This window comes from Nonomuraea sp. SYSU D8015, assembly GCF_008065375.1.
GTDB lineage: Bacteria > Actinomycetota > Actinomycetes > Streptosporangiales > Streptosporangiaceae > Nonomuraea.
Genome location: NZ_MU084033.1, coordinates 471 through 57,279, shown reverse-complemented (window position 1 = coordinate 57,279; position 56,809 = coordinate 471). Strand labels below are relative to the sequence as shown.

The window sequence follows — 56,809 nt, the reverse complement described above, 5'->3', positions numbered from 1 at the left end:
TCATCACGGGGCCGAAAAAGGGAGTCATCCGCCGAGCCGCCGAGCCGGCTACGGCGACACGGTTACCGTCTCCACCCCGCAGGATCGGGCCACGGGGTCACGGCCGCTGGCACCAGCGCAGATGGCCCCACGTCAAGATCTTGATGGGGTGGAGCTGCCGGTGAGCTCCAAAAAGGTCAAGTCTCTTTCGCCAGGCCCTCAGCCTCACCCGTCAGGTGAAGGGTTTCGCCGTCCACCCCGGCCACCTGATCGGGGCCGACGTAGAAGTCGCGGGCGAACAGCCCTCGGGCGTCGACCTTGACGAAACCCGTCCTCAACAGGCGTTCTGCGAGAGCGGGCGGAACATCCGGTTCGGCGTCGGCGAAAACCTCGGCCACTGCCTGCACCAGGCCACGATCGGTCCCGGCCATCTGCCCCTGAGAGGTGACGGCTTGCGGGTCGCCCATCTTCACCAACTCGACCGTCCCGACCTCCTTGCCGGTGCTGTCGACGACCTTCATACCGGGACGCACCTCGGACATCGCCGCCTGGCCAGGTTCCTGCATGCCATCCATGGGCAAGGCTCCTTTCTTCGCCGAGCTTTCGCGCCTACCCGCAAGCGGACAGGACACTCCCCGTGGGCCACCGCACGGAGGGCGAGGTTCCGCCTTGACGATGAGAGAGCTTCGCCTGTGCGCACCCTCTTGCCTGTGACTTGCGCGCAGATGGCGGCCAGGATGGTCTGGTTGATCGACGTCCATATTGTCGCCGGGTGGCTCGCCGACATCGCCGAGTCCGAGCGCATGCAGACGGTGTGCCGTGGGGTTCTTCGAGTGGTGCTTTGGTGCAGGCTCGGCCAGCTGCTGGCGCTTCGGAACCTGGACGTATCAGGGCGCTGCCCTTATGGACGCCCGTATGGACGCGGATGGCCATGACGATGCTGGACTTCTCATCGGCCGCTCCGCCGCCACCGGATGTCGGCGTAAAGGGTTCCGGTGCAGAGCCACGTACAAGTAGGCGTGCAGAGATGATCAGCGCGCCGGCCGCGGTGTGATCGTGAAGCTGAAGCAGTAAAGCCCAGCTCCTTGTCACACCTGCGGCATCAACGGGTAATGCTTGTGACCCAGATCTTCTGGCGCCCCACCGGATCAGCGAGGGCCGTCTCCGGTGCAGGTGAAGGCGTGCTCTCCTTGGGAGCGCCTGCGCGGGAACAGGCTCAGTACGGGAACTCCCAGCGCTCACCAGTCGGCAAGTCCCGTACGAGCAGGTCCGGTCCGGCCAGGCGCACAGCGTCCGAGGCGGTGCCGCTGGTGCGGAACAGCCGGGAGAGCGGATCGTGCCCGTGGGCGTCGTGCACCGGCACCAGAGCTCGCGCCCCAAGCACGGACGACCCGGCGACGGCCTGCCGCGGGCCCATCACCAGGCGCGGGCCGAAGACCGGGCGCAACCCGTTGACCGGCAGCAGGGCGAGGTCCGCCGGCGGCTGCTCGGCCCGGTACCGCTTCAAAAGCGCGACCTCGGCGATCTCACCGCCGAAGAACACCTGGCCGAGCGGCGTCCCGAACGCATAAGCGTTGTTGGGCCACACCAGCGTCCGCCCTGCGGGGACCACCCGCATGGAGACGCCGGGGGCGATGTCGCGGGTTTGCCCCCAGCGCAGGCGTTCGGCACGCAGGAAGCCCAACGCTCTGGCGCGGCGAGCCATGCCGGAAGTGGGCACGTACACCGGTGTGGTGTCCTTGGCCGGTAAGGTGCGCAGCCCGCGCAGATCCCAGTGGTTGGTGGCCAGGTTGGTGACGACGATGGCAGCGAGTGGGGGCAGGTCCCGGATCTCCAGGCCCAGCGGCTCCCCGCGGCGCAGCCACCACCGTTCGGTGAACCACGGGTCGGTGAGTACGGCGTGGCCGTCCAGTTCCAGCAGCACGCAGGAGTTGATCACGCGGGTGACCGCGATCGTTGGCTTGATCATGCCGTCAGCGTGCCGGTTAATGTATACATGAAGTCAATGGCCATCGGGGAGCTGGCAGAACGGTTCGGGCTGGCCACGCACGTGCTGCGACATTGGGAGAGCATGGGCTTGCTGGAGCCCGCGCGGCGCGCGGGCGGTCAGCGCGAATATGGGCGGGCGGATCTGGAGCGGGTGGCACTGATCCTGATGGGCAAAGAGGCCGGTTTCACGCTGGGAGAGCTGCGTGTGCTGCTGTCCGCCCCCAGCCCGATGGACCACCGTGACGTGCTGCGCCGCCACGTCGAAGAGCTCGAACAGCGCATCTCGCGGGCACGGATGGCCAAGGAACTGATCGAGCACGCGCTCGCCTGCCCGCACACTTTCGCCGAATGCGAGCACGCTCGCGACCAGATCGCAGCCCGGATTCCCCCGCTGCCCGATCAGGTCTCGAACGACGCTTCCTAGCGGAGGGCGTGCCGCCGGGCGGACCGGACCAGAGCCTCACGAACTCGACTCGACGGCAGCACGCCGGACGCAGCGAGGACGCTGACAGCTCTGCACGTCTACTCGTACTCACCGTGCACATCAAGGAGACCGTGCACATCAAGGAGTACGCCGACACCAGATCAAGCCCTGGTCAGGCAAGCGTCGGCCGGAATCGGGTGCGTGATCGAGGTGGGCGTTGACGGGCATGCACCTCGTGCGAGGGATAGTTGATCGCTGGAAGCCGGCGTTCCACCGTGGCGTCGTGGCCGGCTGGCCCGGTTGGACTTGCCGCACCTCAGGTTGAGGTCGGTGAACGCTGTTCGCAGGGGGCGCCCTCCGTGCCGGGGCAGGGACTTTCGCCGGTCTTCAGCAGCATCACCACCCCGATCAGGAACAGCAGGTAGGCCAAGCCCACGAGAAGCACCCACGCACCTTTCGGCATGGTGGGCCGGCAGGCCTGGTGCGGTGGCCCGGCGCCGTTCCCGCCAGGTGGTCCAGCGAGTATGGCATCGAGGTCTGGATCATCAAAGGCCAGGCACTCTTCTATCTCATCGAGCGCCTGCTGTTCCTCTCGCGAGAGTCCCATGACGTCACGCGGCGCCAGCCGCTCTCTCGGCTCGCAACATGCTCCTTGCAGTCCAGGGTGTGTGCCCCTGAGGGATCGTCAGCGTGGCGGCGATCTGCCCAAGACACGGTCGTTCATATCCCAATTGCAGTATGCAACTCTTCCTGGGCGTAGGGAAGAAGGGGTGACCGCCTCAGCCTTCAGCGTCATGAAAGGGGGACGTCGTGGCCCCCTCTCTGGGGTGCCAGCCCACGGTGTCCGTGCGCGGGGGTCAACGGCTCGAGGGAGTTGTATGAGGCCGCGCGAGCGGGGCAAGGGCACCCTGATGAAGACATCGGCCGAACTTTCGCACCCCGCGGAAGCACGATCCTTGCCCCAGGGCAGGGGAGGCGATTATGTCCCGCAACGATCCGCGCGACGCCGACAAGCGGCACGGCGCTGACAAGCGGCAGGACCAAGACATGAGAAGCGTGGTCGAAACGGCCACCTGGCCGCCACCGTCACGCTCCTTCTGGGTGGGAGCGGTCGTGGGGACGGTGCTCGCCGTCGCCACCGCCCTGCTGATCGTTCAAAACGGCTCGTCCGTGCCGCTGCAGTGGCTCACCTTCCGCTTCACGGCGCCGATGTGGCTGTTCCTGTTGTCGTCGGCGATCTCGGGGGCGGTGCTGGCGCTGCTCGCCTGGGGCCTTTGGCGGCGGGCCCGGACCCATGCCAAGGCCCGGCAGGAAGCCGCGCAAAGACTACGCAAAATGGTCGGCAAGTCGCCCTGAAGCAGGCCATCCGTCCATCAAAGGCTGACATCCGGCGTCGGTGCGCTCACGGCTCACGTCGGTCTACCCGCTCGTCCAGGGACAAAAAGAGGAAGGGTATGGAGTGGGCATTGACTCGATCTGGGCCTGGGCCGTGGTCGTCGGCGTCGTCCTGGCGCTGTTCGTACTGGACTTCCTGGTCGCGGTCCGCCGTCCACACGCGGTGGGGATGCGCGAGGCGGCGCTGTGGTCGGCCTTCTACATCGCGGTGGCGGTGGCGTTCGGGCTGGCCCTGTGGCCGCTGGCGGGTCCGCAGATCGCATCGGAGTACATCACCGGATGGCTGGTGGAAAAGAGCTTGTCGATCGACAATCTCTTCGTCTTCGTGATCATCCTGACGCGGTTTCAGGTGCCCGAGGAATACCGTCAAAAGGCGCTGCTGTTCGGCATCGCGGCCGCGCTGGTGCTGCGCGCCGTCCTGATCTCCGTGGGCGCGGCCGCGATCACCCTCTTCTCGCCCACCTTCCTGCTGTTCGGTTTGATCCTGCTGTGGACCGCCATCCAGCTCGCCCGCCACCGCAACGAGGATCCCGATGTCAGCGGCAATCCGGTGCTGCGTTGGACGAAGCGCACCCTGCCCACCACAGAGAACCTGCACTCAGGCCAGCTGGTCGCCGAGGAGGACGGCAGGAAGGTCATCACGCCGCTGTTCCTGGTCTTCGTCGCGATCGGCACCACAGACCTGCTCTTCGCGCTCGATTCGATCCCGGCCATCTTCGGCATCACGCAGCACCCGTTGATCGTCTTCGCGGCCAACGCCTTCGCGCTGCTGGGTCTGCGTGCCCTGTACTTCCTCATTCAGGGCCTGCTCGAACGCCTGGTCTACCTTTCACTCGGACTGTCGCTCATCCTCGCCTTCATCGGCGTCAAGCTCATCCTGGCCTTCCTGCACCAGGACGTCACCCAGGCGATCCCCGAGATCCCCAGCATGATCTCCCTGGCTGTGATCCTGACGATTCTGCTGGTCACGGTCGTGGCGAGCATGTGGCGGGTACGCCGGCACCCCGACGAGCGCGCCCACGCGGGCGCCTTGCGCCATCTCCGCAAGCAGCAGCCGGAACGACCTGAAGAGACAAGCCGGCGCGACACGGGCAAACACTGAACCTCGAAGACCGCTGATGCACCCGTTCGGCGGTGGTCGCACACAACCCGTCGCGGTCAGTGCGCACCGGCGGTTGACGGGTAGATGGCCAAGGCCGCTCGCTCGGCGCCGACGCCGTCAACGAGATCCTCCGCGCGGCCGCCACCCGTGCCCGCGTGCCGAGGACGGGGGAGTACACGCACAGCCCGTGCGAGCCGCTGACGCTGGGCAAGCAGGTGTGACCTGCCGGGAGCCGCGTCGCGCGGCGCTGATCATCCGGGACGCCCTCGCCCTGCTCGAGTGGCAGAACGTGCTCGCCGACGTCGCCGGCGCGGGCTCACCCCGCTGTTCCACACCAACATGATCTCCTACGGCGAGATCCAGCGGTCGCGAAGTGATCCGGGCGGTCGTTGATCAGGCGTTCTTGGGGCGGGGGCCGAGAGCTTGGAGGGCGGCGTTGACCTCCTCGGGAAGGCCGTTGGAGACGGGACGGGCGCTCTTGTGCGGGAAACGCCTGGTGACGTGCTCCTCAGCGGCCGAGCCGGGAAGCACGTAGACCGGTTCCTGTTTGTCCTGGAGCGGGCGGACCACGGTGTCGAGGTGATTTTTGCGGTCGGCGAGATAGGGGCCGATGACGTCCTCGCCGGCGGGACAGGCGGCCATGCAGTAAGCGGCCTTGTAGCTGGGCTTGTAGCTCAGGCTCTGCCACATCGAGGCCGACTCTGAGGGGGTGACGCGGGCGCGGTAGTCGTCGCGGTCGTCGCTGTCGGCGATGGTCTCGACGAAGTCGGTGAAGCCGCTCATGAACTCCCGGTAGTTGTGGGTGTAGCAGGCCTGGAAGTCGAATCCCCCGTCCTTGGTGATGGCGCCGACCGGGCAGGCGGCCACGCACAGCTTGCACTCCAGGCACGGGTTGAAGTCGATGGGCCCGTCGGGCCGGTCGACGACGGCGTCGGTGATGACGGTGCCGAGCAGGATGAAGTTGCCGAAGCGGGGATGGATGACGTTGCGGTGAATGCCCATCCGGCCGAGCCCCGCCGCCTCGGCGATCACCTTGTGTGCGATCACCCAAGCCCGGCCGGGGAACTCGTCCATCTCCTGCGGGAAGCCCGCGGCCGGGTAGACGGCGCGGTACCCGGCGTCCTGGAGCATGCGGGCGATGCGCCGGGCGACCTGGTCGATCTCGTCGTCGGTCTGGTGGAATTCGGCGTTGGCCAGGCTGCGCTGGGGAGCACGCACGTTGTCGCGGTTCATGCGCTGGCATATCGCGATGTAGGTGCGCGCGCCGGGCAGCGCTTTGACGGCGTGCTCGCGTTCGCTCGCGGCCTCGGGCGCGTCAATGGACACGAAGCCCATGTCGTCGGCGCCGGCCTGAAGGCAGAGTTCCCGCAGCCGGTCCGCGTTGATCATCGCATTCACGGGCTCCCGCCGGCTCGCGCGGACCCGCTGCACGGTCGGGTGGTCGTCCAGCCGCATCAGGCACCCCTCATCTCAGCTGAGTTGCTAATAAGAACCTAGGGTGGCTGGGTCCTGTAATGCAACCCAAGTGGGCTAGGATCGAGGTCATGGGGTGGATCGATCTGGACAGCCGGGCCTGCTCCATAGCCCGCACCCTGGAGATCGTCGGGGACCGGTGGACGCTGCTGATCCTCCGCGACGTCTTCAACGGTGTACGCCGCTTCGCCGACCTGCAGCGCCACCTCGGCATCGCCCGCAACGTCCTCACTCAGCGGCTGACCGCCCTGGTGGACGCCGGAATCCTCGTCCGCATCCCCTACCGGGAGCCCGGGACGCGCAGTCGCCACGAGTACGAGCCCACCGACCGTGGCCACGAACTCCTCTCCGTCCTGCTGACGATCATCGCCTGGGGCGACCGCCACCTCGCCGACGCCTCCGGCCCACCCGTCCACGTCCGCCACACCGCATGCGGTGCCGACGTCCGCCTCGTCCCAGTCTGCGAGGCGGGCCATGCCATCAAGAGCGCATCAGAGGTGCTGATCGAACCCGGCCCCGGCGCCCGCCCGGCCAGACGATCATCTTCGGTGTCAAGCCAGATGGACTGACCCGATAGAGGACCCGGGCCCTTGGCGTGTCCCGTCATCGGCGGATTGATCGGCTGAGACCAGAGAACTGGTACTTGCCGCCGCACGAGCGGTGACGGCACCGATCGCGCAGATGATCGCGAACCCGAAGAGTGTCCTTCCTCATCTCGGACGCGGCCTCGTACATGACCGGCGCGGACATCACGGTGGACGGCGGCTGGACGTCCGGACCAGCCATGATGTCGCAGCACCTCGACACCACCGACTGGACCGCCCCGGGGCGGCGGTGGACTGGCCCGACAGCATCCCGTTCCTGATCCACCCGGTCGGCGCTGCGGATCGGCCGAGGCGGTGAGATCAGCCTGGGCGTAATTCATGACGGTTCCAAGCCGGCGGCTCTCTGGCTGGCAGTCATCGCCGACGCATGGGGTGGGTGAGCGCCCGCATGGTGGTAGCACGCGTACAGGTCACCAAGAGCGCCGGGCGGGAGCGGAATGCGGTGGACGCTTGTTTGGTGATCATTGATACGTTGGTGTCAGGTGTGCCGGGAAGTCTGGTCGGCGATGTCCTGTCGCCGATTCGGAAGAGGCTTGCCGATGCGTGCGCGCGATCTGACCTCGGACTTCCCCACCGTTACTGTGGGCACCGCCATCATGGAAGCCGCCCGGCTGCTGGCCGAGCGGGATCTGCCCGGCCTCATCGTGGTCGACGGGCGGGGTCTGCCGTTGAGCGTCCTGCCGGGCACGCAGGTACTGCGTCTTGCCGTGCCGGCCTACTGCCAGCAGGACCCGGCGCTGGCCCGGGTGGTGGATGAGGCGCACGCTGACCGCTTCCTGCGGTCCTTGGCCGGAAAGACCGTACAGGAAGCGCTGCCGAGCCAGCCTCGCGAGCTGCCGATATCCGATCCCGATGCCACGGTGCTGGAGCTGGCGGCGCTGATGGCCCGCACTCGTAGCCCGCTCGTGGCGGTGGTGGACGATGGGCGGCTGCTGGGTGCCGTGACGCTGCAGGCGCTGCTGGACTGGGCGGTGGCCGCGTGACCGTCACCGCATGGGCGGCGGTGGCGGTCTTCCTGGCCGCGTACGCGCTGATCGCCACCGAGAAGGTCCCTCGCGTCGTGGCGGCGCTCGGCGGAGCGGGGATCATGCTGCTCATTCACGCCACCGACGCCGAGGCGGCCTTCTTCTCCGAGTCGACGGGCATCGACTGGAACGTCATCTTCCTGCTGCTCGGGATGATGGTCATCGTCGGCGTGCTGAAGCTGACCGGGATCTTCGAGTACCTGGCGATCTGGGCGGCCAAACGGGCCAAGGGGTATCCGTACCGGTTGATGGTGCTGCTGGTGGTGATCACCGCCGTCGCCTCGGCGCTGCTGGACAACGTCACCACCGTGCTGCTGATCGCGCCGGTGACGTTCCTGGTGTGCGAGCGGCTGGCGCTGCCGGCGGCGCCGTTTCTGATCGCCGAGGCGATGGCGTCCAACATCGGCGGCGCCGCCACGCTGGTCGGCGATCCGCCGAACATCATCATCGCGAGCCGGGCCGGGCTGAGCTTCAACGACTTCCTCATCCACATGGCGCCACTCGTGATCATTCTTATGGTCGTCTTCATCGGGATGTGCCGGATCCTGTTCGGCAAGTTCTTCCGCTACGACCCCGAACGGGCGGCCGAGGTGATGGCGCTCAACGAGCGCGAGGCCATCGCGGACCGGCGGCTGCTGTGGCAGAGCCTGGCAGTGCTGGCCCTGGTCATGGCGGCGTTCGTGCTGCACCCGGTGCTGCACTACGAGCCGTCGGTGGTGGCCATCTTGGGCGCGGGCATCCTGGTGGCCGTCACGAAGGTCACCACGCGGGACGCGATCGGCGAGGTGGAGTGGCCGACGCTGGTGTTCTTCGCCGGGCTGTTCGTCATGGTGGGCGCGCTGGTGGAGACCGGCGTGATCGGCCAGATCTCACAGGCCGCGGCCGAGGCCACTCAGGGACAGCTCGGGCTCACCACCATGGGTCTGCTGTGGGCCTCCGCCGGGCTGTCGGCGATCGTGGACAACATCCCGTACGTGGCCACGATGAGCCCGATCGTGGCCGAACTGGTCCAGGCAGGCGGCGGCAACGATGCGGCCCAGGTGCTGTGGTGGGCACTGGCCTTCGGCGCCGACCTGGGGGGCAACGCCACCGCCGTCGGCGCGGCCGCCAACGTGGTCATCCTCGGCATCGCGGCCCGCAACGGCACGCCGATCACCTTCTGGCAGTTCACCAAGTACGGCCTGGTAGTGACCGTGATCACGATCGCGTTGTGCGTGCCGTACCTGTGGCTGCGTTACCTCTGAGCCACGCCGGCCACGTCGCGCCGACTCACTGCACCGGCCCCTACCTTGCCCCTCGCCGGAGCTTCGGACGTCCTGGCCGCCGGGCGGGGTCCACACCCGACGTTCCCAAGGTTAACCCCGGCAAAATGGAACAAACGCCCACAGAAAGGACTGGCTACGGTGTCGGCTGGAGGCTGTCTGGTGGATCTAGACGCTGTCGCTGATGAGCTGTATGGGCTGCTGCCCAGCGACTTCACCGCAGTCCGCAACGAGCGCGCCAAGGCGGCCCGTGATGCCGGCGATCGTCATCTGGCCGAGCAGATCCGCCGTCTGCGCCGGCCGACCCTGGCGGCTTGGGCGAGCAACCTGCTGGTCCGCAAGCGGCCGCAGGAGATTGGGCCACTGCTCGAGTTGGGGCAGGCGCTTCGGCGGGCGCACCAGGAGCTGAATGCAGAGCAGTTGCGGGAGCTGTCGGACAAGCGGTGGCAGGTCATTTCCGCGCTGGCCCGGCAGGCGGGGACACTGACCGCTCAGGCTGGGCGGCGCATCAGCGAGGATGCGCAACGCGAGGTCAAGGAGACGTTGCAGGCGGTTTTGGGCGACCCTGCCGCGGCCCGTCAGTGGGGCCAGGGTCGGCTGACGAAGCCGTTGACCGTGCCCGTGACGGGCTTCACCGTTGTCACGGGCAACCAGCGAGCGCCGGAGCGCCCTCGGCCCAAGGCCGCCAGCGGCCGGCTGACCGACCTCGACACCGCAGGCCATCGCCGCAAGCAGCAGTTGGAACGCGCCCGCCGCCAGGCCTCGGACGCCGAACGGGAGCTGCAGGAGCGCGAAGATGAGCTGGCCGCTGCCCATGATGCGCAACGGCAGGCAAAGCAGCGGCAGCAGCACGCAGAGCAGCGGGTTGCAGATCTGACCCAGCGGCTCAAGAAGGCCGAGGACGAGCGGCGTCAGGCCCAGGCCGTCGCCCGCCAGGCGCGCGACCGGGCCCGCCGTGGCGATCGGGCCGTCCGCGAGGCGCGGCGCCGGGCGCAGGACGCCGCGGCACATGTCCGGGAGCTGAGCGAGCGGGTGCAACCGCCGCGCTGAGAAAGGAGGGGATCAGCAGTGGCGCGAGCGATATGGAACGGGGTGCTGACGTTCGGGCTGGTGTCGGTGCCCGTGCAGCTTTTCACGGCCACGGAAGACCACAGGGTGCATTTCCGCCAGTTCCAGCGAGGCACTTCCAACCGCATCCGCTACCGGCGGGTCAACGAGGCGACGGGCAGGGAGGTCGACTACAACGACATCGTTAAGGGCTACGACCTGGGTGGTGGCGACTACGTGATCGTTGAGCCGGAGGAGCTGGACGAGATCGCCCCTGGCAAGTCACGGATGATCGACATCCGCGGCTTCGTCGACCTCGACCAAGTGGAACCGGTCTACTTCGACCGCACCTACTACCTCGCCCCCAACGGCGAGGAATACACCAAGGTTTACGAACTGCTGCGCACCGCCCTGTATGAGGCGAACAAGGCCGGTATCGCCACATTCGTCATGCGCCGCAAGCAGCACCTCGTGGCGCTGCGCGCTCAGGAGGACGTCCTGGTCCTGCACACGCTGCACTGGGCTGATGAGGTCCGTGATCCCCACCAGGAACTGCCCGTGCTGCCCGAACATACCGAGACCCGGGGCCAGGAGCTGGATACCGCTCGCCAGCTGATCGATGCTCTGTCGACCGACTGGCATCCCGAGGACTACCACGACACCTACTCCGAGCGTGTCCATGAGCTGATCGATGCCAAAGCCAAGGGCCAGCAGATCATCAGCGAAGCAGGCCCGCCCGAAGCCACCAACGTCATCGACCTCATGCAAGCCCTCAAGCGCAGCGTCGAAAACGCGCGTCAAGCCCGGCCGCAGTCGCGGGGCGGGGACAAGACCCCGAGCGTGCCCGCCGCCGGGAAGGAGGCCCGCAAGGCACGTACCGATGCTGGATCTGACGACCGGGATGACCTTGTCAGGATGAGCAAGCACGAGCTGTACCAGCGGGCCAGAGAAAGGAACATCGCCGGACGGTCGAAGATGAACCGCGGCCAGCTCATCGACGCCCTCGCCAAGACGGAAAGCATCGCCGCTGCGTCGTAAGGAAGATCACCCAATCGCCTCGCCCGGCTCCTGCCCATCCGGGGGTTTGCATCGAAACCCGGGCGGTCACCCTTCCCAAACCAAGATCAGCGGGATGCAGGGGTTCGCCTGCGGCCTGCTCGAGCAGTACAACGCCGGCCCAGCGGGACGGGGCCTCATTGATCAGGACCGGGGGCGTCGTCGAAGCGTTCATACACCCCCTGACAAGCCCGGGCATCGGTAAGGCGCCGCCGGCGCCCCATTCGGCTTCGACGCCGCCTGATAACGGTTTGGGAGGTAATCCAGGCCGTCTGTATGGCAAGCAGTGCGGCGGGTAACGGCGCCGGCATGTCCCGAACACGTACGCATGTGGCTCATGGACTGATAGAGCTGCATACACCACCGTTTGCCTCTGCCCCTCAGCAGGCGCGTGATCTTGCGCTGGCCGCGACGATGGCCTGGGGCCTGCCGCTTCCAGTTGATGAGGTCATCTTGGTGGTAGGCGAGCTGGTGACGAACGCCGTCCGATGGGCGCGCACTCCCATCGGCGTCCGCCTGGCCATGCGCCAAGGCGTTGTCCGGATCGAGGTCGCCGACGGCGACTGCCGTGCGCCCCGGATGGCCACTCCATACGGTACCGATGAACGCCATCGTGGTCTCATCGTCGTGGCGGCCCTGGCTGACCGGTGGGGATGCGAACGCCGCCGCCGAGGCAAGGTTGTGTGGGCGGAGTTCGATGTCGCCACGGGCGCCGCCGCCCAGAGCGCATGTCCTGTCGCCGTCGATTGCGCGATGGCGCCGAGGACGTAGGAGTGGGCAGCCGCGGGTGAGACATCCGACGGGTGCGAGCACAAGTGATCCTTACGTGCTCGCTGGCCCCTCCGGGGCTGGCGCCTTGGGCTCCATGAAGGCCTTTGCCCCCTGCTCCAGGCGTAGTCCTCCACCAGGGATCGACTGGCGCTCCAGATTCCTGATGGCTGAGTAATTGCTGAGTGCCGGGCGGCGATGCTCGGATGGCCCTTGACGTGCGGTTTCTGCTTTGATGCTGTCCCCAGGCATACCCGCGATGCCGCTGTTACCGCCGAGGTGAATAGGTGTCGGCCGTGCGGCGCAGGCCGTAAATGAGAATTGCGGCGAGCGTCACGTGCAGTACGACTATGGCGACCTGAGCGCTGCTTGTTCCCATGGCGAGCGGACCGGCCAGGGAGTACAGAAAGACCCCGATCGCCAGGAGGGTCCAGATCCTAGCTGCTTGAGGCGTCCAGTGCTCAAGCGCCGCAAGTGCCGCCCAGCCTGCCAGGCCGGCGAGCCCGCTGACGACCACGACGGATTCCGGGGTTGCCCAGCGACTTCCGGTGAGGTTGACGTCGGTGACGAAGACAGCGATCGCCCAGACGATGAGTGCGGCCAGCACGGTAGCAAGAACTGTCAGCATGCGGGCGATCCGGCGTTGGATGGCTGGCGGGGTGGCGAAGGTCGTCACGAATGGGACCTCCTCACGTCGCTTTCTCGCAGGCCCGGACGGCTCCTAGCCTGCTCCTCCGGTCGCGTGGCCCTGCTGCCGTGAGGGCCGCCCGACCGGTCCGATGATTAGGTACGTCCTGCTCTGTCTAGTATATGCATAGTGCAACATTTGCTGTAGGCACAAAAGTGTCGATGCTCGAAAATTTCCGGCGCTTTATTCCATGCATACGGAAAATGTTGCATACTGCAACTGGATGTGAGGGTCAACCTGGAGGCGACATGCCTAAGACAACGCCTGTCACGTCGGAGCAAGCTCACACTGAAGACGGATGGTACGACCCGGCGGAGAAACTGCTGTTCGAGGAGCTCGCCGCCCTCCCGCCCGGCCATCCCGCCAGGGACCGAATCCGTAACGACCTGGCGGTGCGCCATCAAGGATTGGTCACGAGGCTCGCCAAGCGCTTCCTCAACCGGGGGGAGTCCCTGGAGGACCTCCTCCAGTCCGGCAACGTCGGCCTGGTCAAGGCCATCGACGGCTACGACGTGACGCGGGGACATGTGTTCACCGCGTACGCCGTCCCGATGATCCTCGGGGAGATCCGGCGGCACTTCCGCGACACGGGCTGGGCGGTACACGTGCCCCGCCGAGTGCAGAACCTCAAAATTCTGGTTCATGCGGCGTGCGACGAACTCGGGCAAAGACTCGGACGCCGCCCCAACCCGCAGGAACTGGCCCAGGAGCTCGATGTGTCGGTGGAAGAGGCTCACGAAGGCCTCGCAGCCGACGAGGCCTACAGCTGCCTGTCACTGGACGCCATCATCAGCGAGGACAACGACCGCCGCGACGAGTCGACGGTGGCACAGCCGGATACGGACCTCGACCTCATCGTCGAACGCATCACGCTGTGGCCGCTGCTCGGCGAACTCCCAGAAAGGGAACGCGAAGTCCTGCTGATGCGGTTCTTCGGCAATCAGACCCAGTCCCAGATCGCGACCACGCTGGGTGTCTCGCAAGTGCACGTCTCCCGGCTGGAGGCCAAAGCCTGCGGTGAACTGCGCCAGCAGATGCAAACCGTATGAGGCGACGCGTCCGCCGAGCCCTTCGGCCACTGTCTGAGCGGTATGACACCGGTTTCGGCGGGTAACCGCGAGAGCCCGACGTGAGGAGGATGTCATGGCCGCCAGAGGCGCGGCAGCCTTGCTCCTATGCCTGGCGCTGATCAACGGTTGCGGGTCCGGCACGGCCCTCGGCGAGGCAAGCCCCACACCGACCTTCGCGCCACCACCAGTGGAGCCCACCCCGAAACCGCCCACACCGTGCCCGGCACCCACACCCGTGGTCGCCTACGGTGATGCCCGCCATCCTTCGCCGATCTCCTGGACGGCGGCCAAGCCCGTCAGCGGGGGCAGAGGCCTCCACATCACCTGGACATCCGGCGTCGCTCCGTGTGCTGTTCTCGACCGGGTAGACGTCCACTACGCTCCCGACAGCGTCACAGTCACCTTGTATGAGGGAACGGACCCCAAGGTCCAGAACCCGGTATGCGTCCAGATCGCCGTCCGCAAACAGACCCTCGTCAAACTGAGCGAGCCTCTCGCGGGACGCAATGTGCTCGACGGCACGCCGCGGATCAGCCCAAGCACGTCATAGCCAGATGCCGGCGGCAGCTTGCGGGCCCTGTATGGACCCGGAACGAAGGGGTAACCGCAGCCAGGACAGTACGGTTCGGCCTCAAGGCAGACGTCAACCGGCGCTCCTCGGTGGCGCCACGTCGTTGCCAGAGCGCACTCACCGTTAAGCACGCATGGAAGGCCGAAGGAGTGGCAGACGTCGGCAGCCAGCATGAGATAGGCGAGGGCGTACGGACCTAGCAGAAGGAGACATGCTCATGCTCAGTCTTACCGATAATGCGGCAGATCTCGTGCGAGCCCTGACCTCGCGCGCTGACCACCCCGATCAAGCAGGACTTCGCATCGCCCCACGGGGAAACGGCCAAGAAGGGAAACTGGCGGTCGCGATCACCGGCGGCCCGGACGCCGGCGACCAGGTGGTCGAAACGAAGGGAATTCGTGTCTTCCTGGACCCTGTGGCTGCCGCAAGGCTCGACGACAAGTACCTCGACGTCAATTACACGCCGGGCGGCGATGTGTCGTTCCGGATCAACAGGCAGCAGACCTGACTACCGGAGCAGGGCGAGGCCAACCTGGCAGAGTGCCTCGCCCCTCGCTTCCAACCGTCTGCATCAACGCTCGTGCCGGCTGGCTGCCCATCCGTGCACGCCTTCCCACGAAGATCAACAGCGTTTGACGGCCTCCATCAAGGAAACGCCTGATACCGGCAGTCCATGCGTGTTCCTCTACCATTTTGGCCGTGGCTTCAGAGGCGGGCGGTTCTCGCTTATGCCTCACTTGGGGCCACCGTGGACGATCAGCACACAACCGGCATACAGCGGCCCCGAAGGGTAGATACCCACGCTGGGCCCCACGTTCGCATCCGTCTACGGCGGCGTCCGGCGCACCATCCTTGTCGGTGCGCTGGCCCTTGCTGTATGCGTTCCGCTGGCGTCCTACTCGGGCTGCACATAAGCCGAGGCCGGCCAAGGTTGCGTGGCTCTAGACGAGCAAGTCCGCAGTTCGGTCAGTGGTCGTAGGCGATCAACGAACGGGCGATGGGCTGGCCGGTGGCGCGGTTGTGCCAGATCGCCGCAGTCAACGCCAGGATCCGTTGGGCGATGCGAACCGCGACGCCCAACGGACTGCGCCCGCCATGCAACTCCAGATCGAGCTGGCCTTTGAGGGTGTCGTTGACTGACTCGATGAGCTGGCGGATCGGTTTGAGGAACTGGTCACCTGGGCGGGGCGCGCGGTTGCGGTAGGAGGGCCGGAGTAGGTGCACGCCGCGTTCGGCCAGGTAGGCGTCGAGTCCGGCGGAGACGTAGCCCTTGTCAGCAATGATCAGCAGGCCGGGGCGCTCGATGAGCAGGTGGGGGTCGTGGTCGAGGACGGCCATCAGCACCTGACGCTCGTCGAGTTTCGGAGTAGCCAGGGCCCAGGTGATCGGTAATCCGGCAGGAGTGCACCCCAGGTGCAGGCGCAGGCCCCAGAAGAACCGCGAGTGGGAGCGGCAGTAGCCGTAGCCGGCCCAGCCGGCCAACTCCGAGCGCTGAACGGTGGGGCGGGAGCGGCCGCATTCAACCGGGGTGGAGTCCACGACCCAGACCGGGTCGGTCCACAGGTCGGTGTCGCGGGCCAGGGCGCGGATAGCGCGTTGGATCAGGGGCAGCGATGCGCGCAGGCGTTTGTTGTAGCCGGACTGGCCAGGCAAGTAGGGGAAGGCGCCGGGCAGGTGCACCGGCAGGAAGCGCAGCCAGCGGGTCTCGGAGCGGATGCCGAGCAGGGCTTGGGCGATGGCCAGGGTGAGCAGTTCGGCGTCGGTGAGTTTGGGCGGGCGACCGATGCGGGCGGGCGTGCCGGGAGCACCGAGCCAGTCATCGATCTTGACGTAGAGTGCGGTGAGAAGGGTGTTGAGGTCTGTTGTCACAAACCGATCTTCAACACCCTTCGTCATGGCCCGCTACTCCCGAAGCTGTGCCGAGCCGCCAGGTAGGTGTCTACGTGCCGGTAACGTGCGGGAACACTGCGGTCGGCTGTCCCCTCCTTCGGCCCAGGGCTCTACGCGTGCAAGGTCGCGGCGGCGATGGCGGCGGGATCCCAGTAGAACGGCCGGCATTCAAGCATGCGCCCTTTCCGTACCCGAATCAGTTGCATGATCAGCGTGTCGATCTCCTGGCCAGTTGCACGAGCGCGGAACCGTACCCGGCTCCGTACCACCACCGTGTCCCTGTCGCCCCAGTGTTCCTGCTCCAGGAACTCCATGGATGCCCAGGTCTCGCTGAAAGCGGCCAGGAACCGCTCCAGCCCGTCACGTCCTCGCCACGTCCCCGTCCCCGTGAAAGGCAAGCCGGGAGCCTGATACAGGACGACCTCAGGGTCCAGATATGCGGCGACCTCGTCATAGCTAGCCTTGCCGAACCCGCCCGCGGCCACGTACGCGGCCTCGGCCCGGTAGAACTTCTCCATCACCGTCCAGGCGTCCTGCCATCGGTCCCCGGCAGGCGGGCCGTCAGTCTGCTTGTCGGTCACATTCGCCGTACTCATGGCTTCAGCGTCACAGGCAGGTGAAGAACCGTGCTGGCGGTGATCGGACGCCTCAGTGAGCGACATCCGTAATGGCATCGATCTTGCGCGGGTGCGGGAGCCTGGACACCAGACCGCCTACCTCGCGGCTCGGCCCAGCCTGGGAGCACCCGAACGAGTTCCGACTTACTCGTCTAGGTGCGGAATTATGTCGAACCTGGGCTGGAGATTATCGGCGACCTGTCCGACCCGCCCCTGATCAGGACTCGCTCCCGCCATCTACAGCAGACTCTTGCGGTCGTGGAGCAGGCGCCGGACGGGCCGCGCGCCGAGGAGAAGTGCCGGATGCTGAACAGGAGATAGATCGGAAAACACCGACAGTGTGCACGCCAGGCTCAAACGCCTGGTTGGATGTGGCATCCTCAGCGAACCCGGACTCCGGTTGTCCACACTGCCGGGGGGCTATCGTCCGTAGACGCTGGCTATCCAGACGCAGAACGGGCGTAGTCGACAGAACTCCCTCTGGGACGGGCCGGCAGATGGCCGTACCGGCGACGGCTGGGGCGGCTCTCCCGAAGCCCAGCATCCATTGAGAGAGTTTCAGTATGGGACGCCCCAAAAGGGGTAAGGGCCGAATATTTGACTCTTCCATAATAGATTCAAGTGCATTGTATGAGTTTTGCGATAGATCTCCCTTGAGGTGCCCTGGAGGTTGTTTCTCTTCCCTCACCCGCGGATAGGGCAACCATGAAGAAAAGAGGGGAGAAGGCATGATCACCCGGGAGCAGATCCCCATGGTGCTCAACCACCCAGTCTTCGACACCATGGGACATAGAGTCGGGGAAGCGAAGCACGTATTCCTCGACGAAATGACAAACCGTCCGGAATGGCTGTGCGTCCGAACCGGCCTTTTCGGCACCAGAGAGACGTTCGTGCCACTGCAAGACGCCGAATTCGTTCAGGACCACGTCGAGGTGCCGTACGACAGGGAGCGCATCAAGGATGCGCCCTGCGTGGACGTCGAGGCGGGCGGGCACCTGTCTCCTGACCAGGAACGGGACCTGTACCGCTACTACGGCATCGACTGGGGTCAGGCCTGGCAGCAGGCCAACGAGCCCACTCCGGGCGGTTGGGCGCACACCGCCGGGGAGCGCGAACGTGAGCGCATGGGCGGAGCCACGGACGAGGCGATGACCCGCTCCGAAGAGCAACTGCAGGTGGGCACCGAAAGATACGAAACCGGCCGGGCACGGCTGCGTAAGTACGTCGTCACGGAGGAGCAGCAGGTCAGCGTTCCTATATCGCGTGAAGAGGCACGCGTCGAACGCGAGCCGATCACGGACGCCAATCGCGACGCAGCACTGTCCGGGCCGGAGATCAGCGAGGCTGAACATGAGGTTGTCCTGCATGCGGAGCGACCCACGGTCTCCAAGACGACCGTTCCCAAGGAGCGGGTCCGGCTGACCAAGGAGGAGGTCACCGACGAGGAAGTCGTCTCCGAGGAGGTCCGCAAGGAGCGGATCGAGGCCGAGGGTGACATCGGCGAGTCCGGAAGCGCGTCCTGAGGCCATTCGCCATCCCGACATCGCCGCCGCTGTTCCGTGGCGGCGATGTCGTCGCGAAGGCCTGAGCCACACCCTGCAGCTGCCGACGATAACAGTGCGCATGGATGCCATTCGCCACACGGGGCTCGTGTCCGGGGTAACCACTCGGCCATGTCCCCAAGCCTTCCGCCCGACCGCCGAGCGTGGCGGCGCCCCGGACCTCGCTGCTCCCTTCGGCTCGCGAGCAGGCTCAGGATCTGGCACTTTCTGTGACGGTCTGGATGCCACGCCTGCGTATCGACGACTTTCTGCTGCGCGACATCAGGTGTCGCGCCATGAGCGTGAACTGGCCGTGCTCATGGTCGCCGAGGCCGCCCAGTGCGTGCCGCTGCGCCCGGTGCCCCGCCGCGCCAACGATGTCACCGTGGCGCTGTCGTTTACTCCGCCATGACCGCGACCCGGATCGGTGGGGGTCTGTAGGAAGTCGTCACCACCGCATACGGCATGCGACTGCTGGCCAGCGACGTACAGGGCAAGGGGGCTGGAGGCGGTGGAGACCGCAGGCCTGGGTGCTGGGCGCATTCCGTGAGGCCGCCTACGGTGACAAAGGCTTCCTCCCTCCCTCAGACCAAGCGGCCCGAAACCGCAGCGGGTCTCCTTCTCCGACGGCGACCAGATCTTGCGCTACACCGATGGTGTCATCGAGACGCGCGATCCCGGCGGCGGCTTCTACCCACTCACCGAACGCGTGCTGCTGCTCCTGGCCAGGGATCCGCAAAACCGCGCTGGACGAATCGCGGGCCGATCTGGTGGCTCATACCGGCGGCCCGCTGCCGATGACGCCGCCATGCTGCTCCTGCACAGGCAGAACTCGCAATCTCCCTGACGGAGTGAGGCGGCTTCCCGCCTCCGTATGGGGCGGCGACATGGGGGTAAGGGCGCCGGCATGACTCGCATAGCGTCGGAAGCCCTTATCTCAAGACTCGCCGAGTGGGGCGTGGACACCATCTTCGGCCTGCCCGGCGACGGCATCAACGGGATCATGGAAGGATTGCGGCGGCATCGGGACCGAGTGCGGTTCTTTCTGGTGCACCATGAAGAGGCGGCCGCGTTCATGGCCGCCGGATACGCCAAGGCGACCGGGAAGCTGGGCGTGTGCCTGGCCACGTCAGGCCCAGGTGGGATACACCTGCTGAACGGGCTCTACGACGCCAAGATGGACCACGTGCCCGTGCTGGCCATCACCGGCATGCAGGAGACCTCCGTGCTCGGCACCGGCTACCAGCAGGAGGTCCACCTCGACCGGCTCTACGACGACGTCACGGACTACAACGCGCTGATCTCCAATCCGGTTCAGCTGCCCGCGCTGGTGGACATCGCCGTCAGGACCGCCTATGCCAGGCGGGGCGTGGCCCATCTGACGATTCCCAACGACATCCAGGTGGCCGACGCGGACGCCGACCCCTGGCAGCATGTCGCCCCGGCGAGGTCGCCGCAGACGGCGCCGATCTACCTGCCGGCGCCGGCCGTTCCCCGGCAGGAGGATCTGACACGGGCTGCGCGGGTCCTCAACGAGGCGCAAAAACCGGCGCTGCTGGTCGGCGCCGGGGCACGGCATGCGAGGGACGAAGTGCTGGCCGTCGCTCAAGCCCTGGCGGCGCCGATCATCAAGACGCTCTCCGGCAAGGCCGTCGTCCCCGACGACTCGCCGTACACCACCGGCGGCCTGGGCCTGCTGGGCACCAGGCCGAGCGAGGAACTGGTGGACGACGTGGACGTGCTGTTCATGATCGGGACCAACTTTCCCTACACCAAGCACCTCCCAGAACCGGGGCAGGCACGGTTCGTGCAACTGGAGGCCGAGCCCACCAGGGCTGGCACCAGAGTGCCCACGGACGTGCCGATCGTCGGCGACGCCAAGGAGGGGCTCAAAGCGCTGCTGCCTCTGCTCAACCACCGGACCGATCAGGTCCACCTGCGGAAGTATCAGGCGAAGATGGACCAGTGGCGCTCCGACATGCGTGCGCTGCACAATCCCGACCGTGATCCCATCGCCCCCCAGTACCTCGCCTCGCTCCTGGACGAGCTGGCCACTGATGACGCCATCCTGACCTGCGACAGTGGCACTGTCGCCACGTGGGCCGCGCGGCACTGGACGATTCGCGGCGGCCGCGAGTTCTACCTGTCGGGCAACCTGGCCACCATGGCGCCCGGCCTGCCGTATGCGATCGCCATGCAGCACGCCTTCCCGGGCCGCCAGGTCATCGCGTACGTGGGTGACGGCGGGTTCGCGATGCTGATGGCCGAGTTCCTCACCGCCGCACAGCATGGGCTGCCGATCAAAGTCGTGATCAACAACAACAACTCCCTCGGCCAGATCCTGTGGGAGCAGATGGTGCTGGGCTATCCCGAGCACGGCGTGCGCTTCCCCGAGCCCTGGGCTGACTACTCCGTCTGGGCGCGCGCCTGCCAGGGCTTCGGCGCCAAGATCACCAAGGCGCCGGATCTACGCAACGCGATTTCCGAGGCGCTGGCGCACGATGGTCCCGCGCTCGTCGACGTGGATGTCGACCCGAACGAGCCGCCCATGCCGGGCAAGGTCAGCTATGAGCAGGCCAAGAAGTTCGCCGAGGCGTTCGTCAAGGGCCAGCCCCACAAGGCGGCCATCGCCACCACGCTGTTCAAGGACCGCATCCAGAAACTGGGGGGATAGCACCATGCGCAGCCTCGAACAGGACCTGCGCGAACGCGTGGACGGAGAAGTCCGCTTCGACGCCGGAAGCAGGGCATTGTATGCCACCGATGCCTCCAACTACCGTCAGGTGCCACTCGCCGTGGTCGTGCCCAGGAGCGTGGAGGCCGCGGTCGAGGCCGTGGCCGTCTGCCAGGGGCACGATGTGCCGCTGGCCTCGCGCGGTGGCGGCACCAGCCTGGCCGGCCAGTGCTGCACGCCGGGCGTCGTGATCGACTGGTCGAAGCACTGCGGCCGCATCATCGACATCGACCCGGACGGGCGCACCGTTGCGGTCGAGCCCGGCATCGTGCTCGACTCCCTCAACGCCCGCACCCGCGAGCACGGCCTGATCTTCGGCCCGAAGCCGGCCACTCACGACCACTGCACCATCGGCGGCATGATCGGCAACGACGCGTGCGGTTCCACGGCCCAGGCTTACGGCAAGACCGGCGACAACGTTGTCGATCTGGAAGTGCTCACCTACGACGGGCAACGCTTCTGGGCCGGCGACCCGCCCCGCGAGATCGCCGAACGCCTGCGGGCCCTGTGCGACCGCTACGCCGACGAGATCCGCCGCAGGTTCCCCGACATTCCGCGGCGCGTGTCAGGCTACGGCCTGGACGCGCTCCTGCCGGAGAACGGGTTCGACCTCGCCAGAGCACTCGTCGGCTCAGAGTCCACCCTGGTGACGATCCTGCGCGCCAAGCTGCGCCTCGTCTCCGAACCCGCCGCTCGCTGCCTGGCCGTGATCGCCTTCAAGGACGTCTTCGAGGCCGCCGACGCCGTTCCCGACCTGGTTCGCCACGCGCCGATGGCCCTGGAAGGCCTGGACGACAAACTGATCGAGTTCCAGCGCCGCAAGCGGATCAATGCCGACACGCTCGACCTCCTGCCCGACGGCGGAGGATGGCTCATGGTCCAGTTCGGCGGCGACAGCGATCAAGAAGCCACGGACAAGGCACGCGCCGCCCTCGACCAGATCGATCAGCCGGCGCAGATCTTCGACAGCTCCGAGCAGGCCGACCGCATGTGGGCGGTAAGGGAGTCGGCGCTCGCATCAACCGCCTGGGTCCCGCTGGAGCGCGACACCTGGCCCGGCTGGGAAGACTCCGCCGTCGCCCCCGAGCGGCTCGGCTCCTACCTGCGCGACCTGCACGCCCTCCAGCAGGAATACGGCTACGCCAGATCCTCCTCCCTGTATGGGCACTTCGGGCACGGGTGCGTGCACACCCGCATCCCGTTCCGCCTGGACTCCGCGCCCGGCATCGAGCGGTTCCGGGCGTTCATGGAACGGGCAGCCGACCTCGTCGTCTCCTACGGGGGATCGCTGTCCGGCGAGCACGGTGACGGCACGGCCCGGGGCGAGCTGTGGCCGAAGATGTTCGGCACCGCCCTGATGCCGGCCTTCGCCGCCCTCAAGGAGATCTTCGACCCGCGCGACCGGATGAACCCCGGCAAACTCATCAGCCCCACCGGCGCCCGGCCGATCCCGTTGGACGAGGGCCTGCGCCTGGGATCCGACTACCGTCCGCCGTCCGAGCCGACACAATTCGGCTACCCGCACGACGACGGCAGCTTCGCCCGCGCGGCGCTGCGCTGCGTCGGAGTAGGCAAGTGCCGCCGGGACGAGGGCGGGGTCATGTGTCCCAGCTATCGCGTCACCAGGGAAGAGGCGCATTCGACCCGCGGCCGGGCCAGGCTGCTGTTCGAGATGCTCCAAGGCGACGTGATCGGGAAGGGCTGGCGCTCGACAGAGGTCCGCGACGCTCTCGACCTGTGCCTGGCCTGCAAAGGCTGCAAGAGCGACTGTCCGGTCAACGTGGACATGGCCACCTACAAAGCCGAGTTCCTCGCCCGCCACTACAAGCACCGGCCCCGGCCGGTGGCGCATTACTCGATGGGCTGGCTGCCGATCTGGGCCCGTCTGGCCGGCCTTGCGCCCGTCCTGGTCAACCAGGTGACGCGCATCCCGCTGATCGGGACGCTCGGCGGCGTCGCACGCGAACGCCCGCTTCCCGCCTTCGCCCGCGCCCGGTTCAGCACTTCCTACCGCCGGCGCGGCCCGCGCGGGCCGGGGTTGCGAGGTGAGGTGCTGTTGTGGCCGGACACGTTCACCGACGCCTTCCACCCCGGCATCGGCGCCGCCGCCGTGCGGGTCCTGGAAGCGGCGGGCTTCACCGTACGGTTGCCGCCCGCGGCCGCATGCTGCGGCCTAACGTGGATCTCCACCGGCCAGCTCGGGATCGCCAGGAAGGTGATCCAGCGGACCGTCCGCCTGCTGCGCGACGACCTCAGGCGAGGACTGCCCGTCGTAGGACTCGAACCCTCGTGCACCGCCGTCTTCCGCGCGGACGCGCCGGAGCTGTTCCCGCACGATCAGGACGTCGCCAGGCTGCGCGACCAGACGGTCACGCTCGCCGAACTCCTCGAACGCCACCACGTGAAGCTCCCGCGCATCGACCGGCCCGTCATCGCCCAGCCGCACTGCCACCAGCACGCCGTCCTGGGGTTCGACGCCGACAAAAGCCTGCTGAGCCGCGCCGGAGCGCAGGCCACCGTACTCGACGCCGGATGCTGCGGGCTGGCCGGAAATTTCGGCTTTGAGCGCGGCCACTTCGCGGTCTCGATGGCCTGCGCCGAACACGGCCTGCTCCCCGCCCTACGGGAGGCCCCCCGCGACGCGCTCATCCTCGCCGACGGGTTCAGCTGCCGCACCCAGATCGAGCACGCCGGAACCGGACGGCAAGCCATCCACCTGGCCGAGGCCCTCGACGCCGCCTGGCGCCAGGCATTGCCCGACACACTGCCTGAACGCGTCGCACGCAGGCCGGGACCACCTCGCCAGGCGTCCATCCCGCCGCCTGAGGAGCTACAGGCCCAAGCCGTGGCCGCGGGCCTCCCGCAGGCAGTAGCGCCGCCGCCGGCTGGGGGCGTTCACCGGCGGCCGCCCACCACACCGACCCAACGCGCCGAAGGGACAGGAGCGAGAACGACATGAGGGCCGTCTCAGAGATCAACGCCGCCGTCTACACCATTCCCACCGACCAGCCCGAGACCGACGGCACCCTCACGTGGGATCACACCACGATGGTGCTGGTGGAAGCCAGGGCCGAAGACGAGACCGGGATCGGCTGGACGTACGGGCCCGCCGCGTGCGCCTCCGTCGTCCACGACCAGCTCGCGCCGCTGGTGCGCGGCATGAGCGCCTTCGACGTCCCCGCCGCCTTCACCACCATGGTTCGCGAGATCCGCAACGCCGGACGTCCGGGCGTGGCCGGGTATGCGATCTCCGCCGTGGAGACGGCGCTGTGGGATCTCAAGGCCCGCCTGCTCGGCCTGCCGCTGTGCGGCCTGCTCGGACAGGCTCTGCCGCACGTGCCGGTGTACGGCAGCGGCGGCTTCGTCAACTACACCATCCCCCAGTTGCACGAGCAGGTCAGCCAGTGGGTCCACGAAGAGGGCATCCCCCGCGTCAAGATCAAGATCGGGGGTGCTGACGACATCACCCGGGTGCGGCAGGCGCGTGACGCGATGGGCCCCCTCGCCGGCCTCTACGTCGACGCCAACGGCGCCTACACCGCCAAGCAGGCGATCAGGATCGCGGAGGTCCTGGAAGGCTCGGACGTGTCGTGGTTCGAGGAGCCGGTCTCCTCCGACGATCTGGCGGGACTGCGCCAGGTACGCGACGCCACGCAGATCGACGTGACCGCCGGCGAGTACGGCTATGACCTGTTCTATTTCCGCCGCATGGCCGAGGCCGTGGACTGCCTGCAGATCGATGTCACGCGATGTGGCGGGATCCTGGAGTGGCAGAGAGCCACCGCGATCGCCGCCGCTCACAACCTGGAGGTGTCCGCCCACTGCGCGCCACAGCTGCACCTCCATGCGGCGCTGGCCACGCCCAATCTGCGGCATGTGGAGTGGTTCCACGATCACGTACGTATCGAGTCGCTGTTCTTCGACGGATTCCGCACGCCGGTCGAGGGGATGCTCGAACCCGATCTGACCCGCCCCGGAATCGGCCTCGAGCTCCGTACGCCTGACGTCGAGAAATACCGCATACTGTAGCGTCTCACGGAGCTAGAGATCGGGAATCGAGTCCTCATCCGGCACTGCATGCTCATCCGCCGCGACGGCGAACGTCATCAACGCCGCCACCACCTCCTCCTGCTGCGCCGGCGTCAGCTGGGCGAGGATTCTCGCCAAGTCGGCCCTGCGGTGCTTGGTCACACCGTCTACAAGCGCCCGTCCCTCGGGCGTGAGTGCGATGCGCACGGTACGCCTGTCGCTGGGCAGGCGGCTCCTCCGCACCAGTTTCTTGGCCACCAGGCGATCGCACATGCGCGTCGCCGTCGATCGATTCACATCGAGGGCCTCGGCAAGCTCGACGAGCCGCTGCGGCCCTCGGGCAGCCATGAGAACAAGCGCCCGGTACTGCGGAAGCGTCACTTCCCCGCCCGCCGCGGCAATCGAGCGTGCGGCCACCGCCACCAGCGCCCGGCTGGCGGTCAGGACCGCTTCGACAACCGGATCGTCCTCAGACAGGGGCCTGACGGGCTGATCGCTCATACTGTCCCTTCTTCAGCGCAAATGTTGCACTCTGCAATCTAGAGGATCATGGCAGCTGACGAGCGTGAAACCCGGCACAACAAGGAGCGGCAACGTCTCCATTGTCCCGCAGCGGAGCGAACAGGGCGAACAAGGTTGCATCGCATGAGGGAATGTCAAAATGGACAGCAGACTGCCACGGGTGCAGCCGGAAGCGCTGTAGGCCCCTGCCGCCTGGGAGGGAAACGCAAGGCGCCGCGTCGGGCACGTGACGCCGGATTGTCGGTATAGCTTGGACCGGCGGAAAGCGCTCGCTGACGCAATACAGTCGTGATCGAAGCGGGCCGCTCACTGTAGGGGCACCTGTGCAAGGTCGGGGCATTCAGCAAGCTGTCAACCAGGTGCCCGTTGAGCAGGCGCACCACACCATCTTGGGCCGACTCTTTCATCACACTCGATCAGCGGCTCGACCCCAAGCCAGGGCAGTCCAGCGTGGTGAGCGCGTCTGAGGACCACGCGGTGACGTGGCGGTGCTGCCGGCGTCATGCCGCTGATGCTGTGCCCGAGCTTACGTTTCTCTGGCCAGGGCGCCAGCGTCGGCTGTGAGGTGAACGGTGTCCCCATCGACTCTCGCTACCTGGTCGGGAGCCACGTAGAAGTCCCGAGCGAAGAGGCCGCGCGCGTCGACCTTGATGAAGCCGGTCCTCAGCAGCCGTGCCGCCACCGCAGGCGGGACATCCGGTTCGGCGTCGGCGAAGACCTCAGCTACCGGGGACAGGAGTCCCGGCCGGCTCCCGCCGCCCTGTCCCTGCGTGGTGACGGCCTGAGGATCGCCCATCTTGACGTTCTCGACTGTCCCGATCCGCTCGCCATCGCCGTCCACGACGTTCATGCCGCGACGGACCTGGCCCATGCCCCCAAGGTCTGCTCCGCCGGAGTCATGCATGGCACTCCCATCTGTTGAAGAGGGTTCACACCTACCCCGAGCACCCCCGTGAAAGCCGTGCCGCCGTCACGGCCATCCAGCTTTATCGGGAGGGGCCTCGCTGCGTTCGGACGGAGTAGCGGCTGATCATCGCCACCATCCAGCCCAGCGCAAGTCCGTAGATCAAATGTCCCACGGCGAACACCCATGGCGTGAACGCTTGGGCAGCGGCCCGGTCCACCATGGGCCACAGCAGATAGTGGTTGATCACCCAGAGCGTGAGGCCGTACAGCATGCCGGCCAGGGCCCAGGAGGACAGCCGCCTCGGCGCCGGCCGCACCCGGGCGGCCAGCAGCGCAAAAAGCACACCGAGCAGCAGAGACATCAGCAGATGCATGGCAATCCCGATGACCGCCGCCGTGCTGTTCCAGGTGCCGTCAAGGGGTGCCTGCCGCCAGAACGTGTGGGCGATGTAGTTCAGAGGCGCCCACAACCCCTCCCCGGTGGCGTACAGCATCACCATGCAGCATGCCGCCATGACCATGCCGCCGACCAGGCCTCCGAGAACGCCTGCAACCACGACTGGAACCATTGTCGTTTCCCCTCTGATCAGCTTGTAGGCGGCTAAGCAGCTCTGGGAGCTCGGTCTCGGGCACCATGGCGACGTCGTCGGGATCGTCGCGCTACGCAGTAGCCCGGGAAGGCGAGCTGCAGTCATGTGCCCTCACGTTGGGCCTCACACGATGCGGCGCGTCGCTGTTACGGTGTGTCACCGCGTCAATTGTTGTGGGCTCTGCCAGCCTCACCATGTGATTAGCTCTGTGACCTGTTCGCTGCCCGGGTGAGGTCGACGTGGAGATACTGCTTCGAGCCTTGCTGCGGCCTGCGGGGCCAGGAGGCCAGAGATTCGCTCCGCTCAGGCCACGGGCACTTGGCATCCAGGAGGACGCCTCCGCCACGAATCCCCACTCGCGGCTTGATATCGACCTTGAGGGCGAAATCCTGGCGCGCGTAAAACTCCAACCGATCCATATCCGAGGCTTGTTCTGGCCGTCGGCGAGGGTGGTTCCGGCACTCCCACCAGGAGTCTTGGTGATCGCGGAGATAGAGCAGTGGCGGGCTTATGGATACATGATCGCTCCTTGCTTCACCGTTCCTTGCCGCCCGCTGTTACCCCCTGGTTGAGACTCCATACAAGACGGCCACCGCCATTCGGCTACGCTCCACCTCGGCCAGGTCGCCGGCGCCACGTCGAGCAGACCTCATTGCCCCGCGAATCCCCACACCGCGACAGCCGAGAACCGGACATACCTTTGCTCCCACTGATCCGCGTGTGCTGGTTCACCCCGATTCGATCATTCGGGTGAGCAATTCTGGGATCTCGTACGGCAGTGCATGGGCAGCCTTGACCTCAATTAACTGACCTGCCGGTGTCGCCGTCGCGATATCGGCTGACCACTGCCGAGGAGCCAGGAGATCGCGGGTTCCGCGGATGACCAGCGTGGGGGCACGGACAGCATGGAGACGACTGCGCAGCGGATAACGCCGAGACATCTTCACATGGGCCGCAGCTTGATCCAATCCGGTATACCAAAGCTCGCTGAGGGCCAGCGGCGCGATCGACAACGGTTCTCGAACCGCGGTGCCGACCCACCGCAAGGCGATCTCCGGCAGTCCAAACCGTACCGGGGGCAGGGAGGGGCCGGCTATGACTAGCCGGTGTATCCATGGGGAGTGACGGATGGCGGCTTCGACCGCTATCAGGCTCCCGAAAGAATTGGCGAGCACCACGCAGGGGCGGCCGATTCGATGCAGGAGCTGCCCCAGGGTATCAGCTAGTTCTTCTATGGTCATGGGGCTGGCCGGATGTGGGCTGGCTCCGCACCCGGGAAGGTCAGGAGCGATGACAAAGTGCCGTCGAGCAAGGTGCCGCATTGTGGGTAGCAGTACACGACTAGAGAGCACAAGGCCGTGTATCAGGACGATGGGTGGTTGCGCAGGTTCGTCGGAACAGCCACCGTAGCGAATGAACAGCCGGTGCTTTCCCACAGACAGGTGAACGCCGTGCAGGTCGCCAGGTGGGCTCATGATGAACGGCCGGCCTCTCGGAATGTTGAGAACGATTGGGACGGCAGGGAGCTTTCCTTCGTCATGTGCTGGTACGTGTTGCTGTATCTCGATGCTACCCTGTAAAGGTTTTGCCGCGAACCAATATATTTGAAAGCTTGATGGCCGATCAATTCATAATGCAAAGGTTCGTTCCACATTTGTTGGCCATTGAGTTGCATCATCCGTGTCTGTGTTTTCCTGATGTGAAGGAGGCGCGGTGTCGTGAGCTGTGCTGCGGCGGTTCGCGAGCCGCAACTCGGACTCAGCCATCCCGTGGCCATCCCGCCTGCTTTCTTTCGTGTAAGGTGACCGCCGCGCTGTCGGCTTGTGCCCCTGTTTCGCTCTCCAGGACGAACTGGCGGTGAGGCCATGGATACAGCCACCGTTTCTTCCGTGCTTCATCAGCGACCTCATGACGCCGGATCGCTTCGCTGTGATGCACCGTCCGGATCACCTCGGGTCCCAGGGTGCGGCCTGAGCAGGATCACCCATCCGGTGACCAGGAGACAGACCAAGCCGAGCAGCAAACCCCAGACCACATCGGTGAAGTAGTGCATACCACGGTAAACCCGAGCCCACGCCACTCCGATCGCCAAAGTCAGCCCGAGGACGCCCCACAGCAGGGAAAGGACCACTCGGTGCCGCATGTGCAAGATGAGCACCAGGGCAATCCCGAAGTAGCAAGCCATTGCGGCGCTGGCATGGCCCGAAGGGTAACTCGAGGTAGGAGGGGCCGCATCAAGGTGCGGAACCGACGGCCGCGACCGTGGCACGAACACCGTGGCCAGGAGGAAGATCCAGCTCTGGGCAGTCACGGCCACGATTAGGAACACCGATTCGCGCCATCGCTGGAAGGCGATACGGAAGGCGAAGGCGGCCGTCGCGGTAACTCCGATGATCACAGGGGTGTCCGCTGTGCTCGAGATGATATCGCTGATCGCGTTCAATCGAGGGGTGCGCTCTCTGGCGAGCTGGCGGTTCAGCATGCCTTCCGCCCAGTAGTCGACGAGTAGCTGGGTGATCAGATGCCCGACGGCAACCGTCACGAGCGCCACCGTGCCCAGGCCGGCGCCGAGGTCGCGCGCCTGGCGGAGAGCCATATGGGTTCGAGTGGTCACGTCCGTACTCCTCGCTGAAGTTCCCAGCTGACGCCCGGCAGTTTGCCGCCTCTTGAACTGCGGGACGGTTCTGCGTATGCCGGAGTTGTCTCAAGGTCGAGGCTCCCGTTGCCCGCCAGCACACCGGCTATCCGCTTCCAGCCGCTTAAGTCTGTGCGGCTCGCATCTGGGCGCGCTGGTCGCCCTTCGCTGGCGGATCAGATGGCCCTGCCGTCGCCGGGGTAGGAGCCAGAGATCATGGGCGCGACGGAGGGAGGAGGAATGAGCAGCCGGCCGGTACCGGAGATGGCCTCGCTGTCGGATGACCGCTGGATCGCTCGGCGGCCTTGGGCGGCCATTCGCCGCTATGGTTTTTGGCTGCTCCTCCGCGACAGCTACCGCAGGTTCCGCTGCAGCGATGGTTCCAGCCACGTCCGCTCTCTTGCCCTGCTGCTATGCCTGGCCGTGGTCCCGTTCCTTATTGCGTTGACCGGGCTGGCAGAGGACCTGGGTGATCGGCCTGAAGGAAAGGTGGTGGCCGAAGCGGTGTTGGCCATTACCCCGGGGCGAAGCGATGCACTGGTGCGGCAGGTGCTGGGCACAAGTGAACACAAGCTCGGTGAGGTGGCGCTGCTGACAGGCCTGGTCACTGGGGTGGCGGTACTGGTGACCGCGATGGGGCAGGTCGAACGGGGCGCGAACCGCCTATACGGCATCCAGCACGACCGTCCAGTCCTAGCCCGGTACTGGAACGCTTTCGTGCTGACCTGGGCGGCCGGAGTCCCGGCCATTAGCGGGTTCTTGGTGCCTGTCGTTGCCGAACCCGTGGGAGCAGCGCTTGCAAGGACTTATCCATGGGGCGGTCTGGCCGACACGGTGCTGCGTGTGGTCCGCTGGCCGGCCGGGGTGGCTCTCGCCATGGTGGCGATCGTGGTTTTGTTCAAGGCAGCCCCTCGCCGATGCCAGCCATCGCTGCGGTGGCTGGTGCCTGGGCTCATGCTGGCGACCATGGTATGGCTGGCCGTCAGTGTCCTGTTGGGATGGTATGTCACTCTCAGTGAGATTTTCGGTGACATCTACGGCCCGCTGACCGGGATCATCGCACTGCTGCTCTGGGGAGAACTCACAGCGGGAGCGCTATTTTTCGGTGTCAGCTGCGCCGCCCAGCTAGAAGCCTGGCAATCAGGCTCTCCAGAGCCATGCGCGTCGGAACAATGGGATCGCAACGCCTCGCACTGAGGTGCCGGGTACGGTCCAGGCGCGGTAGGAACCTCACTCACGGTCCTCGGCCGGCGTCGGTGGCGCCACCGGCCATTCTGTCAGCAGAGGCCTTCTGCGGCACGGGACGCAGCACCCACCAGGCGATGGCGACCCAGGGCAAGGCCAGCAGCATGCTGCCCAGTATGTCGCTCGGGTAGTGCACTCCCCGATACATTCGGGACAGCGCACAGTACAGCGGAATGAGCACAGAGGCCGCGACGGCCGCCCACCGCCACCAGCGATCGGTGGCCTGCCATGTCAGCACGGCGATCGCAAGGTACAGCGCCAGCGCGGCGGCGACGTGCCCGGAGGGAAAGCTCGAGGTAGGTGGCAGCTCCGGCCCCAGATGCGGCACCGGCGGACGCTCCCGGCCTACGGCGGTTGCGCTGGTCAGGAACAGCGACAGCTCACCGACCATCACGACCAGCACGAACAGGATCGGACGCCAGCAGCGCAAGACAGCCAGAGCCAGGACACAGGCGGCGAGCGTACCGGCCAAAATCCATTGGGTGCTGCCGACCCGGTTACCCGGTATGGTCAGCACGGTCAATGTGGCCGTTCGATGCTCGGCAATCCATTGGACGACAGCGCGATCGGCCGCGATCAAAGCCGTGCCCTCCAGGAAGACAGTGATCAGCATCCCGGTTCCGAACAGTGCTCCGAGGATGAGCACCCAGCCCACCAGCAGTTCTGCACTCCCACGCCAAGGGTGCGGCAGCGGCCGAGACTTGACCGGAGCAGGTGCCAGCGCAGGCGCCTCCTCCGGGGCGAGGCCTTCGCGCAGGGGCGGCGCGCTCGATCCCGTTTCCAGCCGCCAGCGACGAAACGCCATCGCCGTGATACCGAGCCAGGCCAGGCCGAGAAGCCATCCACCGAGCACATCGGTGAAGTAGTGCACGCCCAGCGCGACTCTGGTGAAGCCAACCAGCGCCACGAGAGCGACCACCACAGCGACGACCACGGGACGAAGCCGTCGTGGCACCGTGGGTGCGAAGACCAGCAGCAGCACACCATAGGAAACCAGCGAGCTCATCGCATGACCGCTGGGAAAACTCATCCCGGGAGCGACGGCGACAGGCTCCTCCACGACCGGCCGCAATCTGCCCACCAGCAGCTTGAGGACGTTGTACAGAGTCATCGCGCCGAGCGAGGTGACCACCACGTAGACCGCCAACCGCACCTCGCGCCGAATCAGCAGAAACAATGTGCCCAAAAGCACCACCCGGCCCAAGATGGGAAACCCGCCGAAGTCGGTCACCGCTTGCAACATCTCCTGCATCACGGTGTTGCCGGCCACAACGGTGTTGAGAGCGTCACTCACGCCGCGATCAAAATGAATCAGCGGTTGCCACGCGACCCGCACCAAGCCCATGACGAGGGTGAAAGCGAGTCCTGCGAGGACCACCAAGATCAGTCCTATGGCCGAGCGTAGAGTAAACCGATCCATTCGGCTCGCGTGTATCTCATGCATGTAGTGGGACATGATCGCTCGTGTCCTTTCCCCCTGGCAACGCCCACCCTTCTCGCCTGTGCGGCCGCCTCGATGTGGGAGGTCAATAGCGCAATCGGTGGTGAAGCCGCGAGCGGGTCGACGCGCCCACCAGCATCAGCCCTTCTCCCCGTCCGTTGAGAGCGCGATATATGAATCCGGCGCCCACAAGCGCTGGGTGTCCCTGGGCGTTCATCACCCGGCGACGTGGTCGGCCGACCGGCACGGATCACCAGCCAGAATCACCACCCGAGGTTGGACGTCGACCTTCATGTCAAGTCGTCGGCATGCGCGTTGCCCTACAGCCGATCACAGCCCGGGTTGAGGCTTTCCCCTTCTTCCTTTGGTGTTTGCGCCCCTTACCCAGCCTCGTGAGCTGTATGTCCCGTTCTTACCGTGAAGGAAAGGCATCGTCTCTGGCGGGCCAGCGGTGGCACAAGCACATGGCTATGCATGCCCCGGTGGGTAGGCGTACATCATGGCTGCTAAGCGTCCTTCCCCTCATCGGGTCTCCCGTGCCTGGCACATCGCTGCCGACCTCGCCCGCGCTGTGACCGGCGTAGCCATCGTGGTGGCGGCAGCATCGGACCGGATCGAGGGAACGATTCGCTTCACCCTGCTGTTGGCCCTGCTGCTGGTTCCCCGGATTGCAAGGATCGCCAAGCCTTTCGACGCGGCCTTTGGCTGGACGATGCTCCTGGCGACGGTTGCCGCTGTAGCGGGCTGGTATGAGCGGTTCAGCTGGATCGACTGGGTCATCCACTGCATCACCACCGGAGCCGTAGCCGTCATGGTGATCCTGATTTTGATGATGATGGGCATCATGCGAAACCCGTCAGATCTACGGTCGGTCAGACACCGGCTGGCGCTGGTGCTCGTCACCGGTGCTGCAGGGCTGTCGGTAGGGGTCCTGTGGGAGTTCTACGAGTGGATCATGACCTCGGTGTTCGCAGTCCCGATGGTGGTGGGCTACGCCGACACCCTGGCCGACCTTGCCATGGATGGTTTGGGATCAGTGGGGGCCGGTGTCGCCCTGGTCGTATGGAGGATGCACGGTGGCGGCGTACGAGCTGATCCTGCCGGGTGAGGTGCGGGCCCGCGCCCGTGACTCGTGTCGTCTGCGAGATTGAGGAAAGGGAGGAGGGCGTACCAGGAGCGCCTGTCACACGGGGGGATCCCATGTTCGAGCTCGCGGTGACCGACGTGGCGCCGGCCGATCTCGGCGCGGCGCGGATGCAGATGGCGCTGTCGCTGGGCTGGCACATCATCATCGCGTGCCTGGGTGTCGGCATGCCGGCCATCACGTTGCTCGCCGAGTGGCGGGGTCACCGCACCGGCGACGTTCACTACCGGCTGCTGGCCCGCCGGTGGGCGAGGGCGCTCGGGGTGCTGTTCGCGGTCGGGGCGGTGTCGGGCACGATCCTGTCGTTCGAGATGGGGCTGCTGTGGCCGGGGCTGATGGGGATGTACGGCGAGGTCATCGGGCTGCCGTTCTCCCTGGAGGGCATCGCGTTCTTCATCGAGGCCATCTTCCTGGGCATCTACCTGTACGCCTGGGACCGGCTTCCGCCGAGGGCACACCTGCTGTCGGGCATCCCGATCGTGATCGCGGGGGTGGCGAGCGCGTTCTTCGTGGTCACCGCCAACGCGTGGATGCAGCAGCCGACCGGTTTCGACGTGGAGAACGGCCGCATCGTGGCGGTGGACCCGTGGGCGGCGATGTTCAACCCCGCCACGCCGCCGCAGACGGTACACATGATCCTGGCCGCGTTCATGGTGGCCGGCTTCGCCATGGCCAGTGTGTACGCCGTGGCCATGCTGCGCGGGCGCCGCGACCGCTACCACCGGCTGGGACTGCTGCTGCCACTGACAGTCGCGGCGGCCATCACCCCGGTGCAGATCGGCGTGGGCGACTGGGCGGCCCACTTCGTGGCCGACAACCAGCCGGTCAAGCTGGCCGCCATGGAAGGGGTGTTCGAGACCCAGCGTGGGGCCCCGCTCCACATCGGAGGCGTCGTGGTGGACGGCGAGCTGCGCTACGCGCTGGAGATCCCTAACGGGCTGTCGCTGCTGGCGCACTGGGATCCGGACGCCGAGATCATGGGGCTCAACGAGGTGCCACCCGCCGACCGGCCGCCGGTCAACGTGGTGCACTGGTCGTTCCAGATCATGGTGGCCGGCGGGTTTGCCCTGCTCGGCCTGGCTGCCTGGCTCGGTGTGGCCTGGTGGCGGCGCCGCGAACTGCCGCGCTCGCGCTGGTTCCTGCGCGCGACGGCGTTGTCCGGCGTGGTGGCGGTGCTGGCGCTGGAGGCGGGCTGGGTCGTCACCGAGGTGGGGCGTCAGCCGTGGATCGTCTACGGCGTGCTGCGCACGGCAGAGGCGGTCAACCCCGCGCCGGGGCTGGTGTGGGGCTTCGTCCTGGTCAGTGTCGTGTACGCGGTGCTGACCGTGGCCACCGTGTACGTGCTGCGCCGCCTGGCCCGCGACAAACCGGTCCCCATCGCTCCGCAGGAACGCGACGTCACCGACTACAAGGTGGTGTGAGCATGCCGCTGGCGGAGATCATGCTGGCCGTCATGTGGGTCGGCCTGACCGCCTACGTCCTGTTCGGCGGTGCCGATTTCGGCGGCGGCATCTGGGACCTGCTCGCCGGGAGCGCTGAGGCCGGTAAGCGGCAGCGGGCGCTGGTGGAACACTCCATCGGCCCTATCTGGGAGGCCAACCACGTTTGGCTCATCTTCGTCATCGTGCTGCTGTGGACCGGCATTCCGTCGGTGTTCGCAGCGATCGCCTCCACCTTGTACATCCCGCTCACCCTGGCCGCGCTCGGCATCATCGGCCGCGGCGCCGCCTTCGCCTTCCGCAAGGTCTCCACCGAGCTGTGGCAGCGGCGGCTGTTCGGCGCCACGTTCGCCTTCTCCTCCGTAGCGACCCCGTTCTTCCTCGGTACGGTGGCCGGCGCGATCGCCTCCGGCCGAGTGCCACCAGGAATCGCCAGGGGCGACCTCGTGGGGAGTTGGGTCAACCCCACCTCCCTGGTCGCCGGGGTTCTGGCTGTCGGCATGGCCGCCTACCTTGCTGCCGTCTACCTGACCAGAGACGCCCAGCGCGCCGGAGAGACCGACCTGGTCGAGTGGTTCCGCCGGCGGGCCCTGGCGTGCGGGGTCGTCGTCGGGCTGCTGTCGGGCGCTGGCCTCCTCGTCCTGCGCGCGGACGCGCCCGCCTTGTTCGCCGAACTGACCTCCGGCCGGGCACTGCCGCTGCTGGCATTGTCCGTGACGGCCGGGCTGGCGTCGCTGGTGCTGCTGTGGCGCCGCGCCTATCTTCCCGTACGGATCACCGCCGCGCTGGCGGTCACCGGCTTGCTGTGGGGATGGGGAGCGGCGCAGTACCCGGTGCTGCTGCCCGGTGTCACGCTGGACAGCGCGGCGGCCACCGACCCCGTCCTGGCCGCCACTCTGGGATCACTGGCCGTGGGCGCCGTCCTGCTGCTGCCGTCACTGTGGTGGCTCTACGCCATATTCCAGCGCGACCATCCGGCACCGCCCCGGCCGGAGCAGGACCGGTGAGCCCCTCTGCGGTCTCATGGCAGCGGCACGCCGACGCTGCAGCGTCCCGGGCCCCCGGTCACCCGGCAGCAGCGTGTTCACACGCTTGTCGGGCGGGCGGCGGACGTGTGTTTGCACGCTGGTACGCGGGCCGGACCCGCCCAGGCGCGGCGCACGCGAAGGCCCTGACGAACAGCGTGGCGGACCTGCTCCACAGCGAGGTTGCGGCCCACGTCGCCCAGCTTCTTGCCGAGGCCGGAAGCGGCGGCTTAGTCCACAGCCCTGCTATCGCCCGGGGCCGAGCTCAAGCCCCTACATGACCGATCGGCATGTCGGTTCGCTTGACCCTCGGCGCGGATCGATCTCCAGAGCGGCCAACCGTCAGCTGGCCGGACGTGAACGGTCCGGTGGCGCGGGAGACTACGGCCCGGCCAACGGCTGATCCGCCCCACGACCCTGAGGAAGGTGGGCAGCATCAGCGTGCGTACCACGATCACGTCGAGGAGGACGCCCAGGGCCATCGCAAAACCGAGCTCGCGGAAAGGCCTCAAGGGGACGAGGGCCAGCAGGCCGAAGCTCGCAGCAAGCATGACGCCGGCGGCGGTTCGGGCTTGCGAGCACGACGCCGGCCACGTCCGGGTGGCCCAAAGCCGCCCGCGCGGCCACCTCCGTCCCACTGGAGTGTCCCGCGAGCACCACGCGGCCAAGATCGTGTGCACTGAGCCAGTCGGCGACGCATTGACCGAACTGCCGAACGTCGAGCTCATGCGGTGGGTCTCCGCTCCCTGCAAATCCCGGCAGTTCGAGGAGGCGCGCGGGTCCATTGCCCGAACGCGACAAGCCCCGGCATGAGGTAGTCGGCGACCGACATCCCCTGGACGAACACCACCTCGGGCATGCCAGGTCGTTTCTCGCCCATGGCACGGCTGCGCATGCGCCCGAATGTGCCTTCGTAGTTCGCCGTTGCCACATCACGGGGGAACAAAGAAGAGCCCTGTTGAGGACCGGTCTCCGCCATGTCTCCACCGGCGGTACGGGCTCCGCCAAGGCCCCGTGAGGGGCACTTTAGCTGGCACTCCTCGATGTCGACGAGGCGGGGCTCCCAAGATCGGTATCAGCGGGAATTCTCGCGAAGGCGACTACCCTCGACGCCGCTCGCGACACGGCACGCACGGCGTGGCCCTGATAACCGGACGAGACTCCTCTTCTGGCTGCGCGAAAAGGGCGACAGCGCGCACGAATCGACGCCCAGCGAGAAGTGGCGGCACATGGCGCCGACTCTGTTTGACCCTGCTGTGCGCTTCTTGTCCTCCCAGGGGATCAGCCGAGTCGCCCATGAATACCACCGGGCGTGTGGAGTATCGGGTTGAGCAGCGGTTTAGTGCCCAGAGCGGCGGGAAGTCCGCCGCAAGGAGGGAGGTTAGCCGTGGCGCCAGCCGCCCACGACACGATCTCGCCGGGGGACCCCATCGGGTTGTGGCTGCCGGTGGGGAGGTGTTCGACCTTCGCCCGCGTGTGGGAACCGCGCGCGGCGCCCGCGGTCGTGCTGGTTCCAGGCTTCGGGCTGTCGGGCGAATATCTGGTCCCGCTCGGCGAGCGACTCGCCGGCCCGTTCCGGGTGTACGCTCCCGACCTGCCCGGGTTCGGGCGCAGTGACCGGCCCAGGCGTGCGCTGCGGGTCGAGGAGTCCGCCGAGGCCCTGGAGGGCTGGATCGACGCCGCCGGCCTGCACCGGCCGGGGGTGCTGGCCAACTCCCTGGGTTGCCAGGTCGCGGTCGACCTGGCGGCGCGACGCCCGGTGGGGGCGCTGGTGCTGGTGTCCCCGGGGATGGACCCGGCCACGCGGTCGCTCGTCCGCCAAATTGTCCTGTGGATCAAGGAGAGGAGGACGCAGTCGCCGCAGCTGCGCCGGATCGTGCTGCGTGACCTCCTGCGCGCCAGTCCGATCCGATTGGCGCGCACCCTCGGCTACGCGCTCGCCGACGCCGTCGAGGACAAACTGCCGCACGTGGCGGTGCCGACCTTGGTCGTGCGAGGCACGGCGGATCCCCTCGTGTCCCGGGCATGGGCACAACAGGTCGCCGACCTGCTGCCCGAGGGCCAGTTGGAAGAGCTCGCCGACGCGACGCACGCTATGGTGCACGACATGCCGGCAGTGCTCGCCGACGCCGTGCTGCCGTTCCTGCACGCCCATCTGGCACCGGAGAGCGGGCGATGACACATGCGTTCACCCCGCTACGTTGCCGACTTCGACTCGGCCACCGGGATGCTGCGGGCGACCGGGCGTTTCCTGTCCGGCCGGGACTTTCCTTCTCTCGGTCTCCATCCGCTGCTCAACCTGCCGGGCGCAGCGGTGAACCTGCTGCCTGAGCCGTTGCGCAAGGCGGTCTACGTGATCGGCGGGTGGAAGGAGGCGGTGCCCCCGCGCAGAGCCGGCGCGTTCGACGCCGAAGCCCTCGCACGGTGGGTGACCGGCCAATACCCCAGGCGACGCTACCCGGCGGTGGCGATCGGTGCGAGCAATGGCGCGGCGGTCCACCTGTACGCCGCGCTCGGGGTCCCCTGGCTGCCCCAGACGTTCCTGATCCCGGTGCGCCAGCGCACCCCCCTCGACCAGCCGACCGAAGCGCTACGGGCCGCCCTCGGACCGGCCGAGACCATCCTGCGGCGCAACCCCGAGCTGCAGTTGCACCATATGCACGATCCGGTGCAGGACGAGCTGATGGTGCGGACGATGATGTACTTCCGAGTCAAGCGGCAGCGGCTGGGGGAGGGCTACCGGCGCTTCCTCACTGAACGGCTGGCGCCCGGCGGCACGATCATCGTGATGGACTGCACCGCCACCTGGGCGACCCGGCGAGTCGCCGATCGGCACGTGTTCCAGGCGGGGGCGGTCGGCGGAGTCACCGAGGAGGAGTACTACCACGGTGGCGACCGGGGCGCCCCGCACCTACGCCGCCTCAGCTCGAAGATGCGCAGGTGGGAACCGCCGCAGCCCGACGGCCGGCATCCCGAGGCCGAATGGGGGTTCGAGCCCGCGCTGCTCGACGACATCGTCACGCTGGCGCATGAACGCCACTACCGGGTGGTGCAGGTCAGCTTCCCCGGACCGCAGGACCTCAGCCCTCTGGTGGCCGACCTGTACCGCTGGTGGTACCTGCGCCGCGGCCTCCCGGCTGATCGGCTCCTCGTCGAGTCGTTCATCATGCTCGAGCCGTGGTGGGCGCTGCGCACGGGATCAGTGCCGTTCTGGATGGTGTTCAACACCGACTCCTCGCTCTCGGCCGCGCACGCCTACCTCGACAGCGGCGATCCCTTCGAGGAGATCTACCTCATGCTGTTCAACCACGGCGTGCGGTCCATCGGCCTGGCGGGGATCGACCAGTGGCAGACGCTGCTGAGCCGCGCCCGCCGACGCGGCGCATGGGTCGGCGCCGATCCCGGCAAGTTCCCCAGCGACTTCGCGCAGTACGCCCGCTACAACCGGGATATCCGGAAGATAGCCGCCCGCTGTCCGATGCCGGAGCCCCTGTCGCTCGCCCAGCTTGACGCGTTCCTGGCCGAGCAGGGCGACCGCTACCCGGTGCGGTGGGCGGAAATCCTTTCACCGAGGCCAAGGCCGTAGCTGTGCTCAGGCGGCGCCGGGTCACCGAGCAGATCCGTCCCATCCGGCCTGGTGCGCTTGTCGCGGCGGCCGCGGCCGTCACCGTCCTGGGTGCCGTCGGCGTGCTGCCCCGCTGGGCCGGACTGCTCCACATGGTCGCGCTGCCTCCGCTCGACCTGATCGCCGACCTCCGGGTGCTGATGGTGGTCGCTCCCAGCCCTGCGGTGTTCGCCGCCGGTGTCGCGGCCTGCCTTACCGTGCGCATCACCGTGCTCACCTTGCTGCTCGGCGGCTTCGACCGGCGCCTGTTGGCCTACGCGGCCCGCTGGTACCTCGTCATGCTGCCGCTGGCGCTGGTCGCCGCCGCCCTGCCGGTGGGCTCCGGCGCCACTTTGTACTACGGGTTGTTCTGGATGGGCATGATCGCCGCCCTCGCTGCCGTCGCCTTCACCGCGGCCGCCCTGTGGGCGGCGCCCCCGCGGCTGGCCCGCGGATTCGCCGAGGCCGCCCGGCACGGGTTCCGCTTGGGAACGGTCGGTGCTTACCTGGTCGCGCTGGCGCTGCTGGGCGCCGTCGCGGACCTGACCCGGCCGGTCGGTCCGGTGGCGCTCGTCCCCGTCTCGGCCCTGCTGACCCTGGCCGCGATCCGTTTCCTCCGCGCCGACCCCGGCCTGCGCATGGCCCGACGCACCCTCGCCGGCGCCGGCGCTGCCCTGGCCGCGCTCCTCGCCGCGGTCATGGCCGCCGGGCCGACCAGTCCGCCTCTAGCTCCAGAGCCCGCCACTCCACGACGCGGGTCACTCATGCTGATGTCAGGAGTGGACTCCTCTTCCGGGAACGGGGCGATCCTCGAGATCGACCCGCACCACCTCGGCTACACCTGCGGACAGACCTACTACTTCTCCTATGCGGGTCCCGGCTCCGGTCAGCCGCGAAACGCGGCGCTGTGCCCCATCACCACCGGGGCCCCCTACCGGCCACGACACACCCTCCGCCCCACCGACCAGCTGATCAGCGGCCTGGCGGCCCAACTCACCGGCCTACCGCCGCCGGTCGTGCTCATCACCCACTCCCAAGGGGTGTGGATCACCTGGGAGGCCGCGCTGCGGCACCGGCTCCCGCAGGGTGCGGTGCTCGTGCTCGTGGGCCCGTTCCCGGACAACCCGGTGCCCTACCCGCCGCAGGGCCAGCACGGCACCGGCTGGCCCGCCGCTGTGGTGACCTGGCTCATCTCGCGTCTGGCGCGGCCAGGCGGCACATCGGTCTTCACCCCCGACGCCCCACTGGGCCGCGAATGGCTGGCCCACCCCACCGCCATCGAGAAAACCCTCGCCGGTCGGCTTCCCCCACACATGAGAGCGCTCAGCGTACCCAGCGCCTTCGACACCCCGCTGATGCCGGACGGACCAACGCTGAAGCACGCGGCCAACCTCTGCCCCATCCCGGTGATCCATCCGCACGTGCCCTACTCAGCCGAGTTCCAAAGATCGGTCACCCGATTCCTCGACCATCAGCCGCAACCCCCCTGCCCACTCTGGCGCCACGCGATGGGGCCCGTCTTTCGCGCCTTCTCGGCACCCTCCTGGGACGCCTGAGGCCGGCCCCACACGCCGACGCGGGTTCGCCTGTGCGCTGCGCGGCCGTGCGGCTGGATAGGCTGCCTAGTCCTCATATCGGTGGTGTTGTCCATCATGCTGACGGTCACGTCAACTGGCTCGTGGAGCGCACTGGTCGTTCGACCGGCCAGGTAGCCTCGCTTCCGTGCAGGGGCTCCCGTGGTGAAGCCCCACGTTGTGCGACGGTGCCGGCGGCAGCGCCACCTTCTTGCCGACGATTTACGGGCCTATGTCAACGGCGACGTAGCTTGCCGACGGCGTTATTGGCTGGTGGTTTACGGCTGGAGACGGCCCCAGGCGTCGTCGCGCCGTCGGAGCCGGCGTTTTCCAGGAGGGTTGTGACAATGCGGGCCAGCTCGGCGGGGGCGCTGAAGTTGAGGGTGTGGGCCGCGCCGGGTACCTCGGCCAGCCGGCCCCGGGGCAGGCGGCGGACGACCTCCTGCACCCACTCATGCGTGACGATCGGATCCTTGGTGCCCCGGACCACGACGGCGGGCACGTGGACGTGATGGAGTTTGCGTTCGATGGGGTCGGCGAGGGCGGCGCGGAAGGTGTTCAGGAGCCGGCGTGGCCCGCAGTCGAGGTAGTCGCGGGCGAGGACCAGGGCGAGAGCGGGTCGTTCCCGCCACCCGTCCGCCAGCCACCGCCTGACCTGCCGTACCCAGGTGCGCGCGTTGCCGTCCATGGTGGGACCGTTGAGCACCACGGAGCCGAGCAGGTCAGGGGAGTGGACCGCGAGGTCCACCACGATCTGGCAGCCGACGGAGTTGGCCACCAGCGGCACGCCTCGGCGGTGGGTGGCGCGCAGCCAGTCGGCCAAGGCCAGGGACAGGCCGCGGATGTCCAGCGGCGACCGGCCGCCACGGGTGCGGCCGAAGCCCGGCAGGTCCGGGACGACCACCCGGTACGCGGGCGCCAGGCACCGGGCCAGCGGCAGGAAGTACCGGTGGGAGCAGCCGAGCCCGTGTACGCACACCACCTCGAGAGCCGACGCGCTGCCCAGGACGGCGGCGTGGACACGCGTGCCCGCGGCGGCCGTGAACTCATGTCCTTGCCAGCGGTTCACCGCAACACACGACGCGCGCAGGCGACCGCCCCGGTGGTCAGCGCGGCCGCCGTCAGGGTCCGCCGCACCGCGGTCTTGCGCCTGCCGTGCCAGCCGCCGTCGACGGAGCCGGGACCGAGAGCGGGCTCGTACAGGTTGCCGGACGTGAGCGCTGCGGTGCGGTCCCTGAACAGGTGTCTACGGTCCATCTGCCTGGCCAGTAGCCGCTCGGTGAACCCGGGCACCAGCTTGGATTGCATGACCAGATTGCGGGCCCTCGGCCCCGTCACGACCTCCCGGCGTGGCCACCGCACCACGCCCACGATGACGCCGGCCATCCGATCGGGCGAATACACCGGCGGCAGCGCCCGAACCTGCCGGCCGGAGTAGTTGGCGGCCTGCTGAAACAGCGGCGTGTCGATCGAGCCGGGCAGCACGGTGCACACCTTGACCTTGCGGTCGCCCTCCAGCCGCAGCTCCTGCCGCAGACTGGTTGACAGGGAGCGGAGGGCGAACTTCGACATGCAGTAGGCCGCCGTGTACGGCTTTGCCACCACCCCGGCGACCGACGAGACGTTCACCAGCATTCCGCTGCCTTGGTTCCGCAGGTAGGGGAGGACGGCGCGGGCGCCGTGGACATACCCCATGACGTTGACCTCCAGCACCCGGCGGAAGTCCTCCAGGGGCACCTCGGAGAACCGGACGACACGGTGACCGCCGCGCAGTTGACCCACACGTCGATGCGTCCGAACCGCTCCACCGCCCGCCGCGCCAGCTCCTCGACGGCGCGCGCGTCGGTGACGTCGGCCGCTATCGCGACCGCCTCGTTCCCGCCGTCCTGGCATGCGCGCAGAGCCGCGTCGAGCGCGTCCTCGCGCCGGGCGGTCAGCACGACCGCCGCGCCCTTGGTCGCGAACGCCCGCGCTGTCGCCCGGCCGATCCCGCTGGAGGCCCCGGTGACCATGACCACCTTGTCCTTCACCCTCATGAACATCGCACCGTACCCGGACACCTATGCACGAAACGGTCTCTCGGGGGTATCGCGGCTGCCTCAACGACGAGACGTCAGCCGGTTCACGGAGCACCTCGGGCAACTCGTCCTGTACAAAGCGCCAGGGCCTCCGGTTGCCTACCTACATGAGGCCTGCAATGATCTCGCGCAGATCGCCGATGATGCCTGCCCCGGCGCGCTCGGTGATGCCGATCGTTTTGGCGATGTCGCGGATGCGCCCGTGCGGGTTGTCAGCGATGGTGCGCAGCACCCGGGTGGTTGGTCATAAACGTCCAGGTAGGCTGCCGTTTGGTCTCGGTCATGCCCGCGCTGTCTCCTCTTAGCAGTTGATACTCGATTCCATCCTTAAAGATCGGGCAGATGGCAGAGGCGCCTTCGCCACGGCTGGCTGCCGTCCGGTGCCCGTGGAGCAAGCTCTCCCACCGAGCCAGGAGCCCGGGCCGATATCACCCGGGCAAAACCGTGGATACGCCGTCCGATCGATCGACGTCATCCCTAATTCCCGGGGAGATCAAGGAGCAGACAGCGCTCCTACTTTAGTGATCAACGGCCTTGCGACCACGCGGCCCGATTCGGGCGTGTTCCCCCATGAACTCCGGCACAGCAACACTGGCCACTTTTCCATGGTCCCGCAGGCGTGTGTCCCGGAGAGCAAGAGCACCATCGTATGAAGGCTCGATAACGGGGAAAGGGGCTGGCGTAGACGCGGACATGCCCGCCACAGACCGCTAGCAGCCATGTGCGGGCAACGTGAGTGACCGCAACGTCGCAGCACGAGTGCCTACCGAGCCAAAGCTGTGCCGGGAGCCTGTGTTGTCCGCACGCTCCCCGTCGAAGGTCTCAGCGGCCCCACGCTGGGCCGGTGGACCGCGTTTACCCGTCAGTGACCCTCAGAGAGGAAGCCCATGACATCCAGCTTCCGGTTCCTGCGCATCAAAGGCATCGCCATCGGGGCCCACTGGTCGTGGCTGCTTATCGCCGCTCTGGTCGTCTGGTCGCTGGCCGGCTGGGTGTTCCCGACAAGTTATCCCGGTCTGACCGGCGAGACCTATCTGGTCATGGCCGCGGTAGCGGCGGTGCTGTTCTTCGGCTCCGTGCTGCTGCACGAACTCGGCCACGCCCTCACTGCCGTACGACAAGGCGTGGAGATCAAAGAGATCACTCTCTGGCTGCTCGGCGGCGTGGCGCACCTGCGAGGCCAACCAGGATCGCCCCGAGCCGAGTTCCGGGTCGCGATCGCCGGTCCGATGATCACGCTCGCTCTGGCCGCCGCCTTCTACGGCCTGACGTGGACCGGTGAGCTCCTCGGCTGGCCGGCGACGGTGGTGGCGGTGACCGACTACCTCGCTGTGATCAACCTGCTGCTGTTGGTCTTCAACATGCTTCCCGCGCTACCCCTGGACGGCGGCCGCGTGCTGCGAGCGGCCCTGTGGGCCTGGCGCCGCAGCTTCCTGCGGGCCACCCAGTGGGCGGCCGGGGCAGGTAGAGCGTTCGGATTCGTCCTGGTGGCCCTGGGCGTGGTCAGCTTTTTCACCGGGACCGGGTTCGGCGGGCTGTGGTTCGTCCTGCTGGGCTGGTTCCTGGCCCAGGCGGCGCAGGCCGAAGCCGACGACGCCCTCACCCGCCAGTCGCTGCGCGGGCTGCGCATCCGCGACGTGATGCGCAGCGATCCCGTCACCGTGCCCCCGGATGTCACCGTGGACGGCTTCCTCGCCACGGCCACCCATGCCCGCTTCTCCACCTTCCCCGTCGTCGACGAGGAACGGCTGGCCGGCCTGGTGAGCCTGCGGCAGGCCGCCGCCGTCGCACCGGGCCAGCGGACCAACCGGACCGTGGCCGACATCATGCTGCCCGCCGACCGGGTACCGGTCGTGTCGCCCGACGACGAGATCGTCTCCATCCTCGACACCCTGCGGGCCAACAACCACCGGGCCGTCGTCATGGAGCAGGGCCGGGTCGCCGGGATGGTGTCCGGCTCCGATCTGGCCCACGCCATGGAGGTACGGCTCCTGCGCGGCCTGCCCGAGGAACCACGCGCCGGCCGGAGAGGGATGGCCTTGGCGACCGGGCTGGCGCTGCTCGCCCTGCTGGCCGTGCTGGCGGCGTTCTACCGGCCCCCACTGGTGGTCGTCAGCCCGGGCGCAGCCTTCGACGTCGCCGACGATGTCACCATCCAAGGCCGCCCCGTCACCCCGGTCACCGGCCGCTACCTGGCCACCTCCGTCCGCCTGGAGCAGCCCAACGCCTGGGGCGCGCTCATCGCTGGTATCCGCCCCGACCAGGACGTGCTGCGCGCCTCGGCGGTCATCCCCCAGGACGTCCGGCCGGAGGACTACCTCAAACAGCAGCGGCAGCTGTTCGAACAGAGCCGGCGAGTGGCAGCCGCCGCCGGAGCCCGCGCCGTCGGCATCGACGTGCCCATTCACGGCACGGGCGTGCAGGTGACCGGGGTCTTGCCGGAAGCGCCCGTCCAGGGCAAGCTACGGCCGGGAGACGTCATCGTGCGCGTCAACGGACAACCCGTCCAGCACATCTGGACCCTGCAGGAGATGGTCTCCTCACGCCCCGCCGGCACCACCTTCACCTTGACCATTGAGCGGCAGGGCGCCACCCAACAGGTCACCGTGCAAAGCGTCGACCTGCCCCGGCTGTCCCAAGGAGTGGGCATCGGCATCGCGGGCCAGACCCGGGACCTGCGCGTGGACCTGCCGTTCGAGGTGTCCTTCGCCAGCCGGCCGGAAGTGGCCGGGCCGTCGGCGGGGCTGATCTACGCCACCACCGTGGCCGACCTGCTGGCCCGCGAGGACTACGCGAAGGGCCGCGACATCGCCGCGACCGGGACCATCCGCCTCGACGGCACGGTGGGTGTGGTCGGCGGCGTCGAGCAGAAGGCGATCGGCGCCGAGGAAGCAGGGGCGAAGATCTTCCTCGTGCCGGACGAGGAAGTCCAGGAGGCCAAGCAGGCCGACCAGGACCTCACCGTGCAGGGCGTGGAGACCCTGAGCCAGACGCTGTCCCTGCTTCAGCGAGGCGGGACACTGTGACGGCCACGCCGGCAGGCTGGCAGTCCAACCCGTCGGCCTGGTCCCAGCGACTGCCTTTGGTGGCTCTTGCTGCGGCGGGATTCGCCATCGCCGGTTACCTGGCCCTGTATCAGTACCGGGTCGTCTCGACGGTGTGGGAACCGTTCTTCGGCCAGGGCAGCCGCATCGTGCTGAACTCGCCGTTGTCTCGGGTGCTGCCGGTTTCCGACGCCACACTCGGCGCCGGTAGCTACCTGCTGGACGCGGTGACCGGAGTGATCGGCGGCGTGCGCAGGTGGCGTTCCATGCCGTGGATCGTGATCGTGTTCGGGATCGCCGTGGGGCCGCTCGGGCTGGTCAGTGTGCTTTTGGTCATCGCCCAGCCCGTGCTGTACGGGGCCTACTGCGCGCTGTGCCTGGCCTCGGCCGTCATCTCCCTGTCCATGATCCCCGGCGCCATGGACGAGGTGCTCGCCAGCCTGCAGCAGCTGCGTAAGGTGCGCCGGGACGGTGGATCCGTCTGGTTGGCGTTCTGGAAAGGCACGCCATCATGATCGCCCTGTTCCTCGCCGCCCTGGTCGGCATCGAGCTGATGGCCTCTCCCGCGCTCTTGGACAGTCCTGAGCCGGTGAGCGACAGCTTCAGAACCGCCGGGCCGCTGATCGCCACGATCTCCTTCCTTTCGGCGTTTTCCATCCTGCGCGGCCTGCGCTGGCTCAACCTGCTCTGCAGCGCATGGCTGGTCATCGCCCCGCTGATCATCCAGCACGCCACGCCTGCGCTGGTCAACAGCACTGTGGCGGGGGCTGTCGTGGCGGTGCTCACCGCTGTGGCCGGGGAGGGGAACGCTCGTCAGCGATACGGCGGCGGCTGGCGATCCCTCGTCAGATGACCACATCGAAGAACGGCGCCGATGGGCCGATGGACGATCGCGACGACGACCCCCAACGGGGGCCTTGCGCGCAGGAGTTACGGCTGACGCCGCGGTCGTCGCGGACGGCCGGGTGCCTTCTCCAGCGGGGGTGAGTCATCCGGTCGCCTGCTTGCGGGGAATCCGGAAATCGGTGAGTGATGCAGCGGTGGGCCGCATCACGCAAGAGCTACGGCGCGTAGTAGCTGGAGGGGGAGAACTCATGGAAGTCTGGGCGGCTCTCCTGGGCCTGTTGATCCTTCTCATGGCGGGCGTGGGCACCCTGTATGCGGTGGCTTGCCTGGCCACGATGCCGGGCACCGTAGAAGCGGGCCCGTTCTTGTCCGGCGCGCGTCCCCGAGAGCACGCACAGTCGCGTTCCATGTGCGCTGGTACGCGGTGACGCTCGTCTTCCTCGCCTTCGACATGGAAATGATCTTCATGTATCCGTGGGCGCTCGTCGTCGCTGACATCGGAGCGGCTGCGGTGGCGGAGATGTTCCTCTTCCTGGGCCTGCTCATGGTGGGAGTGATCTATGCCTGGCGCGAGGGGGCGTTCCGGTGGGCCTGACCACGTGGCTCATGCACAAGGCCGCCCTTCAACCCTGACCCATGATCGTGGCAATTCCGTACGGGACCAAAACACGTCTCCAGGTCGAAGCGGAGCTCGCTCGTCGGGGCTGGTGCCGGGCCACGGCGCCCGCCGAGGCCGGCATGCTCGTGATCTGCCGGTCACGGGACGGCATCGCGCCGTCATCTGCTTCGTCACCGGGCGGGTGATTCCGGCAGGGCTCTCTTGCCGTCAGGTTCAAAGGTGCCAACCACATGTCCCCGGCGGAAGAAGAGCCCCGGGCACACCGGCCACATCATCACCGCGCTGACGGCCAGGCGACCATCACGGCCGCCCACCGCCGCGACGGCATCGACGCGTGCATCCGCTACCTCACTAACTTGAGCATCTGCGCTACGACCAGGCGCTGGAGGCGGGATGGCCGATCGCGACCGGCGTGATCGAAGGCGCCTGCCGCCATCTGATCGCCGACAGATTCGACCTCGCCGGGGCACGCTGGGGCCTGGCCGGAGCCAAAGCCGTCCTGAAACTCCGCGCCCTGATCGCCAACGGTGATCTCGACGAATACTGGCGTTTTCACCGCGCCCGGCAACACGAACGTGTCCACCAGGACGACCAGGACGGATACTCCCTCACGGCTTGATCGCTGCGGTTACTGAGGAAGAGCTACACCCTTCACCATTCCTCGATGGTCGTTGCTGCCACGCTGGCGCCGGTGTGGATAAGCCACGCTGCCATGCCTTCGGCGAGGATGCGCCGGGGGATGTCGGCGTTGCGCCTCCAGAACCACACGTCCGTGATCCCAGCGGCGACGTAGTCGCGATGCCGGGCGCACCATTCCTCATCGCTTAAGTACGCCTGCTGGGCCTCCAGGGCGAGGCGGTCGCCATCCGTGAGTTCAACGGCCACATCGGCCCGGCGTTTGCGGGCAGGTGTCCACTGCTCCAGATACACGTGCGCCACGCCTGGACACGAGCGGCGCCCATTGGGCCAGGACGTGCTTGGTGGATAAGTGCCAGATCGTCTCGGGATGATGTCCGCCGCCGGCGGGTGCTTGGCCGGGTGGGTGGGCGAAGTGAGTACGGACCCGGCCGCTGAACCGGCCCTTGGTCACCAGCGGCACGCGAGTGCCTGGAGCGGCGTCGACGCCGTGGAAGCAGAAGGAACACACCAGCGTCCCGGCAGCACCGTACCCGAGCTGTCGCCAGTCCTCCGCCGGGCGATCGGCCACGTGCACCTCGCGCCCTGTGGTGAGGTCTAAGACCGTGACTCATTTGGGGATTGATCGTTAGATCGATCGTGGATGCGCTCCTTCAACGCCTGGTGCCTGATGAGTTGTGGGAGTTGTTCCAGCGGGTCGTCCCGCCGGCACCGACGCGCCCGCAAGGTGGCGGACGACGGCGGGTCGACGATCGCGTGATCCTGGCGGCGATCGTATACGTGGCCACCACCGGATGCGCCTGGCGGCAGCTGCCGCCGGTCTTCGGCGCCTCCTGGCAGACGGTGCACCGCCGCTTCACCGACTGGAGCACCGCCAGGGTGTGGGCCAAGCTGTACCGGATCCTGCTGGACGAGCTCGACGCCCGAGGAGAGCTGGACTGGTCGCGGTGCGCGATCGACTCCGTCAGCGTGCGGGCCACCAAAAGGAGACCTGACGAGTCCGAATCCTACCGATCGCGGCAAGAACGGGTCGAAGATCCACCTCATCACCGAACGGACCGGCCTGCCCATCTCTGTCGCGATCAGCGCCGCCCACACCCACGACAGCCTGGCGCTGGAACCGCTGGTGCGGAGCATCCCGCCGATCCGTTCCCGACGCGGGCCCCGACGTCGGCGACCGGCCAAGCTTCACGGCGACAAGGGCTACCCCACTTGCGCACCTTTCTGCGTAGTCGGGGCATCATCCCGCGCCTGGCCCGCCGCAGCATCGACTCCAGCCAGCGCCTGGGATGCCACCGCTGGGTGGTCGAGCGCACCGTCTCTTGGCTGGCCGGCTGCCGCCGCTTACACCGCCGCTACGAACGCCGAGCCGACCACTTCGCGTCCTTCGTCGCCATTGCCTCGGCTCTCATTTGCTACCGCCGACTCACCAAATGAGTCACCTTCTAAGCCGACCACCAGCAGATCGTCTCGCACGGTCACCCCTACGGGCTATGGCATTGGGATACTACGAGCCGATGCCGACATTTCTCCTGGACGGAGATCCGCCGTCGAGGCCCGTCGTGCCGGGAGCGAGGCGGCCAGTTGCTACGCTGCTGGCCCCGGTTGGTCGGTCCAGCAGCAGGGGCACGTCATCTGCGTCACCTCGCCCGGGACGCGCCAGCGGTTGCGGCAGATCTATCTCCGGCGGCAGCTCACCAGTGTGTCGTTGGTGAGCAGTTCGCCTATCTCCAAGGGGCGCCGGCGGCCGCACGGGCATACCCACTCGGCGGGGGTGGTCAGGGAGTCGCTCACGGCCTGGCCTTCAGCCGTCTGCTGCGCGGTGAACGAGGCGGTCGTGAGGAAGTGGCCGTCGCCCGCGCCGTCGCTGTGGATCTCGCCGCACCGGCGGCAGCGGACGCGACGCGGGTCTTGCCCGCGCACCGTCCAGTTCATCGCGATGTCCAGCAGGGTTCTCAGCGTGCGCCCCCGTCAGCACGGCCACGCTCGCCGCGGGACCTGCGTCAGCGAGCGGGAACGCCATTCACGGCCTGGGTGCCAGCGGTCGTGTAGCGGGCGCCTTGGAGCCTGTAGAGAAAAGGTGCATCCGATCATGAGCCGCCGGTGCCGCCAGTGTCCCGGCGCCTCTTGGGGGCGTCAGGCTCGGAGGCCTTGGCCTGCCGGCCCTTGCGCAAGAGCAGGGCGGAGGCCGCTTCGCCCAGCGGGTAGGTGTTCGGTCGCCGGCCGGGGATCTCTTTCCCCTTGAGGATCTTGCGGATCTGCTGAGGTTGAAGGGGACCCTTGGCCAGGTAGGCGGCAAGCTCGGCAGCCGTGGCGACGGCTCCATCGGGCGGTGTGCCGTTGCCGGACAATGCCGGCTGCTGCGCGCTGTCCTCGGCGGTGTCGTCGGCGGGCTGGGCAAGCGCAGGGGCGGTGGACGGCGGTGCCGCCTCCAGCAGTTCCCGGCGGACGGCCAGGAGCCATTGCTCGATGCGCCTGTCGATCTGCGTGTAGATCTCGTTGGCCACCCGTGCTTTGACCTCGCTGTCGAGCCGATCCTGCAACTGGGCGACGAAGTTTTGAACGAACCGTTCCCGGAAGTCGGCGCCATCGGCCCATGTGTTGGCCCACACCTTGAACAGGTTGTCGAACCAGTGCGCGACCCAGGCGTCGAACTCTTTCTTGAGCTCGGCGTCCTTCCAGGCTGTGATCCGGGAGTCGAACCCAGCGGTGAACAGGACCTCGAACCTGTCGCGGAACTGACTGTCGGCCCAGGCCCGCATGTGTTCGTCGAACCGTGCGGCGAACAAGGCCCCGAACCTGTCCTGCAAGTTGCCATCAGCCCAGGCGTTCAGCCGTTCGTCGAACTCCCGGCTGAACCGCTCGTCGATCCACCGGTCGAATCGGGCTTGGAACCATTCCTCGAACCGTTCCTCGCTCCAGCGCCCCTTGAACAGTGCCATACAGCGCTCCCCTCGCCAGGAGCAGATATGGATCAGTTGAGTGGAAGATACGAAGCATCGCGGATGTGGAATAGGTGATGACGAGGCAGGATTGGGTCTCTCTAGAGAGACGCAATCCAGCTGTTGACGTCGGCCTGATCGCCGCTCCCGAGGAGCGTCGGCGGGGTTCGCCAGCGCGCCTAACTCCGCGCCTGCAGCCGGCTGACCGCGTATGATTCTGCACCTTGTCGATATGTCGCCGATGTATCGCAGAGTGACGAGACCTTTATCTCCGGCCCGACCTCGTTTGCTGCCTGCGGTATTCCTGAGGGCTGAGGCCGTAGGCGGTGCGGAAGGCGCGGGTGAAGGCGGCGGGGTCAGTGTAGCCACGGCGGGCCGCTATGAGGCGTATCGGGCGGTGTCGGCTGTCAGGGGCGATCAGCTCTCGGCGGCAGTGTTCCAGACGGCGGGTGCGGATCCACTCTGAGACAGTGGTGCCCTGTTCGGCGAAGAGGCGTTGCAGGGTCCGGAGAGAGATGTGGTGCGCGGCGGCGATCGTGGCCGGGGACAGTTCCGGGTCGTTGAGGAACCGTTCGATGTGGGCGTGTATCTGGAGCAGCAGTGTTCGCCGTCGGCTCTCCTGGGGTACCGCGTCGTCGGTTTGGTAGCGGTGGGCGAGCAGGGCGGCGAGCAGGTCGATGCATATGCTGCCCAGCCGGGTGGCGTCCATCGGCTGGTAGGTGGCCGCATCCTGGGTCACGCGGGTGAGGAACTGGGTGAGCAGCGGGCCGACTCCGTGGCGTGCCGGGAGTGAGGCGGCGCAGAGTCGGTCGGTCTGGCGTGGCGGCAGCGGGAGGAGTCTGCGGGGGACATGCAGCTGGATGGCCTCGGCCGTGCCCCGGGTGCTGTTCACCACTCCGTGGAAGGGCCTCCAGGAGCGGTAGATCATCAGGTCGCCGGCCCCGACCATGGCGTCCTGGCGGTCCTGGGACACGGCCAGCGTTCCCCGTAGGCCCAGGGTGATCTGATAGCACTCGGGGTCGGCCTGCCGGATCAACTTCTGGGTCCGGCGTGCGCGCATTGGCGAGTACGTGTGGTGGCAGACGTGGACCGCGCCCAGGTCCAGCAGATGCATCGTGGCCTGGAAGTCGTCTGCGTGATCGCTGCTGAAATCGATGGGCATGTAGGTGCCGGCCACGGCCTCCCGCCAGAAGGCAAAGCGCTCACCGGCGGGCAGGTCACTCAGATCGATCAGGCGGTGCATCGGCAGTCCCCCAGGTACCTGTCTGCTCATGAGACTGGCGGCGGATGTCATTGCTGTCCATACCGGCTCGAAGACCGTCGTTCTACTCCGCCGCCGGCCGTGCCGTCACCGGCGACCCCACGTAGTGAGATCACGGTTCTGGTGAACTGGCGCCCAGTGACAACTGCTTGACGCATCACGACAACGCATCTCGCCGATGTCCATACGACACTCCTGATCAAGACCCATCGCGCACAGACCGCTGACGTTACCCCCACGCGAAGGAAAGGTCCCATGGATGAAGTCGCCAGCAGGAACATCGGATGGAAGGCTACGGCGAGAACCGCGCGGCGAGCAGCGCCGTCGCTAATGGTGGCCGCGACACTCCTCGGCGTGACGCCGGGAATGGCGCAGGCAACGGCAATCAATGTCGCGACATCAGTAGCGGCAAGTTCCCACCCTGACCACAATTGCACCGGCGTTACAAGCAGCGGTTTCTCGTGCAGCAGGAGCAGCACGAACGGATCAAGCTGGGACAATCGTTACACCTGGACGTACTACAACGGGTCCCAGCGCACGTTTACCCAACTCATTTTCAACCATGCCACTCCCTCGATTTATGGCGTGGACCTTTGCGACAGCAGGAGGGGTGACAACATCAGGCACAGCCTTGAAGTTAGGGTCCATGACGGGAGCACGTATACGTACTGGGCGCCAGTCGAGAGCAGCAGCAGTGTCTGCACCTGGCAATATGTCGGTAACCTCACTATCGATGCCTACCGGGTGGTTACCTACAGCTCAGGGCAATTCAGCCACGCCACAGTCTGGTGTCGTGCATGTGTACCGGGCTAAGACGCCCAACATCTCCGAGGGGCATCCGCTGGGCCCGCGACGACTTCGACAACCCACTCATCACCCTCGGTCTCACATGGTGAGAACGCCCTTAGCCCTGACGTTCATCCCCGACAGCACGTCCTGAGCATGAATCGCGCTCGCTAGCGACTCTCTGTTCAGCATTCCATAGGGATCACTGCACAAATAGGCGTAACACGGAGGTAGGCCCAACAATGGATGGCGGCGGAACGATTCTTCGAACTGGCGTACGACGCGTCTCGGCCTCCATGGCGGTCGCCGCGCTCTTCATGGCCCCACTCCTTGGACCGTCGACAGTTGCCGCTGCGAGCCAGGTTGGGGCAGGAGAGGCGCAATCCGAGATCGCCCACAGGAACGGAGTTGGGCACGCGACATCCTCCGCCTGCTCGTACCAGAGCTATGACAGTGGTGGTCCCGGTGAGATCGTAAAGCGCAAAGGAGAGGGCACGCCCAAATACAACGATGGGTACACCGATCTACTTGGTCGGCGCTTAACGCTGGTCAACGCCGCGGTCATCCACGAGCGCTCGGCAGCCAGGCTCGAAAAAGCCAAGAAAGGCGACCGAGTCTGGGTGCGCATCAGCCACGATCAGGGAAAAACCTGGCAGAACTGCGGCTCGACAGAAGCATCCAAGAACGGCAGGCTGGATAGCAAATGGTTCCAACACAAGGTGCAGGGTCGCTGGATCCGGGCGTGCACGAGCGTAGTGGCAGGCAATAAGCGGGCCGGTTGGTGCGCAGATATTGGCGACAAGACCAGTCGCCCTGATGGCAGAACCCATTACTGGTGGACGGACTGGGAGGACTGATTGCTCAAGGAGCCTTTTCATGCGCCCAGCAGAACAGGAGGGGACTGTAAAACTAACGGCGGATCTGATGATCCCAATCAGTTCGTGGGTTTCTGGACTATCGGAGGCTGGCGCCGATGTAGGTCAGATGAGGATCGGCGAAGAACGAGCGCACCAGCGCGGGCATCTTCTGTAACCGCCGCAACGCGCCCAGAGCGAGGGCTTTGAGCTCCTCGACGCCGCGAGCGGAGGCCCGTGCGATCCGGTTGTGCTTGACGTTCTTCCACACCCACTCATCAGGGTTGAGCTCGGGTGAATACGGCGGCAGGAAGAACAGCGAGAGGGCACCCTGACTCGCCTCGACGAACTCCTTGACCTTCTTGGCCCGGTGGACGCGGGAGTTATCCACGACCAGGAACACCGGACGTCCGGCATCGGCGATCAGGCGCTTACAGAAACCGATGAACGCATCGGCGTCCAGACTCTGGTCAAACAGCTGAAACGCAACTCGCCGCGCGAGCTGACGGCGGAGATCATCATCACCGAGCGACGAGCTCCGGTAGTGGTCACGACCGGAGTGCGACCCACGGGAGCCCAGGTGGTGCCGGCGTGGTAATCAGTGCGCACCGCCGCCTCATCAGCGAAGAACACCACTGCGCCCAGCCGTTTGGCCTCGGCCGCGATCGCGGGGAAGGTGCGCTGCTTCCACTCGGCAACCGCGGCCGCGTCCTGCTGGTAGGCCCGATACAGCGGCCGTTGCGGCGACATGCCTAGCTTGGCCAGCACCCGGCCAACGCTCACCAACGACACTTTCACCTTGAACTCGCGGCGGATCAGCTCGGCCACCATCGCCCGCGTCCACAACGCGAACCCGAAACTCAACTGACGCGGATCATTACCGGCGATGAGTTCATACAGCCGCCCCAGCTGCGCTTCGTCCCTTGGCCGCTGGCCCGCGGGTCTTCTTGGTGCGCAATCCTTCCGGGCCCAGCGCCCGATAATCCTGCAACCAGCCGAACACGGTCGCTCGCCCGAACCCGAGAATCTCCGCGACCAGATCAGGTGATTTACCGCTCTCGATCAGCTGACAGGCCCGTAGACGCTCCTCATAGCTGGCCCGCCGCCCCAACATGACCAGGACGTCGAAACCGTCCAGGACGTTGAGCAGCATGCACACGACGATCGCCGACCATTGCATGCGCGACATCGGGGAGCCGTCGACGCGGGCACGCAGCTCCGCGGAGTCGGTATGCATCGGTGGCCTTCCGGTGTTGAGCGGTTTGCTGTCCATGTGTACCTGGCCGAATTCCGGTCCGGGCGTTCGCCGATGAGCAAGACGTGCTCGCATAATCGCGGAGATGGCGCCGCCGACCACGAACGGACGAGCACGTCCACGCCATCGTCACATCTGCCGCTTGCGCCCCAGGCCGCGCCAGCGCCGCCGGCCGCGAGCGCGTGGTCGGCCACGAGGCGACCACACGCGCCACCAGCAGCCGCATCACCATGCCCACGCCGTGACGCCGGCCGCCGCGGCGGCCGGATACGGCCAAGACCCGTGGTTCGTGCTGAGGCCGGCGGAGGGCTCCGCCGCTTCATCGGCTCCGCGGGGCTCCTGGGCGCACGCCATTGCTGCACTCGGCAGCGCTGGCGCGGCGGGCCTGTTCCCGCAGCGAGCGAAGAGGGATGTGAGTTCAGCCAGCTTTAGGCAGAAAGGCTGGATGGATCTCCATGGCCTTGTAGGGCGGTCCGATGGTTGCCTTTGTGGCATGGAATCCGTAACAGCCGTGAGGCGCACAGTCGTCCCCGCCAGGGAGGCACGGGCGGCACGACTGGCCGCCGGGCAGCGCGTGAGCGTGGTCGACCTCGAAGGAGGCCAGGTAGGCGATGTGTTCGCCTTCGCCGCCGAAGACGTGACGGAGCACTCTGGTCCCTGACCTACCAGTAGTCGCGGGTCGGGTTGCGCCGGACGGAGGCGCCCTGTCGTGATTGCTCCCGGTGGGTTTCCCCGGCCCGCCGGGCGTTGGTGTCTCCATGCATCGGGGCGCTCCACGCTCGTGCCCGTTGATCAGCCGCTGTCAGCTGCCGGGATGGGTCTATGCGGTCACGATGTTGCCGCCGCAATAGCGGCAGTGCTCCACCTTGACGCTGGATGCGCCGGTAAAGGCGACTTGCTGATGGCGATTCTCCCGCCCTTGTCGCAGAAGCGGCGGTTGAACTCGGTCATGCCCATGCGGCTTCGGCGTCGACCAGGGCGCGGTCCCACTCGCTGATCGGGAGCTGCCATGGGTGCTCCGAAGTAGTGCCGGCGATCAATGGCGATCACCTCAGCTTTCCCGTCGCAGTCTCGCATTCCGGAGTAGCCGTCCGGGTC

The 56,809-nt window shown here is 67.1% G+C and carries 54 protein-coding genes and 4 pseudogenes; 32 read left to right on the top strand and 26 right to left on the bottom strand.

Annotated elements, in window-relative coordinates; all coding sequences use genetic code 11:
- Positions 1-176 precede the first annotated feature (176 nt).
- Both ID574_RS01250 and ID574_RS01245 read right to left on the bottom strand, forming a co-directional pair.
- A complete protein-coding gene (locus ID574_RS01250) occupies positions 177-554 on the bottom strand; it encodes a hypothetical protein (RefSeq protein ID WP_188186888.1) in 378 nt (125 codons plus the stop codon).
- A 641-nt stretch (positions 555-1,195) separates the two neighbouring features.
- Positions 1,196-1,948, bottom strand: coding sequence for an MBL fold metallo-hydrolase (locus tag ID574_RS01245; protein ID WP_188186887.1), 753 nt, complete (start codon positions 1,946-1,948; stop codon positions 1,196-1,198).
- 36 nt (positions 1,949-1,984) lie between these two features.
- Here ID574_RS01245 and ID574_RS01240 point away from each other — a divergent pair, with 36 nt between their 5' ends.
- Entirely contained in the window at positions 1,985-2,392 is a 408-nt protein-coding gene (locus tag ID574_RS01240; protein ID WP_223166265.1) for a MerR family transcriptional regulator, read from the top strand.
- A 316-nt stretch (positions 2,393-2,708) separates the two neighbouring features.
- Here the strand turns inward: ID574_RS01240 and ID574_RS01235 are convergent, their stop codons facing one another.
- Positions 2,709-2,999, bottom strand: coding sequence for a DUF3040 domain-containing protein (locus ID574_RS01235; RefSeq protein ID WP_188186885.1), 291 nt, complete (start codon positions 2,997-2,999; stop codon positions 2,709-2,711).
- Between the two features lie 374 nt (positions 3,000-3,373).
- Between ID574_RS01235 and ID574_RS01230 the strand changes: the two genes are divergently transcribed.
- Positions 3,374-3,748, top strand: coding sequence for a LapA family protein (locus ID574_RS01230; RefSeq protein ID WP_188186884.1), 375 nt, complete (start codon positions 3,374-3,376; stop codon positions 3,746-3,748).
- Between the two features lie 103 nt (positions 3,749-3,851).
- On the top strand, positions 3,852-4,889 hold the full coding sequence (locus ID574_RS01225; RefSeq protein ID WP_188186883.1) for a TerC family protein: 1,038 nt from the start codon (positions 3,852-3,854) through the stop codon (positions 4,887-4,889).
- Positions 4,890-5,282: 393 nt separating this feature from the next.
- Here the strand turns inward: ID574_RS01225 and ID574_RS01220 are convergent, their stop codons facing one another.
- Positions 5,283-6,344 carry an epoxyqueuosine reductase gene (locus tag ID574_RS01220; protein WP_188186882.1) on the bottom strand — a complete coding sequence of 354 codons (1,062 nt, stop codon included), beginning with the start codon at positions 6,342-6,344 and terminating at the stop codon, positions 5,283-5,285.
- Positions 6,345-6,433: 89 nt separating this feature from the next.
- Here ID574_RS01220 and ID574_RS01215 point away from each other — a divergent pair, with 89 nt between their 5' ends.
- The 6 genes from ID574_RS01215 to ID574_RS01190 all read left to right on the top strand — a co-directional run bounded on the left by ID574_RS01215 (position 6,434) and on the right by ID574_RS01190 (position 12,128).
- On the top strand, positions 6,434-6,931 hold the full coding sequence (locus tag ID574_RS01215; RefSeq protein WP_188186881.1) for a winged helix-turn-helix transcriptional regulator: 498 nt from the start codon (positions 6,434-6,436) through the stop codon (positions 6,929-6,931).
- Between the two features lie 575 nt (positions 6,932-7,506).
- A complete protein-coding gene (locus tag ID574_RS01210) occupies positions 7,507-7,950 on the top strand; it encodes a CBS domain-containing protein (RefSeq protein WP_188186880.1) in 444 nt (147 codons plus the stop codon).
- A complete protein-coding gene (locus tag ID574_RS01205; protein ID WP_188186879.1) occupies positions 7,947-9,236 on the top strand; it encodes an ArsB/NhaD family transporter in 1,290 nt (429 codons plus the stop codon). Before ID574_RS01210 ends, ID574_RS01205 begins: the two co-directional genes overlap by 4 nt.
- Positions 9,237-9,416: 180 nt before the next feature.
- Positions 9,417-10,304, top strand: a complete 888-nt coding sequence (locus ID574_RS01200; protein WP_188186878.1) for a hypothetical protein — start codon at positions 9,417-9,419, stop codon at positions 10,302-10,304.
- 18 nt (positions 10,305-10,322) lie between these two features.
- Complete coding sequence (gene ku, locus ID574_RS01195) at positions 10,323-11,339, top strand: non-homologous end joining protein Ku (RefSeq protein ID WP_188186877.1); 1,017 nt, start codon at positions 10,323-10,325, stop codon at positions 11,337-11,339.
- Positions 11,340-11,666: 327 nt separating this feature from the next.
- Complete coding sequence (locus tag ID574_RS01190; RefSeq protein ID WP_223166264.1) at positions 11,667-12,128, top strand: ATP-binding protein; 462 nt, start codon at positions 11,667-11,669, stop codon at positions 12,126-12,128.
- Between the two features lie 265 nt (positions 12,129-12,393).
- On the opposite strand, the gene ID574_RS01185 is transcribed toward ID574_RS01190, so the two are convergent.
- Positions 12,394-12,801 (bottom strand): DUF6069 family protein, encoded by a 408-nt coding sequence (locus ID574_RS01185; protein ID WP_223166263.1) that lies wholly within the window; start codon positions 12,799-12,801, stop codon positions 12,394-12,396.
- A 173-nt stretch (positions 12,802-12,974) separates the two neighbouring features.
- Here ID574_RS01185 and ID574_RS01180 point away from each other — a divergent pair, with 173 nt between their 5' ends.
- Both ID574_RS01180 and ID574_RS01175 read left to right on the top strand, forming a co-directional pair.
- Positions 12,975-13,862, top strand: a complete 888-nt coding sequence (locus ID574_RS01180) for a SigB/SigF/SigG family RNA polymerase sigma factor (RefSeq protein WP_223166262.1) — start codon at positions 12,975-12,977, stop codon at positions 13,860-13,862.
- A gap of 803 nt (positions 13,863-14,665) precedes the next feature.
- Positions 14,666-14,962 carry a Fe-S cluster assembly protein HesB gene (locus ID574_RS01175; protein ID WP_223166261.1) on the top strand — a complete coding sequence of 99 codons (297 nt, stop codon included), beginning with the start codon at positions 14,666-14,668 and terminating at the stop codon, positions 14,960-14,962.
- A 458-nt stretch (positions 14,963-15,420) separates the two neighbouring features.
- On the opposite strand, the gene ID574_RS01170 is transcribed toward ID574_RS01175, so the two are convergent.
- Positions 15,421-16,323, bottom strand: coding sequence for an IS982 family transposase (locus ID574_RS01170; RefSeq protein ID WP_188186875.1), 903 nt, complete (start codon positions 16,321-16,323; stop codon positions 15,421-15,423).
- Between the two features lie 131 nt (positions 16,324-16,454).
- A complete protein-coding gene (locus tag ID574_RS01165) occupies positions 16,455-16,940 on the bottom strand; it encodes a nuclear transport factor 2 family protein (RefSeq protein WP_188186874.1) in 486 nt (161 codons plus the stop codon).
- 749 nt (positions 16,941-17,689) lie between these two features.
- Here ID574_RS01165 and ID574_RS01160 point away from each other — a divergent pair.
- The 6 genes from ID574_RS01160 (at position 17,690) to ID574_RS01140 (ending at position 25,265) form a co-directional block, all read left to right on the top strand.
- Positions 17,690-18,484: a DUF2382 domain-containing protein gene (locus ID574_RS01160; protein WP_188186873.1), complete on the top strand. Its 795-nt coding sequence runs from the start codon at positions 17,690-17,692 to the stop codon at positions 18,482-18,484.
- Positions 18,485-18,788: 304 nt separating this feature from the next.
- Positions 18,789-18,914 (top strand): hypothetical protein, encoded by a 126-nt coding sequence (locus ID574_RS61435; protein WP_262495927.1) that lies wholly within the window; start codon positions 18,789-18,791, stop codon positions 18,912-18,914.
- Positions 18,915-19,142: 228 nt separating this feature from the next.
- A complete protein-coding gene (locus ID574_RS59350; RefSeq protein ID WP_442939196.1) occupies positions 19,143-19,349 on the top strand; it encodes a SpoIIE family protein phosphatase in 207 nt (68 codons plus the stop codon).
- 27 nt (positions 19,350-19,376) lie between these two features.
- Positions 19,377-21,176: a thiamine pyrophosphate-dependent enzyme gene (locus ID574_RS01150; protein ID WP_336245481.1), complete on the top strand. Its 1,800-nt coding sequence runs from the start codon at positions 19,377-19,379 to the stop codon at positions 21,174-21,176.
- A 4-nt stretch (positions 21,177-21,180) separates the two neighbouring features.
- Positions 21,181-24,195 carry an FAD-binding and (Fe-S)-binding domain-containing protein gene (locus ID574_RS01145; RefSeq protein WP_223166260.1) on the top strand — a complete coding sequence of 1,005 codons (3,015 nt, stop codon included), beginning with the start codon at positions 21,181-21,183 and terminating at the stop codon, positions 24,193-24,195.
- Entirely contained in the window at positions 24,192-25,265 is a 1,074-nt protein-coding gene (locus tag ID574_RS01140) for an enolase C-terminal domain-like protein (RefSeq protein WP_188186870.1), read from the top strand. Before ID574_RS01145 ends, ID574_RS01140 begins: the two co-directional genes overlap by 4 nt.
- A gap of 12 nt (positions 25,266-25,277) precedes the next feature.
- On the opposite strand, the gene ID574_RS01135 is transcribed toward ID574_RS01140, so the two are convergent.
- The 5 genes from ID574_RS01135 to ID574_RS01115 form a co-directional block, all read right to left on the bottom strand.
- Complete coding sequence (locus tag ID574_RS01135; RefSeq protein ID WP_188186869.1) at positions 25,278-25,766, bottom strand: MarR family winged helix-turn-helix transcriptional regulator; 489 nt, start codon at positions 25,764-25,766, stop codon at positions 25,278-25,280.
- 547 nt (positions 25,767-26,313) lie between these two features.
- Positions 26,314-26,637, bottom strand: coding sequence for a PRC-barrel domain-containing protein (locus ID574_RS01130; protein WP_188186868.1), 324 nt, complete (start codon positions 26,635-26,637; stop codon positions 26,314-26,316).
- Between the two features lie 136 nt (positions 26,638-26,773).
- Positions 26,774-27,250 carry a DUF6789 family protein gene (locus ID574_RS01125; RefSeq protein ID WP_188186867.1) on the bottom strand — a complete coding sequence of 159 codons (477 nt, stop codon included), beginning with the start codon at positions 27,248-27,250 and terminating at the stop codon, positions 26,774-26,776.
- A 761-nt stretch (positions 27,251-28,011) separates the two neighbouring features.
- Positions 28,012-28,758 (bottom strand): alpha/beta fold hydrolase, encoded by a 747-nt coding sequence (locus ID574_RS01120; RefSeq protein WP_188186866.1) that lies wholly within the window; start codon positions 28,756-28,758, stop codon positions 28,012-28,014.
- Between the two features lie 431 nt (positions 28,759-29,189).
- On the bottom strand, positions 29,190-29,897 hold the full coding sequence (locus ID574_RS01115; RefSeq protein ID WP_188186865.1) for a phosphatase PAP2 family protein: 708 nt from the start codon (positions 29,895-29,897) through the stop codon (positions 29,190-29,192).
- 261 nt (positions 29,898-30,158) lie between these two features.
- Here ID574_RS01115 and ID574_RS01110 point away from each other — a divergent pair, with 261 nt between their 5' ends.
- Positions 30,159-31,115: a YihY/virulence factor BrkB family protein gene (locus ID574_RS01110; protein WP_223166259.1), complete on the top strand. Its 957-nt coding sequence runs from the start codon at positions 30,159-30,161 to the stop codon at positions 31,113-31,115.
- Positions 31,116-31,152: 37 nt separating this feature from the next.
- On the opposite strand, the gene ID574_RS01105 is transcribed toward ID574_RS01110, so the two are convergent.
- Positions 31,153-32,541, bottom strand: a complete 1,389-nt coding sequence (locus tag ID574_RS01105) for a phosphatase PAP2 family protein (RefSeq protein WP_223166278.1) — start codon at positions 32,539-32,541, stop codon at positions 31,153-31,155.
- A 562-nt stretch (positions 32,542-33,103) separates the two neighbouring features.
- Here ID574_RS01105 and ID574_RS01100 point away from each other — a divergent pair.
- The 3 genes from ID574_RS01100 (at position 33,104) to ID574_RS01090 (ending at position 36,194) form a co-directional block, all read left to right on the top strand.
- Positions 33,104-33,712, top strand: coding sequence for a DUF2238 domain-containing protein (locus tag ID574_RS01100; protein ID WP_188186863.1), 609 nt, complete (start codon positions 33,104-33,106; stop codon positions 33,710-33,712).
- Positions 33,713-33,804: 92 nt separating this feature from the next.
- Positions 33,805-35,169 (top strand): cytochrome ubiquinol oxidase subunit I, encoded by a 1,365-nt coding sequence (locus ID574_RS01095; RefSeq protein ID WP_188186862.1) that lies wholly within the window; start codon positions 33,805-33,807, stop codon positions 35,167-35,169.
- Positions 35,170-35,171: 2 nt separating this feature from the next.
- Positions 35,172-36,194 carry a cytochrome d ubiquinol oxidase subunit II gene (locus ID574_RS01090; protein ID WP_188187006.1) on the top strand — a complete coding sequence of 341 codons (1,023 nt, stop codon included), beginning with the start codon at positions 35,172-35,174 and terminating at the stop codon, positions 36,192-36,194.
- A gap of 248 nt (positions 36,195-36,442) precedes the next feature.
- Here ID574_RS01090 and ID574_RS62655 read toward each other — a convergent pair.
- Both ID574_RS62655 and ID574_RS62650 read right to left on the bottom strand, forming a co-directional pair.
- Positions 36,443-36,775: pseudogene (locus tag ID574_RS62655) on the bottom strand (MMPL family transporter); the annotation flags it as partial.
- Positions 36,702-37,145, bottom strand: a pseudogene (locus ID574_RS62650) (alpha/beta fold hydrolase); the annotation flags it as partial. The pseudogenes ID574_RS62650 and ID574_RS62655, both read right to left, overlap by 74 nt.
- A 454-nt stretch (positions 37,146-37,599) precedes the next feature.
- Between ID574_RS62650 and ID574_RS01080 the strand changes: the two are divergent.
- Genes ID574_RS01080 through ID574_RS01070 form a run of 3 tightly spaced genes read left to right on the top strand, consistent with a single transcriptional unit; the run spans position 37,600 to position 41,372 of the window.
- Positions 37,600-38,391, top strand: a complete 792-nt coding sequence (locus tag ID574_RS01080; RefSeq protein WP_188186860.1) for an alpha/beta fold hydrolase — start codon at positions 37,600-37,602, stop codon at positions 38,389-38,391.
- A gap of 3 nt (positions 38,392-38,394) precedes the next feature.
- The gene (locus tag ID574_RS01075; protein ID WP_188186859.1) at positions 38,395-39,798 is read left to right on the top strand and encodes a hypothetical protein; all 1,404 of its coding nucleotides are present in this window, start codon (positions 38,395-38,397) and stop codon (positions 39,796-39,798) included.
- Positions 39,762-41,372 (top strand): RBBP9/YdeN family alpha/beta hydrolase, encoded by a 1,611-nt coding sequence (locus tag ID574_RS01070; RefSeq protein ID WP_188186858.1) that lies wholly within the window; start codon positions 39,762-39,764, stop codon positions 41,370-41,372. The genes ID574_RS01075 and ID574_RS01070 overlap by 37 nt, the downstream gene beginning before the upstream one ends.
- 253 nt (positions 41,373-41,625) lie before the next feature.
- Here ID574_RS01070 and ID574_RS01065 read toward each other — a convergent pair whose 3' ends face one another.
- The 4 genes from ID574_RS01065 to ID574_RS61425 form a co-directional block, all read right to left on the bottom strand.
- Entirely contained in the window at positions 41,626-42,459 is an 834-nt protein-coding gene (locus tag ID574_RS01065) for an alpha/beta fold hydrolase (RefSeq protein WP_188186857.1), read from the bottom strand.
- Positions 42,456-43,085: an SDR family NAD(P)-dependent oxidoreductase gene (locus ID574_RS01060; protein ID WP_262495926.1), complete on the bottom strand. Its 630-nt coding sequence runs from the start codon at positions 43,083-43,085 to the stop codon at positions 42,456-42,458. Before ID574_RS01060 ends, ID574_RS01065 begins: the two co-directional genes overlap by 4 nt.
- Complete coding sequence (locus ID574_RS61430; RefSeq protein ID WP_262495925.1) at positions 43,016-43,426, bottom strand: SDR family NAD(P)-dependent oxidoreductase; 411 nt, start codon at positions 43,424-43,426, stop codon at positions 43,016-43,018. Before ID574_RS61430 ends, ID574_RS01060 begins: the two co-directional genes overlap by 70 nt.
- Positions 43,427-43,571: 145 nt before the next feature.
- Positions 43,572-43,700 carry a hypothetical protein gene (locus tag ID574_RS61425; RefSeq protein WP_262495924.1) on the bottom strand — a complete coding sequence of 43 codons (129 nt, stop codon included), beginning with the start codon at positions 43,698-43,700 and terminating at the stop codon, positions 43,572-43,574.
- Between the two features lie 655 nt (positions 43,701-44,355).
- Between ID574_RS61425 and ID574_RS01055 the strand changes: the two genes are divergently transcribed.
- The 5 genes and pseudogenes from ID574_RS01055 to ID574_RS01035 form a co-directional block, all read left to right on the top strand.
- Complete coding sequence (locus ID574_RS01055; RefSeq protein WP_188186856.1) at positions 44,356-46,494, top strand: site-2 protease family protein; 2,139 nt, start codon at positions 44,356-44,358, stop codon at positions 46,492-46,494.
- A complete protein-coding gene (locus tag ID574_RS01050; RefSeq protein ID WP_188186855.1) occupies positions 46,491-47,027 on the top strand; it encodes a vitamin K epoxide reductase family protein in 537 nt (178 codons plus the stop codon). Before ID574_RS01055 ends, ID574_RS01050 begins: the two co-directional genes overlap by 4 nt.
- Complete coding sequence (locus tag ID574_RS01045; protein WP_188186854.1) at positions 47,024-47,365, top strand: SPW repeat domain-containing protein; 342 nt, start codon at positions 47,024-47,026, stop codon at positions 47,363-47,365. Before ID574_RS01050 ends, ID574_RS01045 begins: the two co-directional genes overlap by 4 nt.
- Positions 47,366-47,767: 402 nt before the next feature.
- A complete protein-coding gene (locus ID574_RS59340) occupies positions 47,768-47,953 on the top strand; it encodes an NADH-quinone oxidoreductase subunit A (protein ID WP_223166257.1) in 186 nt (61 codons plus the stop codon).
- A gap of 341 nt (positions 47,954-48,294) precedes the next feature.
- Positions 48,295-48,596 (top strand): annotated as a pseudogene (locus tag ID574_RS01035) (ISKra4 family transposase); the annotation flags it as partial.
- A 32-nt stretch (positions 48,597-48,628) separates the two neighbouring features.
- On the opposite strand, the gene ID574_RS01030 reads toward ID574_RS01035, so the two are convergent.
- Positions 48,629-48,907, bottom strand: a complete 279-nt coding sequence (locus ID574_RS01030; RefSeq protein WP_188186853.1) for a competence protein CoiA family protein — start codon at positions 48,905-48,907, stop codon at positions 48,629-48,631.
- 342 nt (positions 48,908-49,249) lie between these two features.
- Between ID574_RS01030 and ID574_RS01025 the strand changes: the two are divergent.
- Positions 49,250-50,050: pseudogene (locus tag ID574_RS01025) on the top strand (IS5 family transposase).
- Positions 50,051-50,290: 240 nt separating this feature from the next.
- Here the strand turns inward: ID574_RS01025 and ID574_RS01020 are convergent.
- The 3 genes from ID574_RS01020 to ID574_RS01010 all read right to left on the bottom strand — a co-directional run bounded on the left by ID574_RS01020 (position 50,291) and on the right by ID574_RS01010 (position 52,798).
- Positions 50,291-50,548, bottom strand: a complete 258-nt coding sequence (locus tag ID574_RS01020) for a hypothetical protein (RefSeq protein ID WP_188186852.1) — start codon at positions 50,546-50,548, stop codon at positions 50,291-50,293.
- A 155-nt stretch (positions 50,549-50,703) separates the two neighbouring features.
- Positions 50,704-51,555 carry a hypothetical protein gene (locus ID574_RS01015; RefSeq protein ID WP_188186851.1) on the bottom strand — a complete coding sequence of 284 codons (852 nt, stop codon included), beginning with the start codon at positions 51,553-51,555 and terminating at the stop codon, positions 50,704-50,706.
- Positions 51,556-51,820: 265 nt separating this feature from the next.
- The gene (locus tag ID574_RS01010) at positions 51,821-52,798 is read right to left on the bottom strand and encodes an AraC-like ligand-binding domain-containing protein (RefSeq protein WP_188186850.1); all 978 of its coding nucleotides are present in this window, start codon (positions 52,796-52,798) and stop codon (positions 51,821-51,823) included.
- Positions 52,799-53,898: 1,100 nt separating this feature from the next.
- Here ID574_RS01010 and ID574_RS01005 point away from each other — a divergent pair.
- Positions 53,899-54,459, top strand: coding sequence for a hypothetical protein (locus tag ID574_RS01005; RefSeq protein ID WP_188186849.1), 561 nt, complete (start codon positions 53,899-53,901; stop codon positions 54,457-54,459).
- Between the two features lie 97 nt (positions 54,460-54,556).
- Here the strand turns inward: ID574_RS01005 and ID574_RS59335 are convergent, their stop codons facing one another.
- From ID574_RS59335 to ID574_RS59325, 3 genes are read right to left on the bottom strand one after another with little or no spacing between them, the layout of a single operon-like run.
- Complete coding sequence (locus tag ID574_RS59335) at positions 54,557-54,901, bottom strand: transposase (RefSeq protein ID WP_262495929.1); 345 nt, start codon at positions 54,899-54,901, stop codon at positions 54,557-54,559.
- Positions 54,880-55,302, bottom strand: coding sequence for a winged helix-turn-helix domain-containing protein (locus ID574_RS59330; protein ID WP_223166275.1), 423 nt, complete (start codon positions 55,300-55,302; stop codon positions 54,880-54,882). The genes ID574_RS59335 and ID574_RS59330 overlap by 22 nt, the downstream gene beginning before the upstream one ends.
- Before the next feature lie 46 nt (positions 55,303-55,348).
- Positions 55,349-55,729 (bottom strand): helix-turn-helix domain-containing protein, encoded by a 381-nt coding sequence (locus ID574_RS59325; RefSeq protein WP_223166256.1) that lies wholly within the window; start codon positions 55,727-55,729, stop codon positions 55,349-55,351.
- Between the two features lie 493 nt (positions 55,730-56,222).
- Here ID574_RS59325 and ID574_RS00995 point away from each other — a divergent pair, with 493 nt between their 5' ends.
- A complete protein-coding gene (locus tag ID574_RS00995; RefSeq protein ID WP_223166255.1) occupies positions 56,223-56,372 on the top strand; it encodes a DUF1989 domain-containing protein in 150 nt (49 codons plus the stop codon).
- Positions 56,373-56,809 lie beyond the last annotated feature (437 nt).

Excerpts from the sequence above, each read along its gene's own strand:
- ID574_RS01250 (WP_188186888.1), bottom strand. The coding sequence starts at position 554 with ATGGATGGCATGCAGGAACCTGGCCAGGCGGCGATGTCCGAGGTGCGT.
- ID574_RS01245 (WP_188186887.1), bottom strand. The coding sequence starts at position 1,948 with ATGATCAAGCCAACGATCGCGGTCACCCGCGTGATCAACTCCTGCGTG.
- ID574_RS01240 (WP_223166265.1), top strand. The coding sequence starts at position 1,985 with ATGGCCATCGGGGAGCTGGCAGAACGGTTCGGGCTGGCCACGCACGTG.
- ID574_RS01235 (WP_188186885.1), bottom strand. The coding sequence starts at position 2,999 with ATGGGACTCTCGCGAGAGGAACAGCAGGCGCTCGATGAGATAGAAGAG.
- ID574_RS01230 (WP_188186884.1), top strand. The coding sequence starts at position 3,374 with ATGTCCCGCAACGATCCGCGCGACGCCGACAAGCGGCACGGCGCTGAC.
- ID574_RS01220 (WP_188186882.1), bottom strand. The coding sequence starts at position 6,344 with ATGCGGCTGGACGACCACCCGACCGTGCAGCGGGTCCGCGCGAGCCGG.
- ID574_RS01215 (WP_188186881.1), top strand. The coding sequence starts at position 6,434 with ATGGGGTGGATCGATCTGGACAGCCGGGCCTGCTCCATAGCCCGCACC.
- ID574_RS01210 (WP_188186880.1), top strand. The coding sequence starts at position 7,507 with ATGCGTGCGCGCGATCTGACCTCGGACTTCCCCACCGTTACTGTGGGC.
- ID574_RS01190 (WP_223166264.1), top strand. The coding sequence starts at position 11,667 with ATGTCCCGAACACGTACGCATGTGGCTCATGGACTGATAGAGCTGCAT.
- ID574_RS01180 (WP_223166262.1), top strand. The coding sequence starts at position 12,975 with ATGCTCGAAAATTTCCGGCGCTTTATTCCATGCATACGGAAAATGTTG.
- ID574_RS01175 (WP_223166261.1), top strand. The coding sequence starts at position 14,666 with ATGCTCATGCTCAGTCTTACCGATAATGCGGCAGATCTCGTGCGAGCC.
- ID574_RS01165 (WP_188186874.1), bottom strand. The coding sequence starts at position 16,940 with ATGAGTACGGCGAATGTGACCGACAAGCAGACTGACGGCCCGCCTGCC.
- ID574_RS01160 (WP_188186873.1), top strand. The coding sequence starts at position 17,690 with ATGATCACCCGGGAGCAGATCCCCATGGTGCTCAACCACCCAGTCTTC.
- ID574_RS01150 (WP_336245481.1), top strand. The coding sequence starts at position 19,377 with ATGGGGCGGCGACATGGGGGTAAGGGCGCCGGCATGACTCGCATAGCG.
- ID574_RS01145 (WP_223166260.1), top strand. The coding sequence starts at position 21,181 with ATGCGCAGCCTCGAACAGGACCTGCGCGAACGCGTGGACGGAGAAGTC.
- ID574_RS01140 (WP_188186870.1), top strand. The coding sequence starts at position 24,192 with ATGAGGGCCGTCTCAGAGATCAACGCCGCCGTCTACACCATTCCCACC.
- ID574_RS01135 (WP_188186869.1), bottom strand. The coding sequence starts at position 25,766 with ATGAGCGATCAGCCCGTCAGGCCCCTGTCTGAGGACGATCCGGTTGTC.
- ID574_RS01130 (WP_188186868.1), bottom strand. The coding sequence starts at position 26,637 with ATGAACGTCGTGGACGGCGATGGCGAGCGGATCGGGACAGTCGAGAAC.
- ID574_RS01120 (WP_188186866.1), bottom strand. The coding sequence starts at position 28,758 with ATGAGCCCACCTGGCGACCTGCACGGCGTTCACCTGTCTGTGGGAAAG.
- ID574_RS01110 (WP_223166259.1), top strand. The coding sequence starts at position 30,159 with ATGAGCAGCCGGCCGGTACCGGAGATGGCCTCGCTGTCGGATGACCGC.
- ID574_RS01100 (WP_188186863.1), top strand. The coding sequence starts at position 33,104 with ATGGCTGCTAAGCGTCCTTCCCCTCATCGGGTCTCCCGTGCCTGGCAC.
- ID574_RS01095 (WP_188186862.1), top strand. The coding sequence starts at position 33,805 with ATGTTCGAGCTCGCGGTGACCGACGTGGCGCCGGCCGATCTCGGCGCG.
- ID574_RS01090 (WP_188187006.1), top strand. The coding sequence starts at position 35,172 with ATGCCGCTGGCGGAGATCATGCTGGCCGTCATGTGGGTCGGCCTGACC.
- ID574_RS01075 (WP_188186859.1), top strand. The coding sequence starts at position 38,395 with ATGCGTTCACCCCGCTACGTTGCCGACTTCGACTCGGCCACCGGGATG.
- ID574_RS01060 (WP_262495926.1), bottom strand. The coding sequence starts at position 43,085 with ATGGGGTATGTCCACGGCGCCCGCGCCGTCCTCCCCTACCTGCGGAAC.
- ID574_RS61430 (WP_262495925.1), bottom strand. The coding sequence starts at position 43,426 with ATGAGGGTGAAGGACAAGGTGGTCATGGTCACCGGGGCCTCCAGCGGG.
- ID574_RS01055 (WP_188186856.1), top strand. The coding sequence starts at position 44,356 with ATGACATCCAGCTTCCGGTTCCTGCGCATCAAAGGCATCGCCATCGGG.
- ID574_RS01045 (WP_188186854.1), top strand. The coding sequence starts at position 47,024 with ATGATCGCCCTGTTCCTCGCCGCCCTGGTCGGCATCGAGCTGATGGCC.
- ID574_RS01020 (WP_188186852.1), bottom strand. The coding sequence starts at position 50,548 with ATGAACTGGACGGTGCGCGGGCAAGACCCGCGTCGCGTCCGCTGCCGC.
- ID574_RS01015 (WP_188186851.1), bottom strand. The coding sequence starts at position 51,555 with ATGGCACTGTTCAAGGGGCGCTGGAGCGAGGAACGGTTCGAGGAATGG.
- ID574_RS01010 (WP_188186850.1), bottom strand. The coding sequence starts at position 52,798 with ATGCACCGCCTGATCGATCTGAGTGACCTGCCCGCCGGTGAGCGCTTT.
- ID574_RS01005 (WP_188186849.1), top strand. The coding sequence starts at position 53,899 with ATGGCGGTCGCCGCGCTCTTCATGGCCCCACTCCTTGGACCGTCGACA.
- ID574_RS59325 (WP_223166256.1), bottom strand. The coding sequence starts at position 55,729 with ATGGACAGCAAACCGCTCAACACCGGAAGGCCACCGATGCATACCGAC.